This is a genomic window from Mesorhizobium sp. M7A.F.Ca.MR.148.00.0.0 (assembly GCF_003997735.1).
Taxonomy (GTDB): Bacteria; Pseudomonadota; Alphaproteobacteria; order Rhizobiales; family Rhizobiaceae; genus Mesorhizobium.
Genome location: NZ_RZTB01000022.1, coordinates 1 through 45243 on the forward strand (window position 1 = coordinate 1; position 45243 = coordinate 45243).

A 45243-nucleotide genomic window follows, 5' to 3' on the forward strand; every position below is an offset into this window, starting at 1 on the left:
AGCAGCGGACTGAAAATCCGCGTGTCGGTGGTTCGAATCCGCCTCTGGGCACCATCACCCACCTAAGGTGTTGATGCAGCTGAAAAACCAGCAAAATTATATGCTTAGGGCTACCCGAGTGCTACACATAGGTGTTACACATGGTTCTAGCGATGAGCCGTCCAACAAAACATCCTAAGACCGGCGTTTACTGGTTCCGAAAGCGAGTACCAGCGGACATAACCGCGCTGACGGGTCGCAAGGAAGCCATCAAGACCCTTGGTACAAAAGACCCCGAGGAGGCCAAGCGGAAATTTATCGAGGTGCTCGCTGAATTTGAGCGCGAGTGGGCGCGGATACGACTCGGAGGCAGCCTCACACGAAGAGGCGACCCGGACGGTGGCATTGAGGGCACTCCACGTCTCATAACAGACCGTGAGGCGCATGTTTTTGCCCGAACCGTCCATGACGAATGGATTGCAAGGTTCCGCGACAATCCGAGCGAACAGCTTCACTGGCACACCGATCTCTACGAAGGCATGTGGACAAAGTATCCCCTGCCCTCAGTTGATCCTGTTCCGGGCGTGGAAGGTATCGCAGATCCCGTTCCGGGAAAGATGCCGATAGAAAACGTGCTCTGGAAGTCGATGCGGGCCGGGTGCGTCAGCCGTGCAAAGGACATTCTTGTTGGCAATAGCTTCAGCGACGATTCGTGGAGTATCGACAAGACGGCACGTGCAGTGGGGGCCGCCCTGCAGAGAGCCAGCTTAACGCTGCAAAGGCTTGAAGGCGGCGAGTTTGAGCCCGGAGAGGAGCCTGAGTGGCTTCATCTCTCGGCAGATACTCAGTCAACCGACAGTCGGTCGCGTAGGACGGCCGTGACAAAGGAGAGCACTGACACAGTGACTTTGACTGGGCTCGTGGACGGCTGGTGGAAGGAGAGCAAGGCAGCGGGCAGAAAACCGAGTACCTATGAGAGCTACAGAGATGCGTTTGCCTATCTTGCTCGGTTTCTGAAACACAACGATGCATCGACGGTTACGGCCAAGGATATTATTGCCTTCAAAGATCACCGACTGAGCACACCGTCGCCGAAAACCGGAAAGATAATTTCCGCCAAGACGTTTAAGGATAGCAATCTCTCGGCTCTGAAAGTCGTCTTCGGCTGGGGGGTCGCCAACGGTCTCGTGGGCCATAACCCGGCAGTCGGTGTGACCTTGAAGGTCGGGAAGCCTGCTCGCCATAGATCGAAGGGCTTTTCGGATGAAGAGGCCCAAACGATCCTTGCTGGCGCGCTATCTCATCCGCGAGGGCAGGAGAACCCGAAGACATTTGCGGCGAAGCGCTGGATACCGTGGCTGTGCGCGTTCACAGGTGCTCGCGTAGGCGAATTGGCCCAGTTGCGAAAGCAGGATGTATCCTTGCGCGGGGACTTCTGGGTAATTCGCATTACCCCTGAGGCTGGAACGGTCAAAACCAATGAAGCTCGGGAGGTTCCCCTTCATCAGCAGGTGATCGACCTTGGATTCCCTGCTTTTATACAAGAGGCGCCAAGCGGACATCTTTTTTTGAAGGTCGATCCGTCTGAAAACATCCGCGGGGCTCTGCGCGGCTTGAAAAACCGGCTCGCCGAATTCGGCCGAACCTTCGTGCCAGATCCGAATGTGGCGCCCAACCACGGCTGGCGTCACCGCTTCAAAACCGTTGGCATGGAAGCCGGTATCCCTCCCCGCATTCTAGACGCGATACAGGGTCAGGCAGCTCGAACGGTCGCCGACACCTACGGCGAGGTCACACTTAAGACCATGGCAAGACAAATCTCAAAACTACCCTTCTATTCAATCGCGGCAATCAATGAAGTGGTTAGATAGCAATCTCCTCGACCGACGATTCTGTTGCGGCCGCAGTCATCTTGGCTATCGCCAGAAGCTTGCTAAGTCGGATCACTCGCTGCCCATTCTTCTGAACCGGCCCCGCGGCTTCCCAAGCTGGCTCGCCCGGCCCGTCATACACGATCTCGGCAAACTCAGGCGAAACCACGCGCAAAACCACGAGCCGGTTGCAGGTGTCGTAAAGCGAAATCGATTTGGCTCCGGTCATCTTGATTTGGACATCGCCATCTGTGTCGAAGGCGTCATGACCGGGGTGAGAGCCCGGATATAGCGTAAGTCCAAGCGCCTCGGCGGCGACCACCTCTCCTATCGATCCAACGAGATGCCCATCCGGCGTAAATTTTCGACCCGGATAGCAAGCCTCCAAAAGCTCCACGGCCCTGTAAATAGCTGCAACAGGTTCAGGCAGTCTCACTCGCATTGCCAACATTCCCAAGATGCCGCCCGCCAAAGGGCAAGCGAAATATGTTTGTGACCCCCTTGCAGGATACACAGGGCACAACTAAATCCCTTGTACAAAGAAGAAGCCTTAAAGCCTTCTAATCAGATAGCGAGCTCGGCCTCCGGTAACGGACTGCCGCAGTCCAAGGGGGAACGGCCCCGCCGCAATTGCGGATCATCTGATCAAATCCACACCCTTCAATCGGGAGTGGCGATGGTCAGTTGGTGCTTAGATCCCCATCCTCCTCGTCGCCGCTCTCAAACCGAGAGCGAAGCTATGCCAAAACCAAACACTGGGTCGGATCAAGCCATCCTTGGTCCGATCGCGTTTTTTGTCCAGCCCGACTTCCCTCATCTGTGGCGCCTGCTGCGTTCGTCCGACAAAGGAGGTGCGGAATGAACGCGCGTCCTTCGAAGGTGCACAGGGCACAGGCGCAGAAAATCCTGCCCCCGAACTTTGAATCCATCAAGGCTTGCAAGAACTACCGGCGCGAGGCGTTGGCCGCAGCTCCGACGACCAACCACTATCTCGCCGAAAAATGCAGCCCCAAGAAACGTTGCTACTCGGGCCTGTGCCCCCTGTGCATCCGTGCACTTCGAGTTCGTTTTGTCGAGTTCCTAGACCAAGAGCGACTCGACAAACACCAGTGGTTCTTCGTCACGGCATACATGCGGGGTTGGACGAAAAAGCCCGGCGATGTCGGAGCGTTTGGACAACTCGGCTCTCATCACTCGATCAAGGCGTTCATCCAGCGGCTACATCGCGTCAGGGCGCCTGATCCCCTGATGCTAATCGGTGCGATCGAGACGGTCTGGCGCACCAACGATAACGAACCAACAGGCAAGCCGTTTCATCTGCACTTCATGATTAGTGGGCGATCTGAGGAGCAAATTAAGAAGTGCGCTCGCGGGTTTGACCTCGACCGCACTGTAGCTACTGAACTGAGAGTCGAGGCCGTCAAAGCGGGGTGGGAAGATTTCTGCAAGGCCGCAACCTACACGGTGAAGCAGCCATTTTGGAAGTATTCATATCACGGCCTCGGTCCCAGAAAGGAACGGCAGTTTCCAAATCGGCGAGAGCTTGGCGAGCTGATCTGCAACCTCGGCCCCAACAGAACGGCAGGACGGCTGGCGTTCGCTGGGATGCAGTACAAGCACGGAAGGTTCGAGCTGACTCCCAATGTGAAATCGATGTCGGCAAAGTCGCAAGTCGAAGATGGCTCGAACAACCCTGCCGATGCCGAGAAGAGGCCTCCCAACGAGGTTGTGGGTAACCTGATCGGAGCAATCGTAGCAACACTACGGGCCGGGAATTGGGCTCCACAACCTCGCCTGACACATCAACCAAGCACCACTTCAAATATGCCTGTGCCCCCGTGCACAGACACTTCAAACACTCCAATCGAAGGAAAAATTACCATGGGTACACAGGGCACACCTCAGGAAGCGCGGGGCAAACCAGCCTCGACATCTGGGACAGCAGTCTCTCGACCGAAGCGCTTTCTCAAACTGCAACATGTCGAGATTCACGAGCCGGAGGGCGAGTATCACTTCTCGCTAAAGTTCAGTCTCCGTAGAGGCGTTGGCGAGGTTGTCGTTCCGAGGGCTACGTTCTCCAATGCTGGCCATGCCAAGGCAGCGCTCCTCAAGCGGGGTGCATTGTTGCCCGAGAATTTCAAGGACAGATGTGACGCTATACTTGACGACACCACTGCACGAGAAATCCGCGTGGTTCGGCAGGGCGGTTGGATTGGCGACGCTTTCATTTGTCCGTTCGGCGTGTTCGGAAGCGCAGCTCACACCGATAGGGTAAAGCTGGACCCGAGCTTGACTGTTGCACGAAGCGTGAGCGGCACCAAGCGGGAGTTTCTGTCTGGAATTCGCCCTTTGCTGGTGAGGTCCGACTACCTCGTTCTTGGATATCTCGCGGCGCTTTTGCCGAGTATGGCGTCTCGACTTGGGCGGTCCGAATCGTTCGGCTTGAACCTTGCGGGCGATAGTTCCACTGGCAAAACGACGGCGCTTGTTTTGGCGCAATCTCTGCTCACGAAAGCCAGTGAGCGTTCCCTTTTCAATTTCAACACGGCACAGGCCACACTAACGAACAAACTCACAAGCTATGGCGGGTTGGCAATCCCCTTTGCCGATCTGAAGGCTGCCAGTGAGAAGGGTCCGAAGGTCGCCGAAAAGATACAGACGACTGTCTTCAACGCAGTGACCGGCAAAGGCCGTGAGAACCCCGCCACCACCGGGTTAAGAGCGGCATCGTTTTGCATACCTCTTCTCTCGAGCGAGAAGCCGATGTCGGAACTCTTCGGTCAAGGAAATCTGGAATATCAGGACGGTGATGCCGTCAGATTGATAGATGTACCTGTACCGAAACGGGAGGATGGGGGAATCTACAACCGAAGGCGGCCGACCGACACTCCTTCGGCCTTGGCAGCCACGCTTCAGTCGTTTCTAGAGAGGCAGCACGGCACGATCTTCCCTGCTTGGATCGAGTACGTGTCGTCTATGCGGTTGCCAGCGCTGCAATTCTCCGTGGCGGCACATAGGTTTATCTTCATGGAGTCGATCGACGCTAGTGACGGCGCGCATCGCCGTATCGCTGAGCACTTCTGCCTGCTCTTGGCTGCTGGCGATGTCGCTTCGGGGGCTGGTTTGATTCCTCTGTCCCGCGAAACGATCAAGAACTCGCTGGTCCGGCTCTACAACTTGGTCATCGGCCAGTTTGTCTCGGCCTCGAGCCGCGATGACGAGGCTTGGGACCGGTTCATCGCCGGGATTGAGCACTACCCCTTGCTAACGAAAGGAGGGGCTCCAGCCGATGCTTCGGCAGCAACCGACGGCTTTCGGCGCGACGAAAAGGACGGGCTCCGACTATACATCAAATACGACGCCCTCCGGAGGCTTGTCGACAATGATTGGTGCCTCGAACACATCATCATGAAGAGACTGGTCGATCTGACGGCGCTGGATGGGGGAACAGGAGCGAGGAGCAGCATAGTGAAGCAGCGTGGGTTACCTCGGTCCCGTTACCTTGCCATCAGGTTGGCCGCGCTCGGCCTCTGAACTGACGCTGGATACCGGGCATGGGTCTTGGCAATACCCATGCCCCCGACTTGGTTGGCCGCTCCTCATCACCAGATGTCGCTATCCGACTTGAATTCTGCGCCCCCGCTTCAGGTCGGGGTTCTCGCTATTGAACGTTTTCGCCAACGCAAAGTCCGCCTGCTGGCACACGATGTAGCGATAGGCATATGAGGTTTGCAGAGAGTTATAATAGTCCATATTGTCGTCGTTTGATGAGATGGGCCGTCCCTCAGTGGGCGCTGCAATCAATTCCTCGGCTGGTCGTTCTGTGGTTCTGGCGCTATCCATCAACTGCCTCATCTCAGCCGCCGAAAGTTCACCTTTCATCACGCGCGCCACGGCTTGGACCTGCCGAGCCTGCTTCGCTTGCTTGTGGGCTTCTTTCAGCTCTTCGATGATCGATGGACAGAATGCGCAAAACATAAGGTCCGATGCCAGCGGCATGTAGATTTGAATTCCTTTGACAGCTAGACCGAGATTGCCTCGCGGACCAAAATCAAGCGCGTTTGCAAGGCAAACTGGATGGTCTCCTAGATAAAAGCTGCGCCCCGGCGCGGCCTCGGCCAGCACAAATTCTTTTGCGGCGATGATTTGGGCGCAGTCTCCGATGCTGCCCTGAATGCTCAGAAGATGTTCTCTCTTGAGCCTGTCCTCGGTCATAGGTTGCCAGTCTTCCCACCCGCGAACATCCTGCATTCTCCCGCCACTTTCTTCGACCTTCTTGACGAGCGCTTCTTCTATTGCCCGCCTTTGATCGCGGGTGGCCTTAGTTCTCAACAGTTGAAACGCTAGCATCATCGCCAACGCGGCCTTCTGCTCGGGGCTGTTGTCGAGCCGTCGGTCTTTCAACACCTTTCCATAGCTTGGTTGAATCTGGTGCTCGGCAGCACAAGCGATCGGCTCAAAGGACGCCATCCATTCATCGTCGAATGTGAAATCGTTGAACCGGCGCTCCGCCATCATGTTTTTGATCGACGTGACGAATGTTCTCCCCGTGTGTTTGTCGAACACCGAGACCCGCTCGTTCTTCTCGTCGGAAAGGAACTGACGCAGGATGAACTTAGGGACGTAATGTTGATTCTCGGCCGCCATGCTCGCAATTTAGCAAATCGATCTCCCGCCTGCCATTAATGCGCGAACTCCAGTTGAAGGCTGCCCTGAGACGCGCGACCCGATCCGTTGTCACTGGCCGCAAAACGAGAACGGTTTGATCGAGTATGTGATCTCAGAGACCTTTGTCAGATTCCCTGATCCGACATCGTAAAAGCGCCGAACGCAGGTGTCGTACTTGTCGTTGCTGGTGTCCATCCAGTCAGCCTGCAGGAGAGTGCTGTCGATACCATAGTGGAGTTGAAGCTGATAGTTGTCCTCGCCGCCGAGGGGGAAATCGACCAGCCTCCCATCGCGGCTATCGGTCAGAAACGCGAAAATGCAAGACGTGCCACAGCCGATTTCGATCAGGGTAAAGTGGCCGCCGTAGTTCGGGCCGGACTTCATGCCGTTTCGAATCCTCGTTTTGAATTGAGCAGCGGAGCCCGCGAATTTTGGCAGGACTGGCTTCCCTTTGAGGTACATTTTGGTGGGATAGTCGCCGAATTTAGGTTCTGCCGCTGCCGGTAAAACGGCGAGGAAAATGGCGGCTAATAATGCTGAAATCAATTTTATCATGATGCACAAACCCCGTTAACCAGACGGAAATGCCTCCGGCCGCCAAACCTGTCAATAGTTTCCTACACTCAGTTTTAACTGTGGCCCCTCACTATTACGCGTAGGCTTTAGATGCATAGGGGGGACCACCCTGCTGGCTAGAATTGGGGAAGTTTGATCTGAACGTGCCATCCATTAGCTGGCCCATGATCCGGCAGCAGGTTTTGCACCGTGACGGCTATTGCTGTGTGTCTTGCGGCATCAGGCTGAAGTCGGCGGATGCAGACGTCCACCATTTGCTCCCTCGCTCGATGGGCGGGACCGACGAAATGTCGAACTTGGTCACGCTCTGCGATGGCTGTCACGCGCGCCATCATCCAAACTTGGCCGGTGGTCTCGCAAGACGGGCGATCGAGAGATGGGCTGTGCGGCTCGCGAAATGGCTGGACCGCGAAGGAGTGTTGACCGAAGCGACGGGTAACTTTGGGCCTGCTCTACGCCTGTTCGGGCTGCAGCGATTTCGTCACGGTCAGTTGCCAATCATATTGGCGGCGCTTTCAGGAAAATCCGTGTTAGTCGTCAGTCCTACAGGGTCCGGCAAAACCCTATGTTTTCAGCTTCCCGCGGTGCTTAGGCGTGGCGTCGCCCTTGTTGTTTCTCCGTTGAAGGCGCTGATGTCCGAACAGGTGTCCGATCTTCTAGCCAAGAAAATACCGGCAACGTTCATCAACAGTGATCTCAGCCGCGAAGAGAAGGAGACCCGCTTTTCTCTGCTTGGCCTCAAGGCCATAAAGCTCCTCTATGTGGCGCCGGAGCGGTTCTTTGTTCGTAGCGACGCCGAGCGCAGCCAACTCAAGCGGAGTGAGCCATCCTTTCTGATCATAGACGAGGCGCATTGCGTTGACCGCTGGGGTGAGGACTTTCGCCCCGAGTACGGGCGCTTGCGCGAGGTTCGGGAAAAGCTCGGTGCTCCCCCAGTCTTGGCTTTCACAGCTACCGCTGGAAAGGAAATGCAGGACCGGATTCTCGCCTCGCTTGGAATCCCGGACGCAAAGGTGTTCGTCCGCGATGTGGATAGGCCAAACATTGCGATGTTGCGACGGCTTTGTCGATCTGAACAGCGGGCGCAGGAGATCGCATCCATGCTAACGCTGCCCCAGCTGAAGGGGCAGAAGGCGATGATTTTCGTCCCTACGGTGAAAGTAGGCGACGAACTACGGACTGCTTTGTCGACGATGGGGCTGGACATCCCATTCTATCATTCCAAGCTGGGAACCGCATGGGAGAGGCAGGAACTGGTGAAGCGATTCTTGGGGCAGAGCCGCCCTGTGGTCGATCAGATTGTCTGCACCAACGCCTTTGGCATGGGCCTCGATGTTCCTAACGTGCGGCTGGTGGTGCACTGGCAACAATCAGCATCTGTTGAAGACCTATTGCAGGAGTTTGGCCGCGCTGGGAGAGATGGGAAGCCGTCTGTCTCGGTCATGTTCCACGACGGTAAGGGCCGAGGTGATACAGGACGCCTCAAATTTATGGCCGAGATGACTGTCTCGAATGCACCGGGGGATGAACACCAAAGAGCGGTCATGCTGGAGCAGCGGACCCGGAACATTGATCAAGTAGCCGGGATACTCCGCTCGACTTCTTGTTTTCGTGGGTCGATCCGCAACTATTTCGGCGATAGCGAGGGACGGCCCAAACTGAGCCTTGCAGAGCGGATCCTTGAACGGGTTTTTGGAACACGTGCGGCGAGAACCCACCACACCGCTTGCTGCGATAGCTGCGACGCTGCAACAATCAAAAAGCACGGCGCGATAGCTTATGTTGCGCGGGTTATGAGCGGTGAATTCCCGCGTTTAGGACGAAAATGACAATCGATTGTGCTCAGAAGACGGAACCCCGTCATCACCACAATACAGTATTTGGTCTGAGCATTTAGTGATCTCTTAAGCACTTCTCCACAATCGGTACTTGCCCGGCTTGGCCCGTTTTGCTAATGAGTCCGTACAAACGGGGGTTTGGACAATGTCGAAGCGCAATTTCCTGTCACCAATGGCCTTGTCGGCCACGATGATTCTCGGCGGCCAAGTTCAGGCTGCAGTCCTTGTCGAATCGGCAAATCAGCCTTCGGCCAAGCTCGCTGAAGCTGGCACTGTTCCGGCGGACCTCGGCTACGGTGAGGTGCTCGATCGCTCAAATGGTACCGACGTTATCATGGCGTACCACACCAGCCATTCGAGCCATGCTAGTCACGGGTCTCACTGCTCTGGCTACAGCTATTGTTGATGGCGGACACTTCTCGCGAGAGCGAGCTCGTCCAGACTGCCCAAGTCAAGTTTGATCTGTCAGTCTTCAGCCTCGACTGCGTGAAGCGCGCAGCGTATCGGGTAACCGGCAACGCTTCGGTTGAGATCACGATCGAAGGCGGCTTCGCAGTATGCACGATCAACTTCAGTAAGGCGGCCGTGCGAGCTTCGGCCGACGCAGCGATAGAAAGGCTGCGATTAGAGGTCTTGGATCAGGACCTGCGTAGCAGCATCGCCGCCGAAACCGCCACTGTTAGAAACGCGATACTGGCGCTGGCGTTTTCCAGATCGGGCCTAAAGTCCGATGACTAAGTTTGCTCCGGCAGCTGAGTTCCAACGACCGTTGGACGACACGTACCAGCTCGCGTACTTCCGTTTTTCCCCGTTGGACGACGAGCGGTATGTGCTGACCAACCAAGCGGGCGAATATCTGGTATTGCCGCGCGCCGTGCTGGCTGCGTTTGTCAACCACGAGCTTCCCAGCACACACCCCTCCTACTCCCGCCTGCGTAGCAGGCAGTTCCTCTTTGATGCATCCTCCAGTATCGGCAAGGAGCTGCTGGCGCTGAAGGTTCGGACCAAAGCAAAAAGGCTTGAGAACTTCACCTCGCTCCACATTATGGTCGTATCGCTGCGTTGCGAGCACTCCTGCCCCTACTGTCAGGTATCTCGCCAAAGCGAAGATCGTTCAGCCTTTGATATGTCAGAGGAGACTGCCGAGAAGGCGCTGGCGCTCATTTTCCAGTCTCCAAGTCCGGCTATCAAGATCGAGTTCCAAGGCGGCGAGCCGCTTCTGAATTTCTCGTTGATCCAACACGTCGTGCATCGGGCTGAAGCGATCAACAAGGTCGCCGGGCGGTCGCTGCAATTCGTTATCACGACGAATCTCGCCGTCGTTACGGACGAAATCTTGGAGTTTTGCCGCGAGCACAGCGTCCTAATTTCTACGTCACTTGATGGTCCGGCCTCTCTTCACAATACCAATCGACCGCGCCCGGGAAAGAACAGCTATGAACTGGCTGTGGCAGGTATCCACAAGGCCAGACTGGCTCTCGGCCATGAACGCGTCAGCGCACTTATGACGACGACCAAAGCCAGCCTTCCATTGGTGCGCCAGATAATTGACGAATACGTGCGGCTAGACTTCCCCGGAATATTCCTTCGGCCGCTTTCTCCTTACGGCTTCGCGGTCAAGACGAAATCGTACGCTGCCTATGACGTGGACCGCTGGCTCGACTTCTACTTCGACGGGCTGAATTACATCCTCGAACTGAATCGGAACGGCATTCCTTTCAAGGAGTTTTACGCAGCCACCATCCTTACAAAAATGCTCACGCCTTTCGAGCCGGGATATGTGGATCTAATGAGCCCGGCAGGTATCGGTATCTCTGCGGTCGTCTACAACTATGACGCCAGCGTCTACGCGTCCGACGAAGCGCGAATGTTGGCCGAAATGGGCGACAAGACATTTCTGCTCGGGAATGTCCACGAAAACACTTACGGTGAGATTTTCGGGTCTGACGCTCTCCTCGATCCTATTGAGCAGTCCTTTGCCGGGTCCGCTCCGATGTGCGCCGACTGCGCTTACGAGCCTTTTTGTGGGTCTGATCCAGTGTTCCATACCGCAACGCAGGGCGACTTTGTTGGCCTCAAAACGCGGTCGGGATTCTGCAATCGCAACATGTCGATCTTCAAGAGGCTGATCGACCTTATGGAGAGGGACGTTACCGCCCGAGAACTCTTTCTAAGTTGGGCGAATTAGGATGTTGCGACTGAGTGGCTTCGCTGCGTCATCAAGAGTCGGTGATTTCTCACAGCGAGTGGCACTTAGGCTCGTGACGGGCCAAGCTGATCAAGCGTCTAACCCGGAGCATGATGCGTATCTTTTCAAGGGGCAGGCGTTTCATTCTGAATGCCAGTGGGTTGTCACCTTTGAGGAGCATCGGCCGGAAGCTGAGCGACTGTTTTCAGACCGACGACTGGTCGTTCTGCCCCACGAGTTCGACTACCTCAGCGAGGGAGACGTTATCCGCTTTGTCCCGGATCGGAAGGCAGTTCGTGTCCTGTTCAGAAAGGATGCCAACGCGAACTATTTCCTCGTAACGGAGCGGTGCAACCACCTGTGCTTGATGTGCTCCCAGCCACCCAAAGACGTCGACGATCGCTGGTTGGCGCGGGAGATTTTGGATGTGCTGCCCTTGCTGCCCGCAACGACCCCGTTTCTCGGGATCACTGGCGGTGAGCCGACGCTGGTGGGTGAGGACTTTTTTGACATTTTGTCATCAGCTCGTGACCACCTTCCTTCAACGCCGGTTCATATTCTTTCCAATGGCCGGACATTTAAGGACAAGGCCTTCTCGCATCGCTATCAAGCAATCGGGCATCCTCGTCTTTCCGTTGGCATACCGATCTACTCAGCGGACCCGGAAGTGCACGACTATGTCGTTCAATCCAAAGGCGCCTTCGATGAGACCATCCGCGGGATCATGAACCTGAAGTCCGTCGGGGCTGAGGTTGAGATACGAGTTGTCGTGCACAAGCAGACCTATGGAGGTCTCGCCGACCTGTCAGATTTCATTTTTAGAAACCTCACCTTCGTAGACCACGTGACGTTCATGGGGCTGGAGATCACTGGCTTCACAAGGGCAAATATGGATAAGCTCTGGATGGACCCGTACGACTACCGGAACGAGTTGCGGGCAGCTGTGCAATATTTGGCGGCCGCTAGGATCAATGTTTCGGTGTACAACCACCAGCTTTGCCTAATCGACGGATCGATACATAAGTACGCGAAGCGGTCGATCAGCGATTGGAAAAACGAATACGTCGGCGAGTGCAAAGGTTGCTCCAGACGGAGCGAGTGTGGTGGCTTCTTTTCGTCCAGCACCCTCGCAAGAAGCTCTCACATCTCGCCATTCCAGTGAATTCCCGGAGCAGCCTTGGATGAAAAACGCGGTCAGAAGAGACGCGTATGAAATCGCGCTTCTCCTTAAGGCCAAATCCAGAGAGTTGAGACAATTTGACCTGCACCTCCCGTTCGAGTGGAAGGCGGAATCGCCTCAGTGGCCGAATCCGCCGGTATGGGTGGTAGAGCACAGGTTAAACGGTCTGGTATCTGAGCTGCGGGAGCACCTTGATGCGCTCAATCGGCTTCGCCGGGAAGAGCATTTTGACGCACTGTGCGCGCCCTTGCAGGAAGGAGAATTCTGGAGCCTTGGCACAATTGCGATTCGATTGGAACAAAGACCGATACATCTCGGGTTTTTAGAACCAACCATTTATTCGCCATTCGTCATTTCCGACGAGAATCTTGTCGCATATTTGATCACTGTGTCTGGTGACGACCATCCCCTGAAGCGCGAACACCATGACCATTTCGGTTGGCACTACCACTATCTAGACCGGAAAATGAGGCGCTCAGACGTCATTTTGTGTTGGGACACGTTCGCCAAAGTGACCGATCAACAGATTCACCCCCTATTCTATGAGAATCACGCAGAGGGCAGTTGTGATTTTCCTGCTCGCCCTACCTTATGGGCCGACCGAAAGAGGAAATCCATGCACGAGGCTTGCAGACCCGATCTGCGCAAATGGCCGATCAACGAATTTAAGTCTCCCGGAAAAACCTCCTTGGCTGTATGGCCATTAGGGGCAGTGATAACGCCAAAGCCCATGAGCGGCGTGAGCAGGAAGCAACCCAAAGCCAAGAGCGGCGGCAGAAAACGCCGCTGAGCCGCAACTCTCCGTATAGTTGCGCGCCTAAAAACGTACCCACAGCTCGGGTGTAGCCGTCACTTGCAGTCCGCATATACCTAAAACGCCAAGGGCAGCGTCTATGCTATGATCGGCGCCGGACCGAGCGAATCAAGCGCATCGCAGAATCTGGTGATTTCTAATGAATCCTGTCTCTGAAGGCGCGACTGAAGGCGATGTGGAAACACAAATCCTGATGCCTCTTCTCACCCGGACGGAGCTTCTCGCGATACCAATCAACGAAATCAAAAGCAAGGAGGGCATCTCAGCAAGAGATCTAGGGAAAGGGACTAAGCGAAAGGTTGGATACATCCCCGATTTCTGCATATACAAGCAATCACTCCCGATCCTAGTGATCGAAGCAAAGTCTCCATCGAGCGATGTTTTTGCCGCCTACGGCGAGGCCCGGCTATATGCGACCGAGATAAATAGGTCGTTTCCTGCAGGTACAAATCCATGCTGTCGGATCATCGCAACTAACGGTATCACATTGGCCGCAGGTCATTGGGACGCCGATCCAACTATCAGTGGAAAGGTGGAGTCTCTGTCGGCGGGTACCTCGACCTTCGATGCTCTTTCGGCGCTGTTGGGCAATGATGCCCTATCGAGGTTGGCTACGCAGTTCAACGACGTACTTCGCTCAAAGAGCTTTAAACGCCCGTTTAATCAAGGCGCTGGTCCGAGCCAAATTGCTTCGAGGATCGAGCCAAACACGTTTGCGGCAGACTTAGCGCCTGTGCTTAGACGTTATTTCTCCTCACGCGACCAGTCTACAGACGAGGAGATTTATAGCCGCGCTTACATCTCTTCGAATGAGATAACGAGCTATGACAGGATACTTGAGTCTTATTTGAAAGATCGCCTTTCAAAAGCTAAGCGACGAATTGAGGTACGAACAACAAAGCGCAAATCAGATGCCATAACAAAAACTATCTCAACTTTCGATGAGAACCGACCAGCCGCTGGGGATATTCAGCTGGTGACCGGTGGCGTTGGAGTCGGAAAGTCGTTGTTTGCACGGAGATATAAAGAATATCTACAACCTGAACCGCTACGCGACAAGAATCACTGGGCATTTCTCAATTTCAATAATGCGCCGGAGGACTATCACAATTGGGACAACTGGGTGTGTGAGGCATTCGCCAAGAGTGTAATCGCTGAAGGGGCTCCGGTCAATTTGAGAGACCCTATCGATCAGGAGCGAGTATTCTCTAGCGATCTGCAGGATCGCAAGGCATTCTATGACAGGATGGAGGCTTCGCAAGCAGGTCGGGGCGGGTTAGAGAAAGCCCGCGACCTCGAAGCTTGGCGCCTTGACCCCTTGATTCTCACTCGTGGAATCTCCCGATATTTGCAAGGGGACCGCGCCGAGAACTTGATTGTTGTGTTCGACAACGTGGATCGTCGAGAGACTGAGGCTCAGTTAGCCGCCTTTCAGGTGGCTCTTTGGTTTATGGACCAGACCAAGTGCCTTGTTATTCTTCAAATGCGCGATTCAACCTTCGAAGCTTTCAAGCATAAACCCCCGCTTGACACGTACCGAACCGGACAAATCTTTCATATAAGCCCGCCCCGGTTCGTGGATGTCGTTAAGAAGCGGCTGGAACTCAGCCTTGAAGTCTTAGCTGCTGAAGCCCCTGAACACGTGAAATTTGAGACACGTTCCGGCGCGCACATTTCGTACCCGAAAAGTCGGGCTGGCGAATTTCTGAAGGGGATTTACGTCGAGCTGTTCCAGCGGCCTAATAATCTGTCGCGAGTTTTGGAAGCTCTGGCCGGTCGAAACGTACGACGTGCCCTAGATATGTTTATGGCGATAATCACCTCAGGGCATATGCCAGAGGAGATAATAGTCGGCGTGGCCCAAGGAAACGGGTTTCGCTCATTTCCAGAATATAGAATCCTTAGGGCGCTTATGCGTCAAGATTACCGCTTTTTTAACAACAACAGTGGCTTCATAGCCAACATTTTCAATTGCGATAGTCGATGGAACCGACCCAGCAACACGCTGCTCTCAGAGATACTTTTTTATCTTATCTCCGTACGAAAGGTCCGTGGTGACAACGGGCAAATGGGCTTTGTCGCTCTCCCACGTTTGTTGGCTCACTTGGAGGGGCTTGGCTTTGTACGATCTGACATTCTAGACGCCGCGCGCTTCTGCCTGTTGAAAGAACTCATTGAGGTCGAAACTTCGTCGCTGGACACACTTAGAGAGCGGGACAGTGTCAAGGCGACTGCCAGTGGATGGGCGCACATGCGTCTCTTGTCATCACGCATCGAGTACTTATCGGCCGTCCTGCCTACTACCCCCATGGACGATAAGACGCTCGCGGCTCGTGTGTTCGACTTGATGCAGGTCGAGAACCGAGCGGGGCAAATCCATTTCCATCAGGCCGTTAACATGGTGGAGCGCTTCGAGAAATATTTAAGAAAGCAGGAGACTTCTTTGCTCTCTTTCCCGGGATACGCCGATGCAAAGCAATCAGGCGCGAAATACATCGTCACAAAGGTACAAGAGGCTCTCACCTTCGCCCGGAAGGAGGATGCAAGGGTCAGTGGGCAAGGCGACCTTCTGGACTTCTGATCTGTCGGACACGTTTCACGCGACGGCGGTTGTCGCAGCAGGGTATGCCCTGTGGTGACGTAACACCGCCCCTCCCGATTAATGTAACATCGGAGTTGACAGCGACTATTTGTGACAATGTAGCCTCGGGCCTATACCTTGAGGTGACACCTAATGAGCCGGATTGGCTACGCCCGCGTCAGCACCATCGACCAAGATCTCGAAACCCAAATCGCTAAGCTGAAGGCTGAAGGGTGCGCCATCATCCGCTCTGAAAAGGTCTCCGGGGCGAGTCGCGACGGTCGAGCAGAACTCGCGACCATCATCGACTTCCTTAGGCCGGGAGATGAGTTGGTAGTCGCCCGCCTCGATCGCCTCGGTCGAGACACCCGCGACGTTCTAAATATAATCCACGAGTGCGAACAGAAGGGTGCCTTCGTCACCGTACTGGACCCGCATGTCTCGACCCGTGGAGAGATGGGCCATGTTGTATTGACCGTGCTTGGCATGGTCGCCCAGATGGAGCGTAGATTCATCAAGGAACGCCAGCGCGAAGGCATTGAGCAAGCCAAACGACAAGGGGTCTACAAGGGCGGGAGGCAGCGTTTAGACCGCGGTCGCATCAGGGAGCTCAGCGCTAAGGGTCTTGGTCCAGCCGGTATCGCAAAGTTGGTTGGCTGCTCCAGAATGCAGGTATATCGTATCATTCATGCCTGCCAATGAAGCTCTCCCATGAAGGGCGACGAAGGACGCGACGCTCCGCTTCGTGTTTTCGCATTGTGGGGATGATCCGATGAACGCAGGAAGGCTCGTTCGGGAGCTTGGGTGCTACTGGGGTCGTCCTGATCGTCTTCGCTCGCAGTTGGAGACAACAGCAGCGACTCTAGGCTTCGCCAGCATGGGCAAGATCTGGCCGCGACACGATGCAGCCCGCGACTCTTGTTTTCCCAAGGAATCCATACCATAGGTTGCGGGTGATATTAGAAAGTTCAAAACGGATGAAGCGCTTAATTTCTGTTGTGATTAGTGTGTGCGGTCTAATTACTCCAGCGTTAGCTTGGACCACGATTGACGTGATGGATCACCCAAGCGCATTCAGTCCCCTATGGGCAAACGCCGCGCTCCGCGCCTATTCCTGCTCAGCCGAACAACATACTGGCGAACTAAGCATCGTGGAATTTGACAGGCCTTTGGTCTTTTTTCCTCGTTTCGAAGGTAATCCTCAAGAGAACTCGAAAATTGCATCGCTTACTCTTCCAACCGATACCCTTATTTTATCGGAAGGTTGGGCGACAGAAATATCCAACGTCGCTGGCCGCAGCCTTTTTGGGAAGTCGGAAGATGGCCCGGGATATTTTAAAGTCGGTAAACAACCTGACGCCAAACCGAACCCAAGTGGAAAAATCGATTTGGAAACTGAGCGCCTTTTGGAGGGCAGCGAGGTACAGGTTAGAGGTGTAAGCCTTGACAAAAAGTCAGGAAAATTAGCGGCTTTGATTAGCCAAAATCAGGCGGAGGCTCCCGAACCACCGCGATATGAAGACTATAAGGATATTTACGCCTGCAAGCTGGTTGAAAACCACGATCTGAAGGGCTTCGCTGACAAAACGGTCCTCAAGCTGATCGCCTCAATGACCACAATTCGAAAGGAGACCCCGTCAAGGCCGGTTGCCCCGTCTCCGTCCAAACCCGAACCTGTACCAGCGCTGCCCGACAGAAGCCCGTCATTCAATCCTGCCCCTGATTTTGAGAAGCCCGACGCCTTCGCCGCGGAGACATCTAAGAAGGTTAAGTTTTCTCTGCATTGCATCGACAAGGATGGAGAAACCATTCGTGTAGCTTTTTTCGAAGAGCAGTTAAGCGGATTTCCTCATCTGGTCATAAAGCACAACGAAAATGAGCTACGTGCTTCGAACCATTATTCATTCGAACGCTTGCGGGTGACTGTAAACGTTGCCCCGATACCCGATGACGAAAAAGACAAGTACTCGGCACTACTCATATTAGACGGACGGGCAGGAGATGAAATATACCCGGCTGGTTTAATGTTCATGGCGAATATGACAGCAAGCGATTCTCAGTATGAGATGTCGGAACATCCCGTTCAGCTACGGTCTAGCGGTGAGCTACCTACTGCTATGTGGCCGAAGATCTCCAATCAAGTTAACGAGTTCGGTCTTAACCTAATACGCTTCCGCATAGATCGGGCTACGGGCGAGACCGCCATCGCGTTGTCTTGGCCGATGATGCCGGAGCTAACAATTCAACACAAATGCTCAATTTCTGATGCGCCTAAAAGGGACGCTTCGGCAATGATCCGAGAGAGCTTGACTGCGATGGGAGCTGAACAGAAGCGGCTTGAAAAAAGCGGCATCGAGAATCGGCTGTAAACAAAGCCGAGAACCCGTTACTGCAAGCGCGCAGCTCAAGCGCCGGTCACCCTTCTCAGATCACATTACGCTTGAATTCTCAGCCTGCACATCCCGGAGTTGCGGTGCAGAAATCAAAAGGCGTGTCGCTACCCTCTACGTGCATCCATAATTGGCACAAAGTAAAATCATTGTCGGCGCTGGACTTAACTACCCTATACGTCTGGCCCCTCGTGTTCGTTTCGGTATTGACCGTGAGGGAATAGGTCTTGATCATTGTCCTTGGAATGGTCGCTCAGATGGAACGGTGCGTCATAAGGAGAAGCAACCAGCAGGCCAAGCGCGGAGGCGTCTACAAGGGCGGTAAGTCGATATTCGATCGCGATCGCATCTCGCAATTGCGCCCAGATGGAAGAGCTGTCGCCGACATCGCCAGACCCTCTAATCCGACCTCAACGTCGGGCGATAATGCTCATCGCCGCGTTCCCTCCGAGCTGCGCCCCTTGACTGTCTGGCTTCATAAGCGAGTCTGGGGCCAAATTGGAGGGGCGAAATGGCAACGTTTACAAAGACGAGGAATGTCACGTGGTGGGCTGCAGTCTGGCTGGGTTTAGCCGCGACCCCTTCTTTGGCAGCTGACTGGTGGCAAGATACATTTGTTTGGGACGAGAGTACCAATGCCTGCGGCGACAACAATTCGATCGCCACGTATTCGAAGAAGTCCGCGCATATTGGGAGGAAGGTTGCGAGATAGGGAAATCGTACGCCATCAAAGGCGTTGACGGCGTAATACTGGACCTAAAATGCACGGACGAGGGCGAGGAAAAGCCGCCACGCCGTGAGCTGCTTCTCAAATTGCAGGACGGCAAGGTGGCCAGCTATCCGCCGCTCCACGTCCTAAAGCGATGCAGCAGCCTTAAGGACGCAGCAACCAAGCCATTCGAGCCCAAATGCGACTTTAACTCGCGGCTTTATCGTACGCCGCCTTTTCCAAACACCGACCCGGGATCGTACCAAGAGCTGAGGTTCACGAATGGCCTCGCAGATGGGGACATTGAGCTGACGGAAATACGGCAAGCCCGACCAGTGTGGAAAGCCCACGGCACGTTTACATGCTCGAACGGCTTCTCGATCTGTCGGGTCAATTTTCCGGTTATGTTGGGAGATCCTGAAGAGCTTCCCTTCGAGCAGGTGGCTAGCGACGGGAACTCACCTGAAATGATCGTCGTCCCTAGTTTTCAGCAGGACGTATATCAAATTCAGCGGAATGCGGTGTCGGTGGGTAAAAAGTATGGCGGGCTTGTCGTGGATTTCTTGAACGGCTTCAGCCTGAAAGAGGATGAGCTGACAGCGCCTGCCAACGTGTACCGCTATGCTGAGTGCGCTCCGAAATAGAAATTGGTCGGGGACGTGTAGGCGTCTTTTCTGCCACTATGGTCCCGTTGATTCTCCAAAGGATGCGAGCAACGAGGGGCATTCGTAACCGTCCTAGACCGCACGTCTCCACTCGCGGAGAGATGGGCCATATCGTGTTGGCCGTGCTGGGATGATCGCCCAGATGGAGCGTCGGTTTATCAAGGAGCGCCAGCGAGAAGGCGTCGAAAAGGCCAAACGCGTTGGTGCATACAGCGGTGGCAAGCGTCGCCTCGATCGTGATCGGATCTTGCAGATGAACTCGGATGGCTTTGGCCCTGCGTCGATCGCAAAGCTAGTCGGCTGCTCCAGGATGCAGGTCTATCGGATATTGCAATCGAGGATCTAAGCACCGGACGGCTGACCTCCTAAAGAGTTAGCCGCCTTGAACCCATCGAGAGTTAAATACTCACGTGCTGGCTCTCTGCTGAGACCGGCGCTGTAGGTTTTTACGAGGCACTGGCGAGTTACGTCGAAGCTGATTGTTCCGCCTAGGCAGGCTGCCGCGGCGTCTGGCAGTTCCTCTCTCATCCGCAGATAGTTTTTTGCAATCCAACGAAGGATGAGTCTTTTCAGCGCGCGGTATTCAGGAGGCCTATGCGCTTCATGCTCCTCACTCAGGCCCATCACGTTCAGGCAGACGCTTAGGACGCGCGCACCCTTGTAGTTAAGGTACCTGTCCATATTCCGCACCTCTCTATAAATTTTCCTTTGTAATCGCGACCTGAAAATTCTCCACGCTCTAGTGTCGTCGAAACCCTGCATCAGAGGCATCCAGTACATATTGTTCTGAATTTGCCAGTTTTTCCAATCGGGCGAGTTGATAGAAGCAACGGAAATTAGCAGCTCGAAGGCAATTTCGGCCAGATTGTCGAAAAAGTCATTAAACCGTTGGTCTGCAGGTTGCTTTTGAGGAGCCTCTACGTGATACTTCTCAAGTAGCTCTAAGGACTTCTCTACGAATTCGATCGTAATTTCGATTTTGCGATATTCGATCGATTCGCCGTACCCGTCGCCCATGGCATTTATTTTGTAGGCGTCTATGCAGGCATGTGTAAAAGTGTGAAAAATCTGAGACGCAGCATAAGAATGGTTACGGTTAAGGCTGCGGTTAAGATGGTTCTCGAGGAACATCAATCCCGCTCGACCGTACGTCCGCCAGCTGACTTGATTCCAACTGTCGGTATCTAGCCAAATATGCTCGAGTGGCGACCCGCCACGTCTTGCCAATTCATTGATGAGATCGGCATGGCCGAACAGTTCTCGCGATACTGGCTTTGTGTATCCTAGGAGACCGGAACGGAAACCGTCTCCTTCGTGATGAATTGCAGAGTCGGTGTTGTTGAATAGTTCTCGGGCTACGTTGCGAGAAAATTGCGCGAGGGGAATATCGTCAAGCCCGTCCTTTGCTACGCAGCGAAAAATCTCAGCGGCAACCCAAGGCACGTGAATTGCTATGGCTCTACAAAGTCTCCGATCGCCAAGCATTAGGATGAGGTCCGAGGCGACTTTTGCCTCCAGTGGCATCTCGATCGAGATCCCGCCGATATGGAGATTTCGTCGCTTAACGCGTCGGCGAGCGATGGCTACTATAGCGTAAGCAGATCGTCCGATCTCTTGGGCCACAGCGGTGAGTTGTGTCTCATTTCCGTTGGATAACAACGAGAACGTCTGCCGAGCGAACTTCATGGCGTTGCGGCTTTTAAATATCGGGGGGCTTATGAAACCCACGTAAATCCAAAAGCTTATGGGAAGAACGAATGAGAGGGCGAATACCGATTCGAAGTACTGTGGACTGTTTGCAAAACGGGGAATTGGCAACGCCAAATCGAACCAGAGCTTGACCAGAACGATCCCGACACCCACTACGGTGGTAGTCCAGAAGAAAACTTGTGGCAGCGGAACGGCCGAAACCGCAATTCGGAATTTGTATCGCTCGTCCGAAATGCTGTACGCGGCGGCTAGTATCGCGACCGCCGTTAGAAATTCGGCGAGGCCAAAGATCGACCCCGTTGGTTGGTTCCGCGAGGCTACTTCGAAGCAGATGTTCAAGCGCACAAAAAGGCAATCTGCATTGACCATAAAGCACCCCGCAGCCCCAAATTCTCCAGTGCTAGGCGCGAAGTTAGCAGCCGTCTAGGGCGCGGATCGAGGATATGAGATTCTTTCCTTCCCTGCGAACGATGTTCACGAGGGATCGCCCCATACATGCGCCTGAGTTGCTCACGAAATTATAGCGGGCGAGAAATTTATCGGCAGCCTGCGTCTCGACACTGGTCAATTGCAGTGGCTGCTTGAGATGCCCATAAAACGCAGTCATGGCCGTTGCGGAAAGCGGTCCGCGATTGCGCTTTTCTGGAATCACATATTGGGCAGCTTGGTCACCGTTTCCGTCTCGAAGAGCGTAGTAGAATGCCCTCACGGTGGTAGCCGCGGTTCCGTACTCTTGGGTAATATCCTCGGTGGGTGAGATCTCGACCGCGCTCGCCAGCAGGGGCGCATGATGGTGGCCCGTTGTCGCCGCTTCCTGACCAGCCAATCGAACATCGACGTCCTTCCCCACAAGGGATCGGAGCAATCCCTCTGTGGCGGTTGTCGCAGAGAGCTGAACGGTTGACACCGGCATGGCTTCGTTTGCGAACTCGTCACCGGTCAGGCAAATGGATGAGCTAAGACGGAGAATGTAGGCTGGCTCGGGTTCATCGCCCGATGTCACGTCTTCGAAATTGGGGGAGCCCGGAAATATCTTGTAGAGGAGTTGGCCAGACAAATGCTCCGGCTGTCCTTTGGAGATGTCGAAACACTGGCTCGCTTCCACCCGCGCCGATAGAACCGACGACGCGATCATAATCGCTATTAGGAATCCGATCCGTTTGCCCGTTGACTTCATACCTTGGCCTTTCGCCACCCAGCCCACCATGCTTCCCATTCGGAGCAGAACCATCTTTCGCCTCGAGCCGAATTAATGCGTGTCGCCGAGTAATATTCTTGACCGGGCACGTGATAGATATGCTCGCCGCGATCATTGATGTTTCCTTTGATGTCACAGCCCACTCTGCGCACGGCGATGGAGGTCGTTGACGTGCCGGGATAGTGAACATTTGGAAGCGAGTGCTGGGTGTCTGTCGCGACATAAGCGAGGGACGCCGTGCCAAGCAGCGCCAGAGAAATAGGGAGACGAGCGCGCAGAAGCGAACGCCACCAAGGCCTTCGCCGTCTAACCCACGGCTGAACAGAATTGCCCATAGCCATCTCCCCGAGGGGAGAATGCTTCCGTCAGGCGAAAGAGTCTAGAAAAGGAAGAAAGCACTATCGGGCTATTCTGAACTGTCCTCGTCGCTTTCGTGGGCAGGGACTTCGTCGTCTGGCGCTGGCTGTTGCTCCTCAACGTCGGCCTGACAGCCTTCGTTGAAGGATTGGCTGTTGCCGTCGCAGTCGTTGGCGTCCGAAATACCATTTCGTTCGGCCCAAGCGTATCCTGCTTGGTGGCCTGAACAGTCTGCGGTGCAGTCGTAACCTTCGAAAGTTTGCTGCGCCACGGCGGGGTAGGCCGCAAGGCTTAGCCACACGATAGCGCCAAAGGCGGCCGACCTGCTCATCGAGGTACCGGCCTAAGCCGTCTTCCGTCGCGCGGCAGGCTTCTTGGCTTTGGCTGCAGGTTTTTTTGGAGCAGCTTTTGCAGCCGCCTTTCGGCCGAGGCCTGAGGATTTCGCTAGGGCGGACCGCTGAGCAGCATAGTTTGGTGCCACCATCGGATAGTCTCGGGCCAAGCCCCACTTGGACCTGTATTCCTCCGGCGTCAGCCCATAGTGGACATTCAAGTGGCGCTTGAGGGATTTGAACCTCTTTCCGTCCTCCAAGCAAACAATGTAGTCTGGGAACACGGACCTCTTGGGGTTCACCGCAGGAACAAGCTCAGGCTCTACCGGTTTGATTGGCTTGCCAACTCCCAATAATGCGGAATTAACGCTGGCGATCAGGTCTGGGAGACCGGCGACAGGCACAGCGTTCTTTTGGACATAAGCCGCCACTATATCCGCGGTCAATTCCAACAAATTTGCATCTGCCTGCCCTTGATGATCATCTGCCAATAGCCAATCTCCTTTTTGATATTTCTGCTCTTAATCACGAAATTCGGATACGGCAGCAAAGACCAACGACTCGTCTTTTTCAACCGGTTTTCTCAGGATCACGAAGCAAAAGCAGTGGCGGAACGCTCAGCGCTCGGTGTACGACGTCTTGGGCTCAGAAATAACGATTCAGAGGGTGGGGAATATGGAAGCCAGACCGTGCCAAATATCAGAGTTCTTCAACGGAACTAAGCAGTTGCTGGTTCCGCTTTTCCAGCGGCCATATGAATGGGGCTCGCGGGAATGGCAGTCTCTATGGGACGACCTCTTAGAGCAATACGAGCGATCTGAGGAAGATACTTTAGCATCGCATTTCACTGGAGCGGTAGTGACGGCTCCTGCTAAGTCCGTGCCGGTCGGAGTTTCTAAGTATCTAGTTATCGATGGTCAGCAACGTCTAACTACGGTCGCAATTCTTATCACATCGATTCGATCATTTTTCGATCGACACACGCCGAAATACAGAAAACTAACCCGGCTTCTCGTTAACGAAGACGATGACGGATTGGATTACTTTAAGCTTCTGCCAACGCAGCCCGATCGTTCCGCATTTCAGGGTCTTGTGCAACAAAGCCCGGTGCTCGGAACAAGATTCACTCAAGCCTATGAGTTCTTTCGTCAGAAACTCTCGAGTACGGACTCGGACGGTGTTGCAATCGACCTCGAACGGCTATCCGATGCAGTCCAAACTCGTTTGACCGTAGTAGCGATACACCTCGGTGACGTTGATGACCCCTATCTCATATTTGAGAGTTTGAATGCTAAGGGAGCACCTCTAACCCAAGCTGATCTGATCCGTAATTACCTGCTTTTGCGCCTCCATTCGAACGATCAACAAACAGCGTACGAGACTGCATGGCTTCCGATGCAAAGTCTACTTTCCGGAGATCACCTTACGGAATTTATGAGACATTTTTTGATGTTGTCGGGTGACGAGGTTGCCAAGTCCGCCATCTATTCAGTTCTTAAACGCCGTTTGCTGAATGTTGAAGACAGCTCAGTCTTTGCCGAACTGCAACGAATGGAACGCAGTTCGGTGCTGTACGCTCAGATCGTGGGATTGACGCAGTGTCCCGATGAAGACATTGCAAGGGGGCTTGAGAGGTTGCGCAGGTGGGATATCTCCACTGCCAATACTCTGATTTTGAAAATGCTGGAGAGATACCGCGAAGGCGCGACAGACGCCAAGGATATTTCTGATTGTTTGCAGATTATAGAGTCATTCGCCGTTAGGAGGCAGGTCTGCGCTGTGCCGACTAACCAGTTGAAGAGGATTTTTATCAGCTCAGCCAAAGACGTTCCAGAGTCGGGCATTGCGCATTGGCTGGGCAACATGCTTGCGAGCGGGTCTAGCGGTCGCAGATGGCCAAAGGACGACGAATTTATGCAGGGGCTTCTGAGGTATCGCGCCTATGCTCAGCCGCTCGATCGCTGCAAATTTTTACTTGAGGCAATCGAACACGCCGCAGGCCACAAAGAGCCAGCAGCGTTCCATTCAGCGACGATCGAACACATTATGCCTCAAACCCTCACAGCTGAATGGAATGAGATGCTCGGCCCTTCCTTCGTAACGATACATGAGCGTTGGTTGGATTTGCTGCCGAACCTAACGCTGACTGCTTACAATAGCGAGCTCTCCAACTCACCATTTGCGGTAAAGCGAACTCTCTTGGCCGATAGCCATTTCGAGCTAAATAAGTGGGTATCTGCGCGTCAAAATTGGACTGAATACGACCTAGAACAACGAGCCGGGGCTCTATTCGAGGTTGCGAAAGACATCTGGCGCGGCCCGATACAACAAGGACAGTGAGCCCTTGGATATTTCATCTTAGTTGAAGGTTGCGCGTGAAACGGGTTCGACCGTCAATGTCAAATTGTTGTCCATCTGATGGAGTGAGGCCGCAAACCTCTCTGCGGTGGCCTGCCTGATGCCGACGTACTCTGTGTACTTGAACTGGTACGCTCCATCGCCGCGCAACCGCCCAATTGGAACCAAGACGTATATCTACGTGTGGGGCGGCGTTTGGTATGACGATGGGTTCGGGGACAATGTGTGACCAAGTTTCGCCACCGCTACAACGTTGCAAGCAGATCACCCGGCCCTAGCTTTGTCATTGAGCCTGAAAAGGCCCGTTATCATAACCACGGACATTGTGAGGGTAGCTGAAGGATGTGCAATCTTTACAACATCACTACGTCTCAAGAAGCCGTTCGCCAATGGACCCGTGCTCTGCGAGACATCGTGGGCAACCTGGAGCCATCCATTGACATCTACCCCAATCAATTCGCACCGGTGGTTCGCAATGCGCCGGACGGCGAGCGTGAGCTTGCTAACCTTCGATGGGGAATGCCGACGCCGCCGGAGAGGGTCAGAGGCAACGCTGACTCCGGCACCACCAACATCCGCAATCCGCAGTACGGACACTGGCAACAATATGTTGGTGTCGAGCACCGTTGCGTGGTCCCTGTGACGAGCTTTGCGGAACCGAGCCCCACTCCAAACGACAAAGACCCGGAGACCGGCATCCAGCGGAACTTCTGGTTCGCACGGAGCGAGGAGCGCCCGTTGGTCTTCTTCGCCGGTCTGTGGACGCCTTGGCATGGAGTTCGCAAGGTCAAGGAAGGTCCCCGCGATCATGAGGTCTATGGCTTCATGACCACCAGACCTAACGCGTTGATTGCCCCGATTCACGAGAAGGCAATGCCGGTGATCCTGACCACACAGGAGGAAGTCGAAATGTGGCTTACGGCGCCGTGGTCGGATGCGAAACGGCTACAGCGCACGGCGCCAGACGATGTTCTGATCATAGTCGAGAAGCCCGCTACGCAGATCAAGGTTCAGATCCAGACATCGCCGCCGGTGCAAGGTTCGCTGTTCTAAGCCTTGTACTTCTGCAGCACCCAGATGTAGCCTTTAGGCGGGTGGTCCTGATCGATGAACTGGGTCTTCACCGTCGCATCCTTGCGGCTGCAACGTTTGCAGCGGAAACGGATGGTTTCCAGCGGTTTGTTCCAGCCCACCACCTTGGCCACATCGTTGGCGCGAAAGCGGCCGACATGCCAGCAATGGCCGCACTCCACGATGAGCAGCATGTTGGCCTTGGCCGCCCGCCCGACGCTGTCCATTGGCCCGGCCATGGGTCATTCCCGGCCCGAATAGTCCTCGCCAAGCGGCAAAAGGCCAAGACCGCTCATGCGGAAGTCCGGCTCCTTTTCAGCCACCACGGCCAACACGTCGTGCAGCTTGTCCACCAGCCCCGCGAGCAGCCAGAACATCTCGCCATTCGCCTTGAGATTCAGTTGTGACGCTAGGACCGTTTTGCGCAGGGCAAGCGCGTCACGGACTATCGCTTCCGCGTCCGATCGGAACAATTTGTCATAGCGGCTCTTTCGTCTGCCCAATGCGGTTCTCCCTGTTGTGAACGACGCCCCACCTGTCGCCCAGATAGGAATTCATTCCTCGTCGAGTCAATTCGACCTTGACAATTTTGTTCCGTTTTTGTTCACTACAAGCACAAACGTTTTGGAGCACCCCGATGGACCACATTGTGACACTGGACAGCCGTCAAGAAGCAGCTTTGCAGGCAATCACCGACAAGTTCATTGCACAGCACAAGGGTGACCCGGTTAAGGCGCTGAAAGAGATGATCGTTCTTAATGGCCATCTGCAGGATCGGCTCGATGCGCTCTCCGCACCGCGCCGGGCAAGCCGCTAGACTAGGAGAGAGCGACAATGACCACGATGCATCTGGACGCCGAAGCTAAAGCCGAATTGCACTCTGAAGCCGAGAAGCTCATCGCTCGCTACGAAAGCCCACTTGAGACCGTGAAAGCCCTCATGGCCCACAACTGTGAGCTTGAGACCCAAATCCTCGCTCTGGCTCATAGGTATCCGGGACTCGTGGCGATCAGCTACGATCCCACGCCGCGTGTGCTGGCATGACTAAGGGGGCTCCCGATGCACGATCTTATCGCTTTCATCGGCAGTAACGCCGCACTGATCGTTGCTCATCCAGCAGAGTTCGCCACGTTCGCGGTGCTGTTCGGAGGCGGTGGATTTGGAGTTGGGCGCTACTTCTTAGCGGAGCGCATTGCCAATCTCGAAAGCCGGATTGCCAGACGAGATGACGAAATCATCGCGCTGAAAACTAAACAGGCAGGGCCAGAGCGGGAGGGACCAATGATACCCATCATAGGAACGTCCGAGTTTTTTCCGCGCGGGCCAGTCACTTCGCGCCAGCCAGTGGCCAAGCGAAGGGAGAACCCCCATGTCAGATAATTTGGTGCCACAACAAAAGGCCCCGAAACTGATCGTCGTCACAGCATTTGACCGGGACGAGAGCGGCGACCTTCAGCCCGTCTTCGGGCCAGCCGAGCAGCAGACCGAGGACCGGGCCATAAGGACGGCTAGGGGTCTGGCGGGAAAACATGCGGGCGCCATTGTGTGGTCGCGCGATGCCAACCCGTCGCTTGGCGAATATGGAGAGCCCACGACTCTCTTTGTCGGCGGTGACGTTCCCGACATGGAATAAGGGCTTAATATGCCTGAAGCTGAGAGGCGACGGCGGCACCCTCCGAGCACCGCCGCCCTTTTCGAACTAAGGTCATGAAGTAGACGATCATTAACTGCGAAGGCGCCTGTCCGCTGGCTTCGGGGCTTAAGCTGCCTTTCGAGCAGCAGCCCTGAACGGATGGCTCATGGTGAAAGTATCTGGACGGATGCCCCGCTCGACCTGAGCCCAAGTCACCGGATGGGCAATGGGAAAGCCGCGCCGCGATCGGGGTGAAAATGCTCCCACTGCGGTGGTCCCGCGCCCGTTGCGCAGGTAATCGAGGAATATACGGCCTTTTCGAGCTGATGGATCGGCGGACAGCAGGTAACGGTCGGGGTCGTTATCAACAAGGCAATGGGCGAGCGACCGAGCCAGCTGTCGCGCGCTGTCATGGGTCATCTTCGCACGGAGCGGAGCCATCAGATGAATGCCTTTGCCGCCGGTGACCTTCGGCCAACTCTCCAAGCCAGCCGCTTCCAAGATGTCGCGTAGCGACAAGGCGGCCTCGATCACCTGATCCCATGAAACGCCGTCGCCGGGATCCAGATCCAAGACCAGCCGATCGGGATGTTCGATGTCATCAATCGTGGCGTTCCAAGGGTGCAACTCTATGGCATCCATGTCCACCAGACCGAGCAGACCCGCAAGATCGTCCACCCATACCCGGACACCTTCGCCGCCCTCGCGTTTCTGAACGCGCAGCTGGTGCACAGGAGCCGGTATCGGCGGCAGTGGTCCCTTGTGGTAGAAGGTGGCGCCGAACACGTGGCGGACCAGCTTCAGCGGTCGTCGGGCCAGATGAATTAGGGCCTGATCGGCGACCTTGTCCCAGTATCGCCGAAGTTCGTTCTTGGAAGGCGATATGGCGTCCGGCAGCAGTTGCAGAATGTTCTCGCTAGGAACGCCATGCTCTCGGCGTTCGTCTCGTTTCATGGATGGAGCGGGGGGCTTCACCGGTATCGGGGCTAGGTCTTCGCGCAGGCCCTTAAACACGGCTTCCCGCAAGATGCCGCGGTCCGTGACACCGCTGAACTGCACCTCGGCTAGAACCTCCGGCCTTACCCACGTAGCCTTCGGTTTGTTGACGGATTCTGACAAGGGCGAGTTGCCGATGATCAGTCGATCCAGTTTCTCTCGAACTCGCCGTGCTGCCTCTAGCGTATAGCCGCTCTGAGCCTTCCCGGCATAAAGTATGCGGTCACCCACGCGCCTTCCAATATACAGCGATGCGACGCGGCGTGGATGGGCACCGAGCTTCTCGACGAATGCCACAATGGGGAAGGTATCACTCTTGATACACTTCACTTTGATCCAGCTTGGCTGCACTCCTGAACGATATGGGGCGTCCGCGCGTTTCGACACGATCCCCTCCAAGCCCATACGGCAGGCATGTTCAAATACGTCCTTACCGGTCGCGTCCAGATGCTCGGCGTACGTTAGCGTAGGTCCGGCGTTCTTTAGCACCTTATGCAGCGCGGCCTTGCGTTTCGCCAGCGGTTGCTGCCGGAGATCGCGGCCATTGAGGTGCAGCAGGTCGAACGCATAGAAGATGATCCTGCGCGAATTTGGATTGCCCAGCTCGCGCTCGAGCGCTTGAAAATCCGGTAGGCCGGTCTCGCCTAGCACTACCGCCTCACCATCAATAATGGCTGACTTTACACTTAGGCTTCGCGCCTTTTCGACAATGCCCTTGTACCGGTGAGACCAGTCGTATCCACGCCGCGTGAAGGCTCGTGCAACTGCGCCCTCTAGAATGAGCTGGGTTCGATACCCGTCATACTTGATCTCGTGCAACCATTCGCCGCCGCTCGGTGCTCTATCGGCCAAGGTGGGGGACTGGAACTCAACGAACGAGAGCCGGTCTTCGGCGTTATGCATTGCAGTCTGACTCCCTGATCGGACTCAAATCGCGCCGCTGCAAACGGTTCCGAGCATTTTAGCAAAAATGAATGTGATCTAGCCCCTCTCCATCGCCACTGGCTCGGCCGCTTGTCTGCGCCTCTGCCATGTCCGTCGGCCCGACGCGTTTGTATGGCTCAAGGGTCGAGATATTTACACCTAGCCGCAAAAAAAGCGCTGTCTTGCGGTGCTATCACACTCCTGTGATGACCCATATCAAGGGCAACAGAAGCATCCGCTCTTCATGACAGCCGTATGCTACGGCAACGCACACCAATGCGTCGTCGGATCGCAGTCTCTCTGGCCTAGTCGCTTACTTGAAATTCGCTTGCGGGACGCCTTCGACCGTCAATGTCAAATTGTTGTCCATCTGATGGAGTGAGGCCGTAAACCGCTCCGAGGTGGCCTGCCTGATGCCAACGTACTCTGTGTACTTGAACTGGTACGCTCCATCGCCGCGCATTTCCCAATGGCCAGACATGCCGTCCTCAAGCTCGTAGGTCTCGGTGATCTGTTGCGCAAAATCGCCGATCGACATTCCATCGCCGATGTCGAAATAGCACTGATAGAGGCGAAGGCGAGCGGCACGGCCGCCATGCATGACGATCTGGCCACAAGCCTGTTGGCCTTTGACGATGAACAGCGACGGCTTGGGCTGCCCGTTCATACTCTCGAAAAGGGTTGTCAGTGCTTGCGTTTCCGTGCCCGCTGGCGTGGAAGTCAAAGTAAACGATCGATCCAACGCTTGCGTCAATTGTGCCTCAGTCATCCCCAGTTCGATCCCTCGAAACGAGGAGACGTCGCCGACAGGCTCGTTGGCACCATGTTCTGCGCTGGTCGCATTTTCTTGCAGGGGCTGCATTCCCGCCGCCTCGATAGCCCGCAGCTTTTCTTTGATCACCAGTTCCAGCCGGTTTGACACCGAAGAGTCCCTGACCTGCCGTGACAAAGAGCGCGCTTGTTCTCTCAAACGCATGAGCTCGTTCAAAGCGGCCACCGACGTTGGAGCGACCGGAAGAGCCTCAGCTTCCCCCAGCAGTTTGACGAATTGCGCCTCCGCGTAAAACGTCGCTGCTTGGACACGAGCTGCTTCCAGTTCGGAGACGAAATGGTCCAAAGCCTCTTGGGTGACATCAAATCTGCCGGGTTTGCACTCGCGAACCGATTGCAGCATGGCATCGAGGTCTTCAAGGCTAAAGAACTCTAGGCTCGGGGTGCCTTCCCACCGCCCAGAAGATACTGAGCTGCAAGGCAATGATACTGCTGAAGCCGAGCCCGCCCAACAGACTAACATCGCGGCCACCCAAAGAGCCCATGAGCGATTTGCCACTTTGGGCCATCCAAACCATCTCATTTTATCTTGGCCTCCGTTGCCGATCCGGCACGACCACGCCGTGCGCTTCTCCATGCAAAGAATGCCATGGCGGCGAGGATCAGGTCGGCGAAGGCCCAAATCTTCATGTCGGTGAATGAGCTGGCCGCGATGAAGGCAAGCAAGCTGCCGACGACGAAAATAATCGCCGAGACCAGCGGCAGGCCGAACGCAAAGGCGCCGCCGACAAAGAACAGCAAACCGACAAACACGCCAACCGAGCCAGCGCCCGCTAGATCATGATTGGCCGCAATGCTTCCGCCCGTCGCCACTGCGCAGGACTGCAGCATCGAAATCATGCCAAGCAGAATTCCGATAATTCCAACTGCGATTTTCATTTCACTCCCCAAAGCAAGCACATGAATCGTGCAATCCCCCGAATTAGGAAATAGGGGACTGTTGGTCCGTCGATTGTCAAGCCGTTTGTATTGCCTTCTTGCCCACGATGAACGTGCGCAAGATCATTGGTTGGAATCTCCGCAAGCTGCGTGTCGAACGCGGGCTGTCGCAAGAGCGGCTGGCGCTGGCGGCTGAGATCGATCGTTCGTATGTCGGTCGCGTCGAACGCGGTTCTGAAAACGTAACGACCGATACGCTGGAAGCTCTGGCGAAGGCACTTGCCGTTCCGGCTGCGGCTCTTCTGACCGAACCTCCGACGGGGGCTCGTGAGCCGTCGCCGCTCTCGTCGGGAAGGAAGCCGAAGGCGGGTTAAACGAGCGAAGAACTGCGCCCCTGTGCCCTGTGCAGGGGAAAACATCAGTATTCCTCCGGCAGCATGACGGTCATCACCCGGATAGTGACTGCGGGGTCAGAGGCGTCAGGCGACAGGTTCGCCAGAGTGCGGTCATAGTAGTCTATCTTGAAGAATAGCTGGCGACCGCCGACGTGCAGAAGAGCACAATCGTGCTGGCCCCACGGATCGTTGTTCTCGTCGAACGCGTCGAAGTTTGCGATGGCCAGCAGTATGGCGCCGATCTCCTGCGCAGGCAGTGCGGCGACACCGACGGTCATCACCATACGTCCGCCAGCGCCTGTCTGGCGCAGTAGGTCGTTTAAGGCCCGAGTGCGCGCGGTTCGATCAGCCGCCGATAGCCGACCGACGCGCTCTGTTGAGCATGTCATGAAGTGGTTCCTTCGAATGGATGAGTGATCGGGGGTGGCGGGCCGGATTTGAACCCGGCCCGTTTGAAGGCAGCTTATTTCTTCGCCAGCAGGCGGGGGTGGATCAGGCCGAGCTGGTAGTAGCTGCGATCCACGGGGGCCGCATCCGGGTAGTCCCTGAACTTCAGCGTGAAGATGCCTTTGGCTTTGGCCTTCATGATGCGGGCTTCGAAATATCCCTCGTCGGGACCCTCTGACGCCAGCACCATGTCGCCGATTGCCAGCTTTGCCCAAAGGTCGCCACCGTTACCGCCAGCGGCATCGCCGCCACCGTCGCCCCCGCCATGGGCCGCCACCGGCGCAGGCGAGCCCGCTGAAGCGTTTTCAGGGCTGTCGGCCGCCTTGTCATCGCCCGGCTCGCCGTCGCGCTCGTCAGCGACCCCCGCTAGGGTCGCAATGCGAGTATACAGATCGCCCTTGACGAACGGCACGAACGCCTTGCCGCTGTCGAAAAGCTTGCCAGCCGGAAGTCGCATGACGATCTCGGGTGCTTCGCCGGGATCAACGCGGTGCGAATGCATCCCCATCAACCTCGCTGCGCTTTCTGCCGCCTCGACTTCCGGCAACAGAAAGATCGACGCGTGGGGTTTGCGGCTCTCATCGCGGCCGAACACGATCAACGATCGGGTGGTTTCGGAGGCGACATTCATTGTTTTGCCTCCAGATATGACAAAGGGCCCAGAGGGCCCCTTAAGGTGTAATTTGAGTGGTGCCGACACGGCGCGTCGGGTCGATCTGTCAAAGGCATGTTCGAGCTCCTGTTAGGGTCTGGCCCAGCCGCCTCAACCGACGCAGCTCGCCGCAACCAGCATAACAGGAAAATTTTCCTAAGTCAACCGGAGGTTGTTTTAGCTAACAGAGCGCCCGGTCGAGCGTGATCAGGCAGCCTTCCTCTTCCTGAAGGTAGCAGCCGTCTTTGCAACACAACCAACCAGAGGCAATGCGCGGGTCTTCTCATAACCTAGCGCATACATTTTTTGACCGACAAGGTAGCCCGCCGTCACTGTCCCCTCGTTGTGCGGGCCGTAGTCCTTGCCGAGCTTCGCCTTTATCAGCGGATCGACCGCCTCAAGCGGTGGGCGGCCTTTAGCAGCGGCGTCTAGCATCTTCTCGACGTTTTCCGGATTGTTGATGACAACCTCCATTGCGCGATAAGCGGGGTCGCCATGAGCGAGCGAGCTGTCTTTTTGGTAGGGCATTCCAGTGGCTTTCAACATTTGAATAATGGCTTCCGCTTCAGGACCACCTTTTCGTAGACAGTTCTTATAGATCTGGGCCCGCTGCTCGAGGGTCATCGCTTTCAGTTTCTCGACGGTGTACATGTGAAGTCCCTCACTCGAAAGATTCGTATTCTTTTGGATCGACCAGCTTACGGAGCTGGACGCCAATGTTCATGCGTTGTTGGCCGGGGTTGAGATTGTCGTAACGCTTCTCGATGCGGTATTTCCTCGCGACTGCGTACAGCCGGTCCAGCACAAGGATGCCATTCTCGTCCCGAACCTGCTGGTTAAGCCAGACGTTGAACGCGCTATTTTTTGTGTTCTTTATCCATGCCTCGCGCTGCTCTTTCGTAATTTTCATGGCTTCGCGTGGATCGCTGCCCTCTTGGCGGTAGGTCGTGCCGCTTGTGAACAGGCTTGGCCGTGTAATTCGCAAGGCAGAGCGGTCGGGCCTGTATCCCAGCGCCGCCATCACTTGCCGGACCATATGACCTATCATTTGCTTGACGCGATCATCGGAGACCTCTTCCCCGAACTCTGCGACCAGTCCCGCCGCCAAGGGCTCAACGGCTGCCCTGTCCAGAAGTGTGGCTGTTTCCATCCGAATGAGATTGTCGCGGTGCTTCAGAAACGACCAAAGCTCCTTTCCAAGTTCGGTTTCTGCGAGGTCACGAAAATTTTGCGGCACGTAGCGTAGCTGCTTAAGGTCTTCTCTCATCTCACTCTCCATCGATGACATGTGTTACATATACATCTATTTTCCACACGTGTCAATAGTACATGCGTTTGGCTGTGTCATCCTTAGAGATCGCACTGTGGTCGTAACCAGCGGCGCTGTTGAACCGGTAGGCCGTCTTTGAAGTGGTCGCGACGCCGATCAAAATGGCTACTGACGATTGGAGATCGACTACCCGAAATGCTGCTGTCCACTCCACGCGGCAACGGGGCACGTCATGGTTTCCTGAGTTGATATGGCGACAACGGCTAGACTTTTATTACACGGCGGTGCTACACAAGCCGCGCAATGTCGGTAGCCTCGCGGTTGATTTTGCTAGGTTTTTTCTGCGTTCTGCCTTTTCCGCCTCTGGGCACCATTTTCACGTGGTCCATTCTGGGCACCCCCGTCGCGTCGCCGCCTGCATCGCCTGGAATCACTTTGCGCACATTAGCCCGCCGACGGATTTAATTTGCTTGGCCACCCCTCAACCCTAGGGCAAACTGCCCGTTGGGGCTGCAGGAGGTGAAATGAGAGCACGCGCAGCAACGCTTGGGGATCTGGAGGATGTCTTTCGCGGTCTGTCCAAGCGGATGTCGGACGAATACGTCGCTGCCGGCAAGGACAGCAAGATCGCCTACGACAATCTGATGATGAATTTGAAGGAGGGCCGCGCGCACGCGCTTGTCGAGGGCGACAAGGCCGTGGCGATCGTCGCCTGGCATGAGAACAGCGACGCCGCCGACACCCTGTTCGCCGCACGGGAGGACTTCTTCCGTGCCACGACCGTCCGCTTCTGCAAGCGGCATATCAGGCACATCCAGGCGCTCGCCGGCAACCTCGCCATCCACTCGCGCAGCTGGCTGCAGGGGCCGGATGTCGCAAGATGGTTCGGCGTTATCGGCTATGTCGAGCGCGGCCGGGAGAACGGCGCCACTTTGTTCGAGCTGCCGCCGGCTCGCATCGGCTAGGGAACCTTGGGCTGATGAAGATCCCTTGCCGCAAACACCGCCACCCCCTCGCCATCGCCCGCACAGGTTCGTCGATGCGGGTCACCGTCTTCGGCTCCAGGCGCCCTTGCTCGGCGGCCTTTTGAACCGCCTTGGCAAGCGGCTTGCGCCGGGCGCCGATTGGCGGGATGTTATGGGAGGGCAACCGGGGGGCAAACCGGCACGCCGAGACAGATATGGCTGCTGGAAATGTCACGAGCTTGCTTCGCCTTTCTTGCCTTTGTTGCCTTGGTGAGGCCGGTAGGGGCAGGCGAGTGGACGTCTCATCTGCTTGACCGCTCAAGCCTGGCAACCGCCTATTTTCGCCAAGCCGATCTTGTGACTGCATACGCGACCGCAATGGCGCGCTTCCGTCTGCAGCTCGCGGGGCGAGCCGGCGAAACCAACCTTGCGGCCCCTCTCGAACCACTGCTTTTGCGGGCGGAATTCCGTGCCCGGACATGGCGCTCGGCAGACGGCAGCCTGTTGCAAGGCTTCGCCGGCAAGGGCGGCTTCCGGCTGACTATCGGGAACTGCCTGGCGCGCATCTGCGCTGCCAGCGAATGCAGCGATGCCGGTTGGCCGGTTTACGCCTGCAGCGACGGAGGCAAGCGCAAGATGTCCGTCACGGATTTTGTGACGGCAAATTTCGGCGGCGTCTCCTATCGCCGATTGAGCGCCTCCCCTTCACAGGAATGACAGCGCGACGCGCCTTGCTGCAGCGTTCAGCAAAGGGCGGTATCCTTTTCCCTCACCGCAAACGCCGCCTGAACCGCACGATTGACTGTGACCGGCAGGATCGACATGTGGTTCTCGCCGGCATGCAGTTCGAAGCTGGCGCGCACTCCCGGGAGAGCATCAAGCCGCTGCGCCATTGCCCGCGCGAATTCGTCGGTGCGTGTTATCTTCTTCTGCTGCAGGCGCTTTTCCTCGTCCTCGGCGCCAATCTGGAACGGCGCCAGCTTCTCGGTCTCGTACTCGCCGGCCGACAGGATCACGGTCGTCGCCAAACCAGCGGGGATGGCGGCCTCGAAGGTTTCGAGAAAGCGGTCGATGGCACGCTCTTCCCAATAGATGGCGGGGCTCGCCGCGATCCAGGTCTGGAAGGCAGACGGCCGCGTGAACAGGGCATAGAGCGCAAACAGACCACCGAAAGAATGGCCGTAAAGCGCCTGGCGGCTTGTGTCGACCGTGACCCGACTGGCGACCCATGGCTTCAGCTCGTCTTCGATGAAGGCAAGGAATTCCGCTGCCCCACCCGTCCGGACTTCGGGCGTGCCCTCGTAGAAGGGCGGATAGGTCTTGCCCGGCGGCGGGCCGAGATTCCATGAGCGGCGCAGCGGGTCATAGGCGCCGTCGACGGGATAGCCGATGGCGACGATGACGCCCCAGCCGACATTGGTGCCCGTTGGATAGAAGGCCTGCGCGCGCATGGCGTCGACCGCCGTGCCGATGACGGCGTTGCCGTCGGTCATGTAGAGCACAGGCCAGCCGGCCTCGGGCACCGGCCCGGACGGCACATGCAGGAATATCCGCCAGGGGGCGCCGCCCTGCGCCGGAACAAGATCGTGGACCGTCGTGTCGGCGATCAGGGCTGGCGTCGCGTTGGACATGGATATCTTGGACATGGATATCTCCAGGGGCAAAACGGTCAGCGGCGGCGCAGCAGCCACATCAGCACCGGGCCGCCGATGAGCGTCGCGACGAGACCGGCCGGGATCTGGCGCGGAAAGATGGCGGTGCGGCCCACCCAGTCGGCGGCGACCATGATCAGCGCGCCGGCGAGCACCGCGCCAATGGCCTGCGGCAGCGCACGGGAAAGGCCAATGCGACGGGCAAGGTGCGGTGCCATGAGGCCGATGAAGGTCAGCGGACCGACGATCAGGGTAGAAGCCGCGGTAAGTGCCGCGACCGTCAGCAGCACGAGAAGCCGCGTCCTCTTCAGGTCAATGCCAAGGCCCTGCACAGCGGCGGGGCCAAGCGGCAGGATGTCGAGCCAACGCATGAAGAAAGGCGCGAGCGCGAAGAGGCAGACGGCGATGCCACCGGTGAGCAAGGCGTCACCGACATCGACGCCATAGGTCGAACCGGTCAGCCAGTTGAGCAGCAGCATGGCACGCGGATCGCCGGTGGCGGTGAGCACCAGGATAAGCGCGTCGAACAAGGCCGTCAGAGCAACGCCGGCGAGCAGCAGCCGCTCCGGCGCATAGGCGGCACGGCGGCCGATCGCCAGCGTCACCAGCAAAGCGGCGAAGGCGCCGATGGTTGCCGCCGCCGTCTGAACCGGGCGCCCGGCATCGGAGAGCGCAAACAGCGCCACCATCATGCCGAGCGCGGCACCGGCGCTGATGCCAAGTACTTCGGGGCTCGCCATCGGATTGCCGGTCAGCCGCTGCATCATCAGCCCGGCAAGCGCCAGCATCGCCCCGGCGCTCAGCGCGGCAAGCACGCGGGGCCACCGCCACGACAGCAAAGGCTGCAGCTCGTCGCCGAAGGCGAAGGTCCAGCCATGCGGGCCCGGTCCATAGAGCAGGGCCAGCCCGAGCAGCAAAAGCAAGGCCAGGCCGATCGCCGTCAGCATAAGGCCGGGCCGGCTTGCGCGCGGCAGGCGCGCGGCCATCAAGGTCGGGGCTTCCGAGCCCAGAGCAAGGCGCGGCAGCAGCCAGAGAAGCAGCGGCGCGCCGAGAAGTGCTGTAATCGCTCCGGTCGGCAGCAGGTCGCCTTGCGGCCCGGTGGCGATCTGCACGGCCTGGTCGGCAGCCCACAACAGCGCCCCGCCGATCAGCGGCGCCATCACCAGTTGTTGGCCCAGCCGCCGGGCACCGCCGATGCGCGCGAGCGTCGCCGCGGCCAGGCCGACGAAACCGATGACACCGACAGCGGCAACGACAAACGCGATCAGCGCGACGGCGGCCGCCAGTCCGGCGAAGCGATAGGCGCCGAGCGGCACGCCAAGGCTGCGCGCGCCTTCATCGTCGAGGCCAAGCAAGGTCAGTGGCCGCACCATGAGGAAGATCGCAAGCGCAGCAGTGCCGATGCGTGGCAACAGCCACAGCGTCGTCGACCAGTCCTGCTGGCCGAGCGAACCGGCGCCCCAGATGAACAGGCTGGCCAGCCATTCATGCCGCAGCACAATGAGAGCGGCACCGATGGCGCCGGCATAAAGGCTGACCACAAGCCCCGCCAGCACCACCGAAAGCGGTGACAGGCCCTTGTGCCAGGACAGAGCGATGACGGCGGCAAGGGCAACGAATGCGCCGCCCAGCGCCACCCATTCGCGGCCAAAGGCAAGCAGCGACGGCGACAGAAGCGTTGCTAGTGCGAGCGCCAGATAGGCGCCGGCTGAGACGCCGACCGTTTCGGGCGAGGCAAGCGGGTTGCGCAGAACCTGCTGCAGGACGGTTCCGGCAAGCCCGAGCGCCGCACCGCACAGTAGGCTGACGGCAAGCCTGGGCAGGAAGGCGTAGTGGACGAGCACCTGCCGCATGTCGGCGATGTCGGGGGCGGCGAGCGATTGGAGCCAGAGCGCCGATGGCAGCTGCACGGTGAGGTTTGAGACGGTTGCCGCTGACGCTGCCGCGAGCAGCACCGCGCAAAGCAGGATCGCGCCTACCGGCTGATTCCTGAAAAAGCTCCACGCGGAGGCCCGGCCGGCCGACGCATGCTTCCCCCCTTGGGCAATGGCCGCAGCATCCTCAGCCACGGGCGGCCTCCCCGGTTATCGCCGACGCCAGGACCCGAGCAAAACGGGTGGCGGACGGAAGGGCGCCGAACATATGGACGGCGGGAAGACGCATGATCGAGCGGTTGCGCACGAAAGGCATGGCGTTCCAGACCGGACTTTCGGTCAGCGTGCCGCCCGCGCCCTCGGGCAAGGGTTCGAGATAGGCGAGGCGAGCGTCGCTGGATGTCGCCAGCCCGTCGATACCAATGGTCGAAAACCCCCAATAATTGGTCTCGGCCGTCCAGGCGTTGGCGAGCCCGATGCGATCGAACACCTCCTGAAACAGACTCTTCTTGCCGTAGACGCGCACATTGCGCGGGTCCATGAAGCTGACGACATAGATCGGCCGCGCCGAAAGCGGCGCCAGCTGCCGGCGGACTTCCGAAAAATACGCATCTGTCGCCGCGATCAGCGCTTCGCCTTCGCTTTCCTTGCCGACAAGCCTGGCAAGCTGGCGCGTCGCCTCGAGCGCGCGCTGATAGGGCTGCCCGGCCTCGGTATAGAGCCCGATCGTCGTCACCGGCGCCACGCGTTCGAGCAGCGGCTTGATGCCGTCGAGATACGGCATGGACAGGATGATGTCGGGCCTGAGTTGCTGCAGCAATTCGAGATTGGGTTCGAGCAGCGTTCCGACATCGGCGATCTCAGGCGGCAGCGGCGGTTCGACCACCCAGGTCTCCCAGATGTCGCGACCGGCAATGGCAACCGGGCTGACACCGAGCATGAGCAAGGTCTCGGCCAGGCCGTCATCCAGGCAGACGATGCGCAACGGTTTCGCCGTGGCAGATGGCGATGCAATTGCGGCAAAGGGCAGAACGAAAAGTCCCAGCGCGCCGCGCCGGGTGATCCGACCGCGGAGACGGTCAGCCCTGTGGGATTCAAGGGCTGCCATCATCGCGCAGCGCCTGTGCGGAAAGCCGGCTGGGCGTGGATTTCAGGCACGGATTTTCTCCAACACGACGCATTCAAAAATCTGGCTGCCGGCAGCCGATGGTAGGTTGACTATGAAACATGACTTCAATAGTCAACATTGAAGATGACTAACCGAGTCAACAAATTTAAATTGGCGCAAGGCGGAACGGTCCTGCGCGCATTGCGGGCAGTGAGGGTATCAAGATGGGGTTGAGTGCATATCGTGCGGCGCGGCGGCGAAGCCGGACCCGGGGCCTCGTGGTCGCATCGCTTTCGACCCTGCTTTGCACCCAGGCCCTTGCGCAGGAAGCCGCGACCGAGCTCAACCCGATCAACGTCGAGGGACAGAGCGACAGCCCGGTTGGACCGGATGACGGCTACATCGCCAAAAACACCACCACCGGCTCGAAAACCGACACGCCGCTGAAGGAAATTCCGCGCTCGATTTCGGTGGTGACCCGCAAGCAGCTCGATGATCGCCAGCCAGGGCAGCTTGAGGACGCCTTGTCCTATCTCGCCGGCGTCACCATCTCGCCATGGGGCGTCGACGATCGCTTCGACCAATGCCTGATTCGTGGGTTCGACCTCTGCACGTCGGCGATCTATCGCGACGGGCTGCCGCAGAAAGTGATCGATTTCTCAGGCTTCAAGATCGAGCCCTACGGGCTGGAGCGAATCGAAGTCTTGAAGGGGCCATCCTCGGTGCTCTACGGCGAGAACGAGGCTGGCGGCATGGTCAATGCCGTCACCAAGCGGCCGACTGACAAGCCGATCTATGACGGCTTCCTCAGCTATGGCAGCTTCAACACCGTCGAGGCCGGGCTGGATATAGGCGGCCCGATCGACGATGCCGGCGTGTGGTCCTACCGGCTGACCGGCCTGGTTCGCAACGGCGCGCTCGAAACCGACTATTCCCGCAACGACCGCATCTTCGTCGCGCCGGCGCTCAAGTGGCAGCCGGATGCGCAGACCTCGCTGACCATCCTGGCCAACTACCAGTGGGACAGGCTGACGACGAATCAGTTTCTGCCGGCGCAGTATGGCAATCTGCCGCGCAATTTCTTCACCGGCTCGCCCGACTTCGACCGCTTCGATGCCAACCATGGTTCGATCGGCTACCAGTTCAGCCATGAGTTCGACGACCATTGGACGGTGCGGCAAAACCTGCGCTACTCGCAGCAGGAAACCGACTACCGGCAGCTCTATTTTGGCGAGTGGCTTGGCGGCCCATACATCGGCGCAGACGAACATACGGTGCAGCGCACGCTGTTCACCGTGGATGAGACGGCAAGGCTGTTCAACGTCGACAACCAGGCCGAGTACAAGGCTGACTTCGGCGTGGTCGAAAACAAGCTGCTGTTCGGTCTCGATTACAGCAGACAATCGGTCGACGGGCGCAACGGCTACGGGGCGGGTCCGCCGCTGGACACCCAGAACCCGGACTACTCGATCCCTGTCACGCCGCCGAGCCTCATCATTACGGATCGCGTGGAGACGATCGGCCAGGTCGGCCTCTATGCACAAAACCAGTCCAAGATCGCCGACCACTGGGTCCTGACAATCGGCGGCCGGCAGGCCTGGATCGACCACACCAATTTCAACCGACTCGACGGTGCAGGCAGTTACGACCAGAAGGACCATGCCTTCACCGGCAATATCGGCATCGGCTATCTCTTCGACAACGGCCTGACGCCCTACGCCAGCTATGCCGAATCCTTCACCACCAATATCGGCCCGACCCAGTCCGGAGACGCGCTGCTGCCTTCGCTGGGCAAGCAGTATGAAGTTGGCTTGAAATACGAGCCGACCTTCTTCCCCGGCTTCATCACCGCTTCGCTGTTCGACCTGCGCAAGACCAATGTGCCGACGGCAGCAGCCAATCCCGTCTACCAGGTCCAGACCGGAGAAGTCCGCCATCGCGGCCTGGAGATCGAGGCCAACGCAGATCTGGCTTCCGGCCTCAGCATGACGGCGGCCTACACCTATCTCGACGCGGAGATAACCAGCGATGCCGCCGCCGTCATCGGTAACCGCCCGGCCAGGGTGCCGGAACACCAGGCATCGCTGTGGGCCAATTATGAGGTTGGCAGCGGCGTGCTCGAGGGCCTGAGTGTCGGCGCCGGCGTGCGCTATATCGGCGCCAGCTTCGGTGACAATACGAACACGGTTGACGTGCCCGGCCACACGCTGGTCGACGCGGCACTGCGCTACAAGAAGAATGGCTGGCAGGCAGCGCTCAACGTCTCCAACCTGTTCGACAAGACCTACTATTCGACCTGCTATGAGGCCGGTAGCAATGCCGACCTCAGCTGCATCTATGGCGAAGGCCGCGTCATCAAGGGCAGCCTCAGCATGAAGTTCTGATGCATGCCGCTCGGCTGCCTCGGCTGGCAGTGATCTGGCATGTAGGATCTGAAGCGCGCCGCATGAACCTGTGACGACGCGCGTCCAGAGCCGCGATTCGACGCGGTCCTGTCCTCCGTCCGGATGGCGGCAAGACGATTCGCACCGTCACGGTGGGCGTGCGACGTCCCGCTCGCCGAAAATCGCTGCCCGCGAAGCGCAATCCACGTCCCGCATCATTTTTCCTCCACGAATGCATTCCAGGATGATGGTGCCACGACCGCCTTCGGGCCGGCGCGCTCTGGATTGGATTGCCTGAAAAGGCAACGAATCAAAAAACCGGCGGCGGTCGTCGCCAGAAGGTGTAGAAGACCGTACCAAACGCATTGAAGGGAGTGCGATCGGGTTGCGCTCGGCAAGGCTTGATGGTTGGTTGCCGCTATACGGAGAATGAATGATGCGAGAGCCTGCCGGTCAAGACGAATACGGGTCGACGAACCCTTTCGATCCGGACGATCTGCCAACCTTGAACGCAATCGGCCCGAGCATGGGAAGCGGCAATGATTTCGAGAGATATGCCGTTGCCGTGATCATCGTGTTCGGTGCGCTGATCATTGGAGGGCTGATGGCCGCATCGATGGTCTTCGGGCACCGCAACGGCTTCCTCTTCGCGCTTGGCGGCGCCACGTCCGCCTGGATATCCGGAAACGCGCTGCTGCTCGACCGGCCGCGTATCTATGCGCTGTTCGTCGGCATTGCCGCCTTGATGCTGGTTGCGTCCACTCTCACGCTGGTCTTGTGACGGCCAAATCGGTGTGAGCCGATCCACTTGAGCAGCGGGCGATCAACCCGAATCGCCACGCTGCACCAGGCTTTTCCTCCGAGCTATCAGTATCCGAGCGCCTCTCCAGAGGCCGCGCGGCTGTCGATGGCGCCGTTGTAGCGCGCGCCGCCGCCCTTCTCGATTTCCGCCAGGCTCTTGCCGCCGACCAGGATGCCGGCCGCCTGCCCCCAGGTCTGGTCAGCGAGATCGAGGTGATATCCCATGCCGGCCAGCAGCTTTTCTGTGTCCGGCGACAGGCCGAACGGCTCGACATAAACCTTGTCGGGCAGCCATTGATGGTGGATGCGAGGCGCGTCGATCGCCTCCTGGATGTTCATGCCGTGGTCGATGACATTGACGATCGCTTCCAGCGTGATCGTGATGATGCGCGAGCCACCCGGGCTGCCGATGACCATGAACGGTTTGCCGTCCTTGGCGACCACGGTCGGGCTCATCGACGACAGCGGCGTCTTCTTCGGCTGGATGGCGTTGGCCTCGCCCTGGACAAGGCCGTAGAGATTGGGCACGCCGGGTTTCTGGGTGAAATCGTCCATTTCGTTGTTGAGCAGGATGCCGGTGCCGTCGGCGACGACGCCAGCTCCGAAGGAGCCATTCAGCGTGTAGGTGACCGCGACCGCATTGCCTTCATCGTCGATGATCGAATAATGCGTCGTCTCCTTGCTCTCGCCAAAGCCCTTCGGCATCAGATCCTGCGACACGCCGGCCCGGAACGGGTCGATCTTGTCGCGGATATCCTTGGCATAGGCCTTATCAAGCAATTTCGAGACCGGATTGTCGACGAAATCGGGATCGCCGAGCGCGGAATTGCGGTCGACATAGGCGTAGCGCATCGCCTCGATCATGACGTGGACCGTCTCGGCCGAACCGGCACCGAGGTAGGATAAGGGATAGCCCTCCAGAACGTTGAGGATTTCGCAGATGATGACGCCGCCGGAGCTGGGCGGCGGCGAGGAGGTGATCTCATAGCCGCGATAGGTGCAGGTCACGGGTTTGAGTTCGCGCACCGCATATTGCTCGAAATCCGGTTTGGCGAGAATGCCGCCCTTGGCGCCGCTCGCCTTGACGATGGCATCGGCGATGGCGCCTTTGTAGAAGGCATCCGCACCTTTTTCGGAAATGGCGACGAGCGAGGCGGCGAGGTCGGGCTGAACCAGCCGCTCGCCGATGCCATAGGGCTTGCCGTCGGGTTTCAGGAATATGGCGGCGGCCGCAGGGTCCTTCGCCAGCCTGTCGGCGCTGCCGGCAAACGAGGCGGCGTCGCCCTGGTTGAGGATGAACCCGTCCCTGGCATAGCCGATTGCCGGCGCCATCAGATCCTGGCGGGACAATTTGCCGTATTTTTCACGGGCCATCTCCAGACCGGCCACCGAACCCGGCACGCCGACCGCAAGATAGCCGTCGAGACTGGCCCCCTTCACCGGGTTGCCGTCCTTGTCGAGATACATGGTTTTTGTCGCCGCCAGCGGCGCCCGCTCGCGAAAATCGAGAAAGGTCGACTTGCCGTCCTTGAAGCGGATGGTCATGAAGCCGCCGCCGCCGATATTGCCGGCATTGGGGTAGACGACGGCGAGCGCATAGCCGACGGCAACCGCCGCATCGACAGCATTGCCGCCCCTCTTCAAAACGCCAATGCCGACTTCGGACGCCAGATGCTGGGCCGTCACCACCATGCCGTGCTCGCCCTTGGCTGGCGCAGGCGATGCGGCGAAGACGCCCGTCAACGGCGCGAGGGCGAAGGTGATGGAAAGACTGGCGGCGATCAGTATCCGACGGTTGAGAGGCATGGCGGTTCTCCGGGCGGGGATGCCTAGAAGACCGTGTTGGACTGATCGAGTCCACTAACAATTAAGGGAGCGTGAGAAAGAGCCCCCTCACCCGGATTGCCAACCGAATTGCGAAGCGCAATTCGGTTGGCAATCCGACCT

General features: G+C 57.3%; 44 protein-coding genes and 1 pseudogene. 24 read left to right on the forward strand and 21 right to left on the reverse strand.

Annotated features, from left to right (window positions below):
• The first annotated feature begins 152 nt into the window (after positions 1-152).
• Positions 153-1850: a DUF6538 domain-containing protein gene (locus EOB49_RS11180; RefSeq protein ID WP_164781645.1), complete on the forward strand. Its 1698-nt coding sequence runs from the start codon at positions 153-155 to the stop codon at positions 1848-1850.
• Here EOB49_RS11180 and EOB49_RS11185 read toward each other — a convergent pair.
• Positions 1843-2292 carry a hypothetical protein gene (locus EOB49_RS11185; RefSeq protein ID WP_245472638.1) on the reverse strand — a complete coding sequence of 150 codons (450 nt, stop codon included), beginning with the start codon at positions 2290-2292 and terminating at the stop codon, positions 1843-1845. The genes EOB49_RS11180 and EOB49_RS11185 overlap by 8 nt on opposite strands.
• A gap of 416 nt (positions 2293-2708) precedes the next feature.
• Between EOB49_RS11185 and EOB49_RS11190 the strand changes: the two genes are divergently transcribed.
• Positions 2709-5384, forward strand: a complete 2676-nt coding sequence (locus EOB49_RS11190; RefSeq protein WP_127380995.1) for a DUF927 domain-containing protein — start codon at positions 2709-2711, stop codon at positions 5382-5384.
• 81 nt (positions 5385-5465) lie between these two features.
• On the opposite strand, the gene EOB49_RS11195 is transcribed toward EOB49_RS11190, so the two are convergent.
• Together EOB49_RS11195 and EOB49_RS11200 are read right to left on the reverse strand one after the other, a co-directional pair.
• The gene (locus EOB49_RS11195) at positions 5466-6497 is read right to left on the reverse strand and encodes a DUF4238 domain-containing protein (RefSeq protein WP_127380996.1); all 1032 of its coding nucleotides are present in this window, start codon (positions 6495-6497) and stop codon (positions 5466-5468) included.
• 90 nt (positions 6498-6587) lie between these two features.
• The gene (locus tag EOB49_RS11200; protein WP_127380997.1) at positions 6588-7073 is read right to left on the reverse strand and encodes a hypothetical protein; all 486 of its coding nucleotides are present in this window, start codon (positions 7071-7073) and stop codon (positions 6588-6590) included.
• Positions 7074-7258: 185 nt separating this feature from the next.
• Between EOB49_RS11200 and EOB49_RS11205 the strand changes: the two genes are divergently transcribed.
• The 11 genes and pseudogenes from EOB49_RS11205 to EOB49_RS11255 all read left to right on the forward strand — a co-directional run.
• Positions 7259-8923, forward strand: a complete 1665-nt coding sequence (locus tag EOB49_RS11205) for a RecQ family ATP-dependent DNA helicase (RefSeq protein ID WP_127380998.1) — start codon at positions 7259-7261, stop codon at positions 8921-8923.
• A gap of 154 nt (positions 8924-9077) precedes the next feature.
• Entirely contained in the window at positions 9078-9338 is a 261-nt protein-coding gene (locus EOB49_RS11210) for a hypothetical protein (RefSeq protein WP_127218519.1), read from the forward strand.
• Complete coding sequence (hxsD, locus tag EOB49_RS11215; RefSeq protein ID WP_127380999.1) at positions 9338-9670, forward strand: His-Xaa-Ser system protein HxsD; 333 nt, start codon at positions 9338-9340, stop codon at positions 9668-9670. The genes EOB49_RS11210 and hxsD overlap by 1 nt, the downstream gene beginning before the upstream one ends.
• Positions 9663-11120 carry a His-Xaa-Ser system radical SAM maturase HxsB gene (gene hxsB, locus EOB49_RS11220; RefSeq protein WP_127381000.1) on the forward strand — a complete coding sequence of 486 codons (1458 nt, stop codon included), beginning with the start codon at positions 9663-9665 and terminating at the stop codon, positions 11118-11120. The genes hxsD and hxsB overlap by 8 nt, the downstream gene beginning before the upstream one ends.
• Before the next feature lies 1 nt (position 11121).
• Positions 11122-12282, forward strand: a complete 1161-nt coding sequence (gene hxsC, locus EOB49_RS11225) for a His-Xaa-Ser system radical SAM maturase HxsC (protein ID WP_127381001.1) — start codon at positions 11122-11124, stop codon at positions 12280-12282.
• Positions 12283-12301: 19 nt separating this feature from the next.
• On the forward strand, positions 12302-13090 hold the full coding sequence (locus tag EOB49_RS11230) for a hypothetical protein (RefSeq protein ID WP_127381002.1): 789 nt from the start codon (positions 12302-12304) through the stop codon (positions 13088-13090).
• Between the two features lie 163 nt (positions 13091-13253).
• Positions 13254-15695, forward strand: coding sequence for a hypothetical protein (locus tag EOB49_RS11235; RefSeq protein ID WP_127381003.1), 2442 nt, complete (start codon positions 13254-13256; stop codon positions 15693-15695).
• Positions 15696-15848: 153 nt separating this feature from the next.
• On the forward strand, positions 15849-16397 hold the full coding sequence (locus tag EOB49_RS11240) for a recombinase family protein (protein ID WP_127381004.1): 549 nt from the start codon (positions 15849-15851) through the stop codon (positions 16395-16397).
• A gap of 275 nt (positions 16398-16672) precedes the next feature.
• Positions 16673-18064, forward strand: coding sequence for a hypothetical protein (locus EOB49_RS36920; RefSeq protein WP_206526104.1), 1392 nt, complete (start codon positions 16673-16675; stop codon positions 18062-18064).
• A 621-nt stretch (positions 18065-18685) separates the two neighbouring features.
• Positions 18686-19438 (forward strand): hypothetical protein, encoded by a 753-nt coding sequence (locus EOB49_RS11250; protein WP_127381005.1) that lies wholly within the window; start codon positions 18686-18688, stop codon positions 19436-19438.
• A gap of 66 nt (positions 19439-19504) precedes the next feature.
• A pseudogene (locus tag EOB49_RS11255) lies at positions 19505-19805 on the forward strand (recombinase family protein); the annotation flags it as partial.
• Here the strand turns inward: EOB49_RS11255 and EOB49_RS11260 are convergent.
• The 5 genes from EOB49_RS11260 to EOB49_RS11280 form a co-directional block, all read right to left on the reverse strand.
• Complete coding sequence (locus EOB49_RS11260; protein WP_127381006.1) at positions 19802-21538, reverse strand: hypothetical protein; 1737 nt, start codon at positions 21536-21538, stop codon at positions 19802-19804. The pseudogene EOB49_RS11255 and the gene EOB49_RS11260 overlap by 4 nt on opposite strands.
• Positions 21539-21581: 43 nt before the next feature.
• The gene (locus EOB49_RS11265) at positions 21582-22400 is read right to left on the reverse strand and encodes a hypothetical protein (RefSeq protein WP_164781646.1); all 819 of its coding nucleotides are present in this window, start codon (positions 22398-22400) and stop codon (positions 21582-21584) included.
• On the reverse strand, positions 22343-22702 hold the full coding sequence (locus EOB49_RS37540; RefSeq protein WP_127381008.1) for a hypothetical protein: 360 nt from the start codon (positions 22700-22702) through the stop codon (positions 22343-22345). The genes EOB49_RS11265 and EOB49_RS37540 overlap by 58 nt, the downstream gene beginning before the upstream one ends.
• Before the next feature lie 71 nt (positions 22703-22773).
• On the reverse strand, positions 22774-23055 hold the full coding sequence (locus EOB49_RS11275) for a hypothetical protein (RefSeq protein WP_245472640.1): 282 nt from the start codon (positions 23053-23055) through the stop codon (positions 22774-22776).
• A gap of 12 nt (positions 23056-23067) precedes the next feature.
• Positions 23068-23547, reverse strand: a complete 480-nt coding sequence (locus EOB49_RS11280; protein WP_127381009.1) for a MucR family transcriptional regulator — start codon at positions 23545-23547, stop codon at positions 23068-23070.
• Positions 23548-23731: 184 nt separating this feature from the next.
• On the opposite strand from EOB49_RS11280, the gene EOB49_RS11285 reads away from it, so the two are divergent.
• Both EOB49_RS11285 and EOB49_RS11290 read left to right on the forward strand, forming a co-directional pair.
• The gene (locus EOB49_RS11285; RefSeq protein ID WP_127381010.1) at positions 23732-25396 is read left to right on the forward strand and encodes a DUF262 domain-containing protein; all 1665 of its coding nucleotides are present in this window, start codon (positions 23732-23734) and stop codon (positions 25394-25396) included.
• Positions 25397-25756: 360 nt separating this feature from the next.
• Complete coding sequence (locus EOB49_RS11290; RefSeq protein WP_127381011.1) at positions 25757-26467, forward strand: SOS response-associated peptidase; 711 nt, start codon at positions 25757-25759, stop codon at positions 26465-26467.
• Here the strand turns inward: EOB49_RS11290 and EOB49_RS11295 are convergent.
• Both EOB49_RS11295 and EOB49_RS38625 read right to left on the reverse strand, forming a co-directional pair.
• Complete coding sequence (locus tag EOB49_RS11295) at positions 26464-26724, reverse strand: hypothetical protein (RefSeq protein WP_127381012.1); 261 nt, start codon at positions 26722-26724, stop codon at positions 26464-26466. The two genes, EOB49_RS11290 and EOB49_RS11295, sit on opposite strands and share 4 nt — an antisense overlap.
• A gap of 3 nt (positions 26725-26727) precedes the next feature.
• Positions 26728-26862: a hypothetical protein gene (locus tag EOB49_RS38625; RefSeq protein ID WP_281060557.1), complete on the reverse strand. Its 135-nt coding sequence runs from the start codon at positions 26860-26862 to the stop codon at positions 26728-26730.
• 260 nt (positions 26863-27122) lie between these two features.
• Between EOB49_RS38625 and EOB49_RS11300 the strand changes: the two genes are divergently transcribed.
• Genes EOB49_RS11300 through EOB49_RS11315 form a run of 4 tightly spaced genes read left to right on the forward strand, consistent with a single transcriptional unit; the run spans position 27123 to position 28118 of the window.
• Positions 27123-27302 (forward strand): hypothetical protein, encoded by a 180-nt coding sequence (locus tag EOB49_RS11300; protein ID WP_127381013.1) that lies wholly within the window; start codon positions 27123-27125, stop codon positions 27300-27302.
• 17 nt (positions 27303-27319) lie between these two features.
• Positions 27320-27529, forward strand: a complete 210-nt coding sequence (locus tag EOB49_RS11305; RefSeq protein WP_127381014.1) for a hypothetical protein — start codon at positions 27320-27322, stop codon at positions 27527-27529.
• Between the two features lie 15 nt (positions 27530-27544).
• Positions 27545-27865: a hypothetical protein gene (locus tag EOB49_RS11310; RefSeq protein WP_127381015.1), complete on the forward strand. Its 321-nt coding sequence runs from the start codon at positions 27545-27547 to the stop codon at positions 27863-27865.
• Positions 27855-28118, forward strand: a complete 264-nt coding sequence (locus EOB49_RS11315) for a hypothetical protein (RefSeq protein WP_127381016.1) — start codon at positions 27855-27857, stop codon at positions 28116-28118. The genes EOB49_RS11310 and EOB49_RS11315 overlap by 11 nt, the downstream gene beginning before the upstream one ends.
• A gap of 126 nt (positions 28119-28244) precedes the next feature.
• On the opposite strand, the gene ligD is transcribed toward EOB49_RS11315, so the two are convergent.
• The 3 genes from ligD to EOB49_RS11330 form a co-directional block, all read right to left on the reverse strand.
• Positions 28245-30017, reverse strand: a complete 1773-nt coding sequence (gene ligD, locus EOB49_RS11320) for a DNA ligase D (protein WP_127381017.1) — start codon at positions 30015-30017, stop codon at positions 28245-28247.
• Positions 30018-30351: 334 nt separating this feature from the next.
• Entirely contained in the window at positions 30352-31212 is an 861-nt protein-coding gene (locus EOB49_RS11325) for a hypothetical protein (protein ID WP_127381018.1), read from the reverse strand.
• Positions 31213-31388: 176 nt separating this feature from the next.
• Positions 31389-31769, reverse strand: a complete 381-nt coding sequence (locus EOB49_RS11330) for a hypothetical protein (protein ID WP_245472642.1) — start codon at positions 31767-31769, stop codon at positions 31389-31391.
• An 86-nt stretch (positions 31770-31855) separates the two neighbouring features.
• Here EOB49_RS11330 and EOB49_RS11335 point away from each other — a divergent pair, with 86 nt between their 5' ends.
• Positions 31856-32122: a helix-turn-helix transcriptional regulator gene (locus tag EOB49_RS11335; protein WP_127381050.1), complete on the forward strand. Its 267-nt coding sequence runs from the start codon at positions 31856-31858 to the stop codon at positions 32120-32122.
• Positions 32123-32166: 44 nt separating this feature from the next.
• Here the strand turns inward: EOB49_RS11335 and EOB49_RS11340 are convergent, their stop codons facing one another.
• The 4 genes from EOB49_RS11340 to EOB49_RS11355 form a co-directional block, all read right to left on the reverse strand.
• Positions 32167-32421: a DUF3768 domain-containing protein gene (locus tag EOB49_RS11340; RefSeq protein ID WP_245472644.1), complete on the reverse strand. Its 255-nt coding sequence runs from the start codon at positions 32419-32421 to the stop codon at positions 32167-32169.
• A 185-nt stretch (positions 32422-32606) separates the two neighbouring features.
• Positions 32607-33221, reverse strand: coding sequence for a hypothetical protein (locus tag EOB49_RS11345; RefSeq protein ID WP_127381020.1), 615 nt, complete (start codon positions 33219-33221; stop codon positions 32607-32609).
• Between the two features lie 228 nt (positions 33222-33449).
• Complete coding sequence (locus EOB49_RS11350; RefSeq protein ID WP_127381021.1) at positions 33450-33893, reverse strand: hypothetical protein; 444 nt, start codon at positions 33891-33893, stop codon at positions 33450-33452.
• 10 nt (positions 33894-33903) lie between these two features.
• A complete protein-coding gene (locus EOB49_RS11355) occupies positions 33904-34509 on the reverse strand; it encodes a hypothetical protein (protein ID WP_127381022.1) in 606 nt (201 codons plus the stop codon).
• Positions 34510-35036: 527 nt separating this feature from the next.
• On the opposite strand from EOB49_RS11355, the gene EOB49_RS11360 reads away from it, so the two are divergent.
• Positions 35037-35477 carry a hypothetical protein gene (locus EOB49_RS11360; RefSeq protein WP_127330830.1) on the forward strand — a complete coding sequence of 147 codons (441 nt, stop codon included), beginning with the start codon at positions 35037-35039 and terminating at the stop codon, positions 35475-35477.
• Positions 35478-35981: 504 nt separating this feature from the next.
• On the forward strand, positions 35982-36194 hold the full coding sequence (locus EOB49_RS37545) for a hypothetical protein (RefSeq protein ID WP_245463562.1): 213 nt from the start codon (positions 35982-35984) through the stop codon (positions 36192-36194).
• A gap of 26 nt (positions 36195-36220) precedes the next feature.
• Here EOB49_RS37545 and EOB49_RS11370 read toward each other — a convergent pair whose 3' ends face one another.
• Genes EOB49_RS11370 through EOB49_RS11380 form a run of 3 tightly spaced genes read right to left on the reverse strand, consistent with a single transcriptional unit; the run spans position 36221 to position 39988 of the window.
• Positions 36221-37123, reverse strand: a complete 903-nt coding sequence (locus tag EOB49_RS11370) for an alpha/beta hydrolase-fold protein (protein WP_127381023.1) — start codon at positions 37121-37123, stop codon at positions 36221-36223.
• Positions 37124-37146: 23 nt separating this feature from the next.
• A complete protein-coding gene (gene fhuB / locus EOB49_RS11375) occupies positions 37147-39198 on the reverse strand; it encodes a Fe(3+)-hydroxamate ABC transporter permease FhuB (protein WP_127381024.1) in 2052 nt (683 codons plus the stop codon).
• Positions 39191-39988, reverse strand: coding sequence for an ABC transporter substrate-binding protein (locus EOB49_RS11380; RefSeq protein ID WP_245466451.1), 798 nt, complete (start codon positions 39986-39988; stop codon positions 39191-39193). Before EOB49_RS11380 ends, fhuB begins: the two co-directional genes overlap by 8 nt.
• Positions 39989-40389: 401 nt before the next feature.
• On the opposite strand from EOB49_RS11380, the gene EOB49_RS11385 reads away from it, so the two are divergent.
• Positions 40390-42495, forward strand: coding sequence for a TonB-dependent siderophore receptor (locus tag EOB49_RS11385; RefSeq protein WP_164762731.1), 2106 nt, complete (start codon positions 40390-40392; stop codon positions 42493-42495).
• A gap of 433 nt (positions 42496-42928) precedes the next feature.
• On the forward strand, positions 42929-43276 hold the full coding sequence (locus tag EOB49_RS11390; protein WP_032808338.1) for a hypothetical protein: 348 nt from the start codon (positions 42929-42931) through the stop codon (positions 43274-43276).
• Positions 43277-43362: 86 nt separating this feature from the next.
• Here the strand turns inward: EOB49_RS11390 and ggt are convergent, their stop codons facing one another.
• Complete coding sequence (ggt, locus tag EOB49_RS11395) at positions 43363-45102, reverse strand: gamma-glutamyltransferase (protein ID WP_127381026.1); 1740 nt, start codon at positions 45100-45102, stop codon at positions 43363-43365.
• Positions 45103-45243 lie beyond the last annotated feature (141 nt).

Coding starts and splice junctions, on each gene's coding strand:
- EOB49_RS11325 (WP_127381018.1), bottom strand. CDS start 31,212: ATGCTGCAATCGGTTCGCGAGTGCAAACCCGGCAGATTTGATGTCACC.
- EOB49_RS11205 (WP_127380998.1), top strand. CDS start 7,259: ATGATCCGGCAGCAGGTTTTGCACCGTGACGGCTATTGCTGTGTGTCT.
- EOB49_RS11390 (WP_032808338.1), top strand. CDS start 42,929: ATGATGCGAGAGCCTGCCGGTCAAGACGAATACGGGTCGACGAACCCT.
- EOB49_RS11265 (WP_164781646.1), bottom strand. CDS start 22,400: ATGGTTCTGCTCCGAATGGGAAGCATGGTGGGCTGGGTGGCGAAAGGC.
- EOB49_RS11230 (WP_127381002.1), top strand. CDS start 12,302: ATGAAAAACGCGGTCAGAAGAGACGCGTATGAAATCGCGCTTCTCCTT.
- EOB49_RS11345 (WP_127381020.1), bottom strand. CDS start 33,221: ATGAATGTCGCCTCCGAAACCACCCGATCGTTGATCGTGTTCGGCCGC.
- EOB49_RS11200 (WP_127380997.1), bottom strand. CDS start 7,073: ATGATAAAATTGATTTCAGCATTATTAGCCGCCATTTTCCTCGCCGTT.
- EOB49_RS11335 (WP_127381050.1), top strand. CDS start 31,856: ATGAACGTGCGCAAGATCATTGGTTGGAATCTCCGCAAGCTGCGTGTC.
- EOB49_RS11240 (WP_127381004.1), top strand. CDS start 15,849: ATGAGCCGGATTGGCTACGCCCGCGTCAGCACCATCGACCAAGATCTC.
- EOB49_RS11185 (WP_245472638.1), bottom strand. CDS start 2,292: ATGCGAGTGAGACTGCCTGAACCTGTTGCAGCTATTTACAGGGCCGTG.
- EOB49_RS11315 (WP_127381016.1), top strand. CDS start 27,855: ATGTCAGATAATTTGGTGCCACAACAAAAGGCCCCGAAACTGATCGTC.
- EOB49_RS11350 (WP_127381021.1), bottom strand. CDS start 33,893: ATGTACACCGTCGAGAAACTGAAAGCGATGACCCTCGAGCAGCGGGCC.
- EOB49_RS11275 (WP_245472640.1), bottom strand. CDS start 23,055: ATGAGCAGGTCGGCCGCCTTTGGCGCTATCGTGTGGCTAAGCCTTGCG.
- EOB49_RS11285 (WP_127381010.1), top strand. CDS start 23,732: ATGGAAGCCAGACCGTGCCAAATATCAGAGTTCTTCAACGGAACTAAG.
- EOB49_RS11235 (WP_127381003.1), top strand. CDS start 13,254: ATGAATCCTGTCTCTGAAGGCGCGACTGAAGGCGATGTGGAAACACAA.
- EOB49_RS11295 (WP_127381012.1), bottom strand. CDS start 26,724: ATGGCCGGGCCAATGGACAGCGTCGGGCGGGCGGCCAAGGCCAACATG.
- ggt (WP_127381026.1), bottom strand. CDS start 45,102: ATGCCTCTCAACCGTCGGATACTGATCGCCGCCAGTCTTTCCATCACC.
- EOB49_RS11370 (WP_127381023.1), bottom strand. CDS start 37,123: ATGTCCAAGATATCCATGTCCAACGCGACGCCAGCCCTGATCGCCGAC.
- EOB49_RS11195 (WP_127380996.1), bottom strand. CDS start 6,497: ATGGCGGCCGAGAATCAACATTACGTCCCTAAGTTCATCCTGCGTCAG.
- EOB49_RS11355 (WP_127381022.1), bottom strand. CDS start 34,509: ATGAGAGAAGACCTTAAGCAGCTACGCTACGTGCCGCAAAATTTTCGT.
- hxsD (WP_127380999.1), top strand. CDS start 9,338: ATGGCGGACACTTCTCGCGAGAGCGAGCTCGTCCAGACTGCCCAAGTC.
- EOB49_RS37540 (WP_127381008.1), bottom strand. CDS start 22,702: ATGGGCAATTCTGTTCAGCCGTGGGTTAGACGGCGAAGGCCTTGGTGG.
- EOB49_RS11210 (WP_127218519.1), top strand. CDS start 9,078: ATGTCGAAGCGCAATTTCCTGTCACCAATGGCCTTGTCGGCCACGATG.
- EOB49_RS36920 (WP_206526104.1), top strand. CDS start 16,673: ATGAAGCGCTTAATTTCTGTTGTGATTAGTGTGTGCGGTCTAATTACT.
- EOB49_RS11190 (WP_127380995.1), top strand. CDS start 2,709: ATGAACGCGCGTCCTTCGAAGGTGCACAGGGCACAGGCGCAGAAAATC.
- EOB49_RS11340 (WP_245472644.1), bottom strand. CDS start 32,421: ATGACCGTCGGTGTCGCCGCACTGCCTGCGCAGGAGATCGGCGCCATA.
- EOB49_RS11310 (WP_127381015.1), top strand. CDS start 27,545: ATGCACGATCTTATCGCTTTCATCGGCAGTAACGCCGCACTGATCGTT.
- EOB49_RS11290 (WP_127381011.1), top strand. CDS start 25,757: ATGTGCAATCTTTACAACATCACTACGTCTCAAGAAGCCGTTCGCCAA.
- hxsB (WP_127381000.1), top strand. CDS start 9,663: ATGACTAAGTTTGCTCCGGCAGCTGAGTTCCAACGACCGTTGGACGAC.
- EOB49_RS38625 (WP_281060557.1), bottom strand. CDS start 26,862: ATGTTCTGGCTGCTCGCGGGGCTGGTGGACAAGCTGCACGACGTGTTG.
- EOB49_RS11300 (WP_127381013.1), top strand. CDS start 27,123: ATGGACCACATTGTGACACTGGACAGCCGTCAAGAAGCAGCTTTGCAG.
- hxsC (WP_127381001.1), top strand. CDS start 11,122: ATGTTGCGACTGAGTGGCTTCGCTGCGTCATCAAGAGTCGGTGATTTC.
- EOB49_RS11360 (WP_127330830.1), top strand. CDS start 35,037: ATGAGAGCACGCGCAGCAACGCTTGGGGATCTGGAGGATGTCTTTCGC.
- EOB49_RS11260 (WP_127381006.1), bottom strand. CDS start 21,538: ATGGTCAATGCAGATTGCCTTTTTGTGCGCTTGAACATCTGCTTCGAA.
- EOB49_RS11305 (WP_127381014.1), top strand. CDS start 27,320: ATGACCACGATGCATCTGGACGCCGAAGCTAAAGCCGAATTGCACTCT.
- EOB49_RS11180 (WP_164781645.1), top strand. CDS start 153: ATGAGCCGTCCAACAAAACATCCTAAGACCGGCGTTTACTGGTTCCGA.
- ligD (WP_127381017.1), bottom strand. CDS start 30,017: ATGCATAACGCCGAAGACCGGCTCTCGTTCGTTGAGTTCCAGTCCCCC.